Annotated in this window: 44 protein-coding genes, 6 tRNA genes, 6 rRNA genes, 1 pseudogene and 1 riboswitch (2 of these 58 running past the window's edge); of the genes and pseudogenes, 49 read left to right on the forward strand and 8 right to left on the reverse strand. The window is 45.6% G+C overall.

Features of this window, described 5'->3' with window-relative positions; all coding sequences use genetic code 11:
- Positions 1-224: the start of a tRNA epoxyqueuosine(34) reductase QueG gene (gene queG, locus CCZ37_RS01160; protein ID WP_094499548.1), read on the reverse strand. Its footprint begins 904 nt before the window's first position; the window shows 224 of its 1,128 coding nt (coding positions 1-224); it begins with the start codon at positions 222-224; its stop codon lies beyond the left edge, outside the window.
- Positions 225-444: 220 nt separating this feature from the next.
- On the opposite strand from queG, the gene tsaE reads away from it, so the two are divergent.
- The 9 genes from tsaE to CCZ37_RS01205 all read left to right on the forward strand — a co-directional run bounded on the left by tsaE (position 445) and on the right by CCZ37_RS01205 (position 9,833).
- Positions 445-909 (forward strand): tRNA (adenosine(37)-N6)-threonylcarbamoyltransferase complex ATPase subunit type 1 TsaE, encoded by a 465-nt coding sequence (gene tsaE, locus CCZ37_RS01165; protein ID WP_094499549.1) that lies wholly within the window; start codon positions 445-447, stop codon positions 907-909.
- Positions 903-2,624: an N-acetylmuramoyl-L-alanine amidase gene (locus CCZ37_RS01170; RefSeq protein ID WP_094499550.1), complete on the forward strand. Its 1,722-nt coding sequence runs from the start codon at positions 903-905 to the stop codon at positions 2,622-2,624. Before tsaE ends, CCZ37_RS01170 begins: the two co-directional genes overlap by 7 nt.
- A gap of 2 nt (positions 2,625-2,626) precedes the next feature.
- Positions 2,627-4,609 (forward strand): DNA mismatch repair endonuclease MutL, encoded by a 1,983-nt coding sequence (mutL, locus tag CCZ37_RS01175; RefSeq protein WP_094499551.1) that lies wholly within the window; start codon positions 2,627-2,629, stop codon positions 4,607-4,609.
- A gap of 15 nt (positions 4,610-4,624) precedes the next feature.
- A complete protein-coding gene (gene miaA, locus CCZ37_RS01180; RefSeq protein ID WP_094500780.1) occupies positions 4,625-5,572 on the forward strand; it encodes a tRNA (adenosine(37)-N6)-dimethylallyltransferase MiaA in 948 nt (315 codons plus the stop codon).
- Positions 5,573-5,753: 181 nt separating this feature from the next.
- A complete protein-coding gene (gene hfq, locus CCZ37_RS01185) occupies positions 5,754-6,020 on the forward strand; it encodes an RNA chaperone Hfq (RefSeq protein WP_013857931.1) in 267 nt (88 codons plus the stop codon).
- A gap of 41 nt (positions 6,021-6,061) precedes the next feature.
- The gene (hflX, locus tag CCZ37_RS01190) at positions 6,062-7,351 is read left to right on the forward strand and encodes a ribosome rescue GTPase HflX (RefSeq protein ID WP_010318941.1); all 1,290 of its coding nucleotides are present in this window, start codon (positions 6,062-6,064) and stop codon (positions 7,349-7,351) included.
- A gap of 45 nt (positions 7,352-7,396) precedes the next feature.
- Complete coding sequence (gene hflK, locus CCZ37_RS01195; RefSeq protein ID WP_017049165.1) at positions 7,397-8,590, forward strand: FtsH protease activity modulator HflK; 1,194 nt, start codon at positions 7,397-7,399, stop codon at positions 8,588-8,590.
- A gap of 2 nt (positions 8,591-8,592) precedes the next feature.
- A complete protein-coding gene (hflC, locus tag CCZ37_RS01200; RefSeq protein WP_013857929.1) occupies positions 8,593-9,573 on the forward strand; it encodes a protease modulator HflC in 981 nt (326 codons plus the stop codon).
- Positions 9,574-9,644: 71 nt separating this feature from the next.
- The gene (locus CCZ37_RS01205) at positions 9,645-9,833 is read left to right on the forward strand and encodes a DUF2065 domain-containing protein (protein WP_094499552.1); all 189 of its coding nucleotides are present in this window, start codon (positions 9,645-9,647) and stop codon (positions 9,831-9,833) included.
- A 64-nt stretch (positions 9,834-9,897) separates the two neighbouring features.
- On the opposite strand, the gene CCZ37_RS01210 is transcribed toward CCZ37_RS01205, so the two are convergent.
- The gene (locus tag CCZ37_RS01210) at positions 9,898-10,125 is read right to left on the reverse strand and encodes a SlyX family protein (protein ID WP_010318937.1); all 228 of its coding nucleotides are present in this window, start codon (positions 10,123-10,125) and stop codon (positions 9,898-9,900) included.
- A gap of 2 nt (positions 10,126-10,127) precedes the next feature.
- Positions 10,128-11,108 carry a WD40 repeat domain-containing protein gene (locus tag CCZ37_RS01215; protein ID WP_094499553.1) on the reverse strand — a complete coding sequence of 327 codons (981 nt, stop codon included), beginning with the start codon at positions 11,106-11,108 and terminating at the stop codon, positions 10,128-10,130.
- A gap of 139 nt (positions 11,109-11,247) precedes the next feature.
- On the opposite strand from CCZ37_RS01215, the gene fkpA reads away from it, so the two are divergent.
- The 13 genes from fkpA (at position 11,248) to rplI (ending at position 20,199) form a co-directional block, all read left to right on the forward strand.
- Positions 11,248-12,036 (forward strand): FKBP-type peptidyl-prolyl cis-trans isomerase, encoded by a 789-nt coding sequence (gene fkpA, locus CCZ37_RS01220; protein WP_010318935.1) that lies wholly within the window; start codon positions 11,248-11,250, stop codon positions 12,034-12,036.
- 185 nt (positions 12,037-12,221) lie between these two features.
- Positions 12,222-12,941, forward strand: coding sequence for a helix-turn-helix transcriptional regulator (locus CCZ37_RS01225; protein WP_088720742.1), 720 nt, complete (start codon positions 12,222-12,224; stop codon positions 12,939-12,941).
- Positions 12,935-13,339 carry a sulfurtransferase complex subunit TusD gene (gene tusD / locus CCZ37_RS01230; RefSeq protein WP_094499554.1) on the forward strand — a complete coding sequence of 135 codons (405 nt, stop codon included), beginning with the start codon at positions 12,935-12,937 and terminating at the stop codon, positions 13,337-13,339. Before CCZ37_RS01225 ends, tusD begins: the two co-directional genes overlap by 7 nt.
- The gene (gene tusC, locus CCZ37_RS01235; RefSeq protein WP_094499555.1) at positions 13,336-13,692 is read left to right on the forward strand and encodes a sulfurtransferase complex subunit TusC; all 357 of its coding nucleotides are present in this window, start codon (positions 13,336-13,338) and stop codon (positions 13,690-13,692) included. The genes tusD and tusC overlap by 4 nt, the downstream gene beginning before the upstream one ends.
- A gap of 9 nt (positions 13,693-13,701) precedes the next feature.
- Positions 13,702-13,977 carry a sulfurtransferase complex subunit TusB gene (gene tusB, locus CCZ37_RS01240; protein WP_010318931.1) on the forward strand — a complete coding sequence of 92 codons (276 nt, stop codon included), beginning with the start codon at positions 13,702-13,704 and terminating at the stop codon, positions 13,975-13,977.
- A 182-nt stretch (positions 13,978-14,159) separates the two neighbouring features.
- A complete protein-coding gene (rpsL, locus tag CCZ37_RS01245; protein WP_010318930.1) occupies positions 14,160-14,534 on the forward strand; it encodes a 30S ribosomal protein S12 in 375 nt (124 codons plus the stop codon).
- Between the two features lie 96 nt (positions 14,535-14,630).
- On the forward strand, positions 14,631-15,101 hold the full coding sequence (gene rpsG, locus CCZ37_RS01250; protein ID WP_013857921.1) for a 30S ribosomal protein S7: 471 nt from the start codon (positions 14,631-14,633) through the stop codon (positions 15,099-15,101).
- Between the two features lie 75 nt (positions 15,102-15,176).
- Positions 15,177-17,273, forward strand: coding sequence for an elongation factor G (fusA, locus tag CCZ37_RS01255; protein WP_010318928.1), 2,097 nt, complete (start codon positions 15,177-15,179; stop codon positions 17,271-17,273).
- 123 nt (positions 17,274-17,396) lie between these two features.
- Positions 17,397-18,581, forward strand: coding sequence for an elongation factor Tu (gene tuf, locus CCZ37_RS01260; protein ID WP_013857920.1), 1,185 nt, complete (start codon positions 17,397-17,399; stop codon positions 18,579-18,581).
- Between the two features lie 211 nt (positions 18,582-18,792).
- Positions 18,793-19,161: a 30S ribosomal protein S6 gene (gene rpsF / locus CCZ37_RS01265; protein WP_010318977.1), complete on the forward strand. Its 369-nt coding sequence runs from the start codon at positions 18,793-18,795 to the stop codon at positions 19,159-19,161.
- A gap of 8 nt (positions 19,162-19,169) precedes the next feature.
- A complete protein-coding gene (gene priB / locus CCZ37_RS01270) occupies positions 19,170-19,472 on the forward strand; it encodes a primosomal replication protein N (RefSeq protein ID WP_010318978.1) in 303 nt (100 codons plus the stop codon).
- Positions 19,473-19,488: 16 nt separating this feature from the next.
- Positions 19,489-19,716, forward strand: coding sequence for a 30S ribosomal protein S18 (gene rpsR / locus CCZ37_RS01275; RefSeq protein ID WP_000090472.1), 228 nt, complete (start codon positions 19,489-19,491; stop codon positions 19,714-19,716).
- Positions 19,717-19,749: 33 nt separating this feature from the next.
- Complete coding sequence (gene rplI, locus CCZ37_RS01280; RefSeq protein WP_010318980.1) at positions 19,750-20,199, forward strand: 50S ribosomal protein L9; 450 nt, start codon at positions 19,750-19,752, stop codon at positions 20,197-20,199.
- Positions 20,200-20,262: 63 nt separating this feature from the next.
- On the opposite strand, the gene CCZ37_RS01285 is transcribed toward rplI, so the two are convergent.
- The gene (locus tag CCZ37_RS01285; protein ID WP_010318981.1) at positions 20,263-21,027 is read right to left on the reverse strand and encodes a DUF481 domain-containing protein; all 765 of its coding nucleotides are present in this window, start codon (positions 21,025-21,027) and stop codon (positions 20,263-20,265) included.
- 174 nt (positions 21,028-21,201) lie between these two features.
- Here CCZ37_RS01285 and CCZ37_RS01290 point away from each other — a divergent pair, with 174 nt between their 5' ends.
- The 3 genes from CCZ37_RS01290 (at position 21,202) to pgi (ending at position 25,566) form a co-directional block, all read left to right on the forward strand.
- On the forward strand, positions 21,202-22,608 hold the full coding sequence (locus tag CCZ37_RS01290) for a replicative DNA helicase (RefSeq protein ID WP_094499556.1): 1,407 nt from the start codon (positions 21,202-21,204) through the stop codon (positions 22,606-22,608).
- 13 nt (positions 22,609-22,621) lie between these two features.
- A complete protein-coding gene (gene alr / locus CCZ37_RS01295; protein WP_208613937.1) occupies positions 22,622-23,695 on the forward strand; it encodes an alanine racemase in 1,074 nt (357 codons plus the stop codon).
- A 218-nt stretch (positions 23,696-23,913) separates the two neighbouring features.
- A complete protein-coding gene (pgi, locus tag CCZ37_RS01300) occupies positions 23,914-25,566 on the forward strand; it encodes a glucose-6-phosphate isomerase (RefSeq protein WP_094499558.1) in 1,653 nt (550 codons plus the stop codon).
- Between the two features lie 96 nt (positions 25,567-25,662).
- Here the strand turns inward: pgi and CCZ37_RS01305 are convergent, their stop codons facing one another.
- Both CCZ37_RS01305 and zur read right to left on the reverse strand, forming a co-directional pair.
- Positions 25,663-26,124: a chemotaxis protein CheX gene (locus CCZ37_RS01305; protein WP_017043302.1), complete on the reverse strand. Its 462-nt coding sequence runs from the start codon at positions 26,122-26,124 to the stop codon at positions 25,663-25,665.
- Between the two features lie 18 nt (positions 26,125-26,142).
- Positions 26,143-26,601 (reverse strand): zinc uptake transcriptional repressor Zur, encoded by a 459-nt coding sequence (gene zur / locus CCZ37_RS01310; protein WP_029626954.1) that lies wholly within the window; start codon positions 26,599-26,601, stop codon positions 26,143-26,145.
- A 251-nt stretch (positions 26,602-26,852) separates the two neighbouring features.
- On the opposite strand from zur, the gene dusA reads away from it, so the two are divergent.
- The 20 genes and pseudogenes from dusA to CCZ37_RS19260 form a co-directional block, all read left to right on the forward strand.
- Positions 26,853-27,833, forward strand: coding sequence for a tRNA dihydrouridine(20/20a) synthase DusA (gene dusA, locus CCZ37_RS01315; RefSeq protein ID WP_094499559.1), 981 nt, complete (start codon positions 26,853-26,855; stop codon positions 27,831-27,833).
- Positions 27,834-28,042: 209 nt separating this feature from the next.
- Entirely contained in the window at positions 28,043-28,252 is a 210-nt protein-coding gene (pspG, locus tag CCZ37_RS01320; RefSeq protein WP_010318900.1) for an envelope stress response protein PspG, read from the forward strand.
- Between the two features lie 99 nt (positions 28,253-28,351).
- Positions 28,352-29,008 carry a TIGR04219 family outer membrane beta-barrel protein gene (locus CCZ37_RS01325; RefSeq protein ID WP_010318901.1) on the forward strand — a complete coding sequence of 219 codons (657 nt, stop codon included), beginning with the start codon at positions 28,352-28,354 and terminating at the stop codon, positions 29,006-29,008.
- Positions 29,009-29,173: 165 nt separating this feature from the next.
- The gene (locus CCZ37_RS01330) at positions 29,174-29,404 is read left to right on the forward strand and encodes a hypothetical protein (RefSeq protein WP_038149123.1); all 231 of its coding nucleotides are present in this window, start codon (positions 29,174-29,176) and stop codon (positions 29,402-29,404) included.
- Between the two features lie 96 nt (positions 29,405-29,500).
- The gene (locus tag CCZ37_RS01335) at positions 29,501-31,354 is read left to right on the forward strand and encodes an assimilatory sulfite reductase (NADPH) flavoprotein subunit (protein ID WP_094499560.1); all 1,854 of its coding nucleotides are present in this window, start codon (positions 29,501-29,503) and stop codon (positions 31,352-31,354) included.
- Entirely contained in the window at positions 31,354-33,087 is a 1,734-nt protein-coding gene (gene cysI, locus CCZ37_RS01340; RefSeq protein WP_094499561.1) for an assimilatory sulfite reductase (NADPH) hemoprotein subunit, read from the forward strand. Before CCZ37_RS01335 ends, cysI begins: the two co-directional genes overlap by 1 nt.
- Positions 33,080-33,832, forward strand: coding sequence for a phosphoadenylyl-sulfate reductase (locus tag CCZ37_RS01345; protein WP_010318902.1), 753 nt, complete (start codon positions 33,080-33,082; stop codon positions 33,830-33,832). Before cysI ends, CCZ37_RS01345 begins: the two co-directional genes overlap by 8 nt.
- A gap of 700 nt (positions 33,833-34,532) precedes the next feature.
- Positions 34,533-36,091: ribosomal RNA gene (locus tag CCZ37_RS01355) — 16S ribosomal RNA — on the forward strand.
- Between the two features lie 88 nt (positions 36,092-36,179).
- Positions 36,180-36,255 (forward strand) — tRNA-Glu (locus tag CCZ37_RS01360).
- 19 nt (positions 36,256-36,274) lie between these two features.
- Positions 36,275-36,350: transfer RNA gene (locus tag CCZ37_RS01365), tRNA-Lys, on the forward strand.
- A 31-nt stretch (positions 36,351-36,381) separates the two neighbouring features.
- Positions 36,382-36,457 (forward strand) — tRNA-Val (locus CCZ37_RS01370).
- A gap of 358 nt (positions 36,458-36,815) precedes the next feature.
- Positions 36,816-39,707: ribosomal RNA gene (locus CCZ37_RS01375) — 23S ribosomal RNA — on the forward strand.
- An 87-nt stretch (positions 39,708-39,794) separates the two neighbouring features.
- Positions 39,795-39,910: ribosomal RNA gene (rrf, locus tag CCZ37_RS01380) — 5S ribosomal RNA — on the forward strand.
- A 406-nt stretch (positions 39,911-40,316) separates the two neighbouring features.
- A 16S ribosomal RNA gene (locus CCZ37_RS01390) occupies positions 40,317-41,875 on the forward strand.
- Positions 41,876-41,939: 64 nt separating this feature from the next.
- A tRNA-Ala gene (locus CCZ37_RS01395) sits at positions 41,940-42,015 on the forward strand.
- 298 nt (positions 42,016-42,313) lie between these two features.
- A 23S ribosomal RNA gene (locus tag CCZ37_RS01400) occupies positions 42,314-45,205 on the forward strand.
- An 87-nt stretch (positions 45,206-45,292) separates the two neighbouring features.
- A 5S ribosomal RNA gene (gene rrf / locus CCZ37_RS01405) occupies positions 45,293-45,408 on the forward strand.
- The 16S, 23S and 5S rRNA genes sit together here with 6 tRNA genes alongside, the layout of an rRNA operon.
- A gap of 79 nt (positions 45,409-45,487) precedes the next feature.
- Positions 45,488-45,564: transfer RNA gene (locus CCZ37_RS01410), tRNA-Asp, on the forward strand.
- A gap of 60 nt (positions 45,565-45,624) precedes the next feature.
- Positions 45,625-45,701 (forward strand) — tRNA-Trp (locus CCZ37_RS01415).
- 467 nt (positions 45,702-46,168) lie between these two features.
- A pseudogene (locus tag CCZ37_RS19260) lies at positions 46,169-46,529 on the forward strand (transposase); the annotation flags it as partial.
- A gap of 334 nt (positions 46,530-46,863) precedes the next feature.
- Here CCZ37_RS19260 and CCZ37_RS01425 read toward each other — a convergent pair.
- On the reverse strand, positions 46,864-48,144 hold the full coding sequence (locus CCZ37_RS01425) for a cation:proton antiporter (protein ID WP_094499562.1): 1,281 nt from the start codon (positions 48,142-48,144) through the stop codon (positions 46,864-46,866).
- Between the two features lie 182 nt (positions 48,145-48,326).
- On the opposite strand from CCZ37_RS01425, the gene metH reads away from it, so the two are divergent.
- A complete protein-coding gene (gene metH, locus CCZ37_RS01430; protein ID WP_094499563.1) occupies positions 48,327-52,004 on the forward strand; it encodes a methionine synthase in 3,678 nt (1,225 codons plus the stop codon).
- A 66-nt stretch (positions 52,005-52,070) separates the two neighbouring features.
- On the opposite strand, the gene lysC is transcribed toward metH, so the two are convergent.
- Positions 52,071-53,423 carry a lysine-sensitive aspartokinase 3 gene (lysC, locus tag CCZ37_RS01435; RefSeq protein WP_017043419.1) on the reverse strand — a complete coding sequence of 451 codons (1,353 nt, stop codon included), beginning with the start codon at positions 53,421-53,423 and terminating at the stop codon, positions 52,071-52,073.
- Positions 53,424-53,532: 109 nt separating this feature from the next.
- Positions 53,533-53,708: riboswitch (Lysine riboswitch) on the reverse strand.
- 178 nt (positions 53,709-53,886) lie between these two features.
- Between lysC and CCZ37_RS01440 the strand changes: the two genes are divergently transcribed.
- From CCZ37_RS01440 to mgtE, 3 genes are all read left to right on the forward strand, one after another.
- A complete protein-coding gene (locus tag CCZ37_RS01440) occupies positions 53,887-55,008 on the forward strand; it encodes a pyridoxal-phosphate-dependent aminotransferase family protein (protein WP_094499564.1) in 1,122 nt (373 codons plus the stop codon).
- Positions 55,009-55,999: 991 nt separating this feature from the next.
- Positions 56,000-56,395, forward strand: a complete 396-nt coding sequence (locus CCZ37_RS01450; protein ID WP_088720757.1) for a CBS domain-containing protein — start codon at positions 56,000-56,002, stop codon at positions 56,393-56,395.
- 167 nt (positions 56,396-56,562) lie between these two features.
- Positions 56,563-57,671, forward strand: partial view of a magnesium transporter gene (gene mgtE / locus CCZ37_RS01455; RefSeq protein WP_017043361.1) — the 5' portion only. The gene runs 268 nt beyond the window's last position; the window shows 1,109 of its 1,377 coding nt (coding positions 1-1,109); it begins with the start codon at positions 56,563-56,565; its stop codon lies off the right edge, out of view.

Below are 57,671 nucleotides of genomic sequence, written 5' to 3' on the forward strand. Positions count from 1 at the left end.
CGTGCGCTGATCACACGGACGGTGCCGGGAAGGAGTTCATGTGGCCTAGCTCGCATCATGCCATGGCGCGCCATCCAGTCCATTTCACCGTGAAATCCAGCATCCAACCATTTCTGCAAAGGCTCTTCGTGCTCACTGAGATCGATATCGCAGATCCCGACCTTTTCGAAGCCAAGTTCACGTGCCCAGATTTTAATTTTGTCTGCCAGTACTTGGTAGTCCATTATCGATGAGCTCGTTGCAAAAAGGGGCGAGGATCTTAACGGATCCTTTATTGAGGATCTAGGAAATGATCGTCTGTGATGTGGATTAAACTGACATAAAAAGCGAGTTTTTTCCTTTTACTTACAGAAGAGAGCTTGTCTCTCAATTCCAACCCAGTTTACTATTCGAGTTCTTTTGATTTTTATATAGTCAATTTTCGACACTTGAGAGCGGTAATTCATGAGTACTAAGATCTTTACCTTAAAAGACGAACAGCAAACGGTAAAATTAGGCGCAGCTTTGGCTAAGCGATGCTCTGCGCAAACCACGCTTTATTTGCATGGTGATCTCGGTGCTGGAAAAACAACCTTCAGCCGTGGCTTCATCCGCGCATTAGGCCATGTTGGCAACGTCAAGAGCCCGACTTATACCTTAGTTGAACCTTATCAACTAGCCGATTGGCAAGTATACCATTTTGATCTTTATCGTTTGGCCGATCCGGAAGAGTTGGAATTTATGGGGATTCGTGACTATTTCACACCGGATGCGATCTGCCTTGTTGAGTGGCCAGAAAAAGGCAGCGGTCTACTTCCAACCGCAGATATTGACGTTGAGCTACGCTACGATGGCGAACAAAGGCAAGCTTCTCTGAGTGCAAACAGCCCCTATGGATCCTCATTGCTGAGTCAGTTGGAGTTATGTTGAACATCATCCATTTGTTACGAACGATAACTCTATCGCTTGCGGTTTGGGGCTGTGCTTTATTTACTTCAACGACGCACGCGAATGCATTAGAAGGCGTGCGCGTTTGGCCTTCTCCAGATGAAACTCGAGTGGTTATCGATCTCAAAACTGAAGCGGATTATAGCTATTTCACCTTAAGCAGCCCCGAGCGTTTGGTGGTGGATTTAAAAAACACCACGCTTAATACAAAATTGCCGCTTAAAGTCACGGAGAGTCCTGTTCTCAAACAAATTCGCAATAGCTCACCTCCAGAGAAAGGGACGTATCGCTTGGTGTTTGAGTTACAGCGTAAAGTGAACCCTCAGCCATTTAAACTTGCGCCAACGCCGGGTGGTCAGTATGGGCATCGTTTGGTGGTTGATTTACCCCACAATTTGGATAGTGGCAAGGCGACAGTAAAACCAGCCAGCCAAACTAAAGTCAGTCGCGATGCTTCGCAGTTATTAGGAACCGAGGATATCGTGGTGGCTATTGATGCTGGTCATGGCGGAGAAGATCCCGGCTCGATTGGCCCGACCAAAAAATATGAAAAAAATGCCACCTTAAGTATCTCTAAGAAAATCGCGGATCAAATTAACGCCGTTCCGGGAATGAAGGCAGTCATGACACGCAGTGGCGATTATTTTGTCAATCTCAATAAACGTTCTGAAATTGCGCGTCGTAATAAGTCACACCTACTTGTCTCGATTCACGCCGATGCGTTTCATACTCCTCAGCCCAGAGGCGGCTCAGTGTTTGTGTTAAATACCAAGCGTGCGAATACGGAAATTGCTCGCTGGGTTGAGAACCACGAACAGCAATCAGAACTGTTAGGTGGGGCTGGTGAAGTGCTGGCAAAAAACAATAGTGATCGAAACGTCAGCCAAACTTTGCTTGATCTGCAATTTAGCCACTCGCAAAAAGAGGGTTATAAAGTGGCAACTCATCTATTACGAGAGATGGGGAAAGTAGCCCACCTACATAAAGCGGAGCCAGTTAATGCCAGTTTAGCGGTACTTAAGTCGCCCGATATTCCTTCGGTGTTGGTTGAAACGGGTTTTATTTCTAACCCTACTGAGGAACAATTGCTATTTCAGCGCTCGCATCAAGATAAATTGGCCCGCGCATTGGCAACCGCCATCGTCAAGTATTTTGAAGAAAACCCACCCGAGGGCACTCTGTTTGCTAATCGTGGTAAGACGCAAAAGCACAAAGTGCAGCGTGGTGAATCACTCTCGGTTATCGCTAATAAATATGGCACCTCGACTCAAGCATTAATCGCAACCAACAAACTAAAAAATGCCAATTTGTCGATTGGTCAAATCTTAACGATTCCGGCCACGTCAGCTCCGATTCGTGTCCCTGTGGTCAGCAACCCAGTAGAAACGGAAATTGTTACGCATGTGGTGAAATCTGGCGAGTATTTGGGCAAGATAGCGAGCACCTATAAAGTGAGTGTGGATGCGATTAAACGCGAGAATAGCTTGCGTTCAGACACCTTAACGCTGGGGCAGAAACTGAAGATAACCGTGAGTTTGAAGGATAAGCCGCTGCGTAAGCATAAAGTTGAAAAAGGTGAGTTTTTGAGCAAAATTGCCAGCCAATATCAAGTGAGTCTGAATAGTATTCGCCAAGTAAACCAACTTCGGTCTGATCAGCTCGCCATAGGGCAAGTGTTGATCATTCCCAATAAGTAGTAATGACTATGACGATTAAGATTCTACCCGCGCGTCTTGCTAACCAAATTGCCGCAGGTGAAGTGGTTGAAAGGCCGGCTTCCGTCGTCAAAGAGCTGGTGGAAAATAGCTTGGATTCGGGCGCCTCACGTATCGATATCGATATCGAAAAGGGAGGTACGAAGCTTATTCGTGTGCGAGATAACGGGCAAGGGATAGTAAAAGAGGAATTGGCGCTCGCTTTAAGCCGTCATGCAACTTCTAAAATTCACACCTTAGATGATTTAGAGGCGATCGTCAGCTTAGGTTTTCGCGGAGAAGCGCTCGCGAGTATTAGCTCTGTCTCTCGGCTTACATTGACGTCTCGTCCAGCCACGCAAGAACAAGCTTGGGCAGCATACAGTGAAGGTCGAGATATGGCGGTTAAGTTGCAGCCAACCGCGCACCCGATTGGAACCTCTGTCGAAGTGCTCGATCTGTTTTTTAATACGCCCGCTCGGCGCAAATTTTTACGCACAGAGAAAACAGAATTTACTCACATTGATGAGCTACTAAAACGCATTGCTTTGAGCCGGTTTGATGTCACCATCAATGTGCGCCATAACGGCAAGATGGTACGTCAATATCGAGCCGCTAAAACGGCCGCTCAAGAGGAAAAAAGAATCGCCGCTGTGTGTGGCAACGCTTTTGTTCGCCATATGCTAAGCATTGAGTTGGAACATCAAGGGCTTCGCTTGCATGGTTGGATAACGACTCCAGAAGGCGCGCGCCAGCAGAGTGATTTGCAATACTGCTACGTTAATGGGCGGATGATGCGTGACAAGCTGATTAATCATGCTATCCGGCAAAGTTATGAAACCAGCCTGAGAGGCGATCAGTTCGCCACTTATGTACTCTTCATTGAGCTCGATCCCCATCAAGTGGATGTGAATGTCCATCCCGCGAAACATGAGGTGCGTTTCCATCAAGCGCGATTAGTGCATGATTTTATCTATCAAGCGCTCAGTAGTGCACTGGCGGAAAGCAAACACATTGAAAAGCCGCAGCTCAAACCATCGGCTTTTCATCAGCCCGATGCGGCGACTGTGGATCGCATTGAGAATGACACGGCAATTGATCGTGTGTGCCAAGAAACTGAGGGGCATAACACCGTTCCAGAGCAATTGTGGCAAGCTGTCGACAACACTCCCGCTTATCCAAGAAAAGCTGAGCGAGAAAGCACAACCGCGCACGGCATAGCTGAAACGCCAAAGCGTAGCCATTGGCAGCAAAACGGCTCTCCATCTTCTTCTCGGGCGAAAGCTGAGCGCCAGCCAACGGCCTCACCTTCGAGCGGAGAAGTGAAGCTCTATCAAGAGCTGATGGCAACTCAACCGCCGGCTTCTGCAGTCGAACTTTCTCCTATCGCACATCAAGATAAAAGTGAAGTGCTGCAGCTCGAACAGTTGGGTAAAGCTATTGCGGTAATCAAAGGGCAGTACCTGTTAATGGGGTCCAAACAGGGCGTTGTATTGCTTTCTCTTATCAAAGGAGCATGGCTGAAAACTCGCGGCCAATTGCATACCGAACAAGGCTTCTTGAAAAGCCAACCTTTACTCGTGCCGCTCTCCATCAAGCTCTCAGCACAAGAACATCAAGCGTTAGCGCATTGCCAGCCGATGTTGAATACGCTAGGGATTGAGCTTAAAGAACGTCATGGTTCAAGCATCATGGTGATGGGCGTACCTCAACCGTTGAGGCAACAAAACCTGCAAAACTTAATCCCAGATCTGCTATCTTACGTGTCCGCTAATTTTACGGCTGATGATGAACCCATTACGGCGGATCTTGTTGCCGATTGGCTGGCTGAACACATCACTGTGGTGAAAAGTGACTACACTTTGTCTGAAGCCATCCAAATGATTTCGGAACTTGAACAGCTTTGGCAAGGGCAACTTCCTCTTCATGATGCAAGTTTCGTCCGGCCCGTTGATTTTTCTACCACCATAGCGGCCTTGTTGGCATAACGAATTAAAAGAATGATGAATCAAACACAACCATTGGCTCTGTTTTTAATGGGCCCGACCGCATCAGGTAAAACAGATTTGGCGATTCGTTTGCGCCAAAAATACCCAGTGGAAATCATCAGCGTCGACTCGGCGCTAATCTACAAAGGCATGGATATTGGCACCGCCAAACCTAATGCGCATGAACTGGCACTCGCTCCCCATCGTCTGATCGATATTTTGGAGCCAAGTGAAGCCTATTCGGCGGCGGATTTTCGTCGCGATGCATTACTTGCAATGCATGATATTACCGCGCAAGGTAAAATTCCTCTGCTAGTTGGGGGAACTATGTTGTATTACAAGGCTCTACTTGAAGGGCTTTCGCCACTTCCTGCGGCGAACCCTGAGATACGGCAACAAATTGAGCAAGAGGCTTTGGCGCATGGTTGGGGTCAGTTACACGATCAATTACAAACGATTGATCCGGTTTCGGCGGTAAGAATTCATCCCAATGATCCACAAAGATTGTCACGAGCATTGGAAGTTTACCGAATTTCAGGTAAAACTCTTACGGAGTTAACTCAAACGAAAGGTGAAAGCCTGCCATTTCGAGTTAAGCAGTTTGCTATAGCTCCCAAGGAAAGGGCTGAGCTCCACCGTCGAATCGAACTCAGGTTTGAAAAGATGATCGAAGCTGGATTTGAAGAAGAAATGAAAGCACTTTATGCTCGAAACGATCTTCATCCGGATTTGCCATCGATTCGCTGTGTTGGTTATCGACAGATGTGGGACTATTTGGATGGGAATTGTACGTTAGAGGAAGCGGTATATCGTGGAATCTGTGCAACCCGTCAATTGGCCAAGCGTCAGATCACCTGGTTACGCAGCTGGGATGATTTAACTTGGTTAGATAGCGAAAACATTGATCATGCAGTAGAAACTCTCTCAAATGCCATAGCATCTGATGGAGTTAGCTGTGTATAATGTGATCGCTTTTGCGTGATGTACCCTGTAAAGGATCCGTTACTTGGTATTTGGTATTATCGCCATCATAACAAGTAGCAACGGGGTTTTTATTCATTTAGCTCAGATGCAAAGGCCGCACCAATAATGCAGTACACCACTAGCTAAATAACTACAACAAAATACAAATAAGGAAAATAAAATGGCTAAGGGGCAATCTCTACAAGACCCATTCTTAAATGCACTACGTCGTGAGCGCATTCCAGTATCCATCTACCTTGTGAACGGAATTAAGCTTCAAGGTCAGATTGAATCCTTTGATCAATTTGTGATCTTACTGAAAAACACAGTCAATCAAATGGTGTATAAGCATGCGATTTCAACGGTTGTTCCTGCACGTGCAGTGAGCCACCACACTGCTGAGCCACGCACCGGGTCTGATCGTCCATCAGACAAATCAGAAGAGTAATTCTCTGATTAGTATTATTTACTTACAAAGGAGTTGGTTGCTTGTTTGACCGTTACGAAGCCGGTGAGCGAGCGGTACTTGTTCATATCAACTTCACGCAAAAGGGTGAGTGGGATGATCTCAGCGAGTGTGAAATGCTGGTTTCTTCTGCTGGAGTGTCGACACTGCAAATTATTACTGGCAGCCGTCAAACTCCACACCCTAAATATTATGTCGGTGAAGGTAAAGCCCAAGAGATAGCGCATGCGGTTCAACTTGTTGAAGCGGATGTGGTGATCTTCAACCACGCCCTTTCTCCTGCCCAAGAACGTAATCTTGAGCAACTATGCCAATGTCGAGTGATTGACCGTACTGGTCTCATCCTCGATATTTTTGCCCAACGAGCACGAACCCATGAAGGGAAGTTGCAAGTAGAGCTGGCACAACTGCGCCATATCTCTACGCGATTAATTCGTGGTTGGACGCACCTTGAGCGACAAAAAGGCGGTATAGGCTTACGTGGGCCTGGTGAAACGCAGCTAGAAACCGACAGACGTTTATTGCGTGAACGTATTAAAGCGATATTACGCCGCTTAGAGAAAGTCGCTAAGCAGCGAGAACAAGGACGCCGAGCTCGAAATCGAGCTGAGATTCCCACCATATCGCTAGTGGGTTATACCAATGCGGGGAAATCAACGTTATTTAATCGCATTACTGAAGCTGGGGTTTATGCAGCCGATCAACTGTTTGCAACCCTAGATCCTACCTTGCGGAAAATCGAATTAGCGGACGTTGGTACTGCCGTTCTCGCTGACACCGTAGGATTTATTCGTCATCTGCCGCACGATTTAGTCGCAGCATTTAAAGCCACGTTACAAGAAACTCAAGAAGCTGACATTTTGTTACATGTTGTTGATGCCAGTGATGAGCGTTTTCGTGAGAATATCAAAGCCGTTCATGACGTATTAGAAGAGATTGACGCCCATGAGGTGCCAACGCTTGTCGTCATGAACAAGATCGATAATCTAGAAGGCCAACAACCTCGCATCGAAAAAGATGATGAGGGAATACCGAGAACCGTGTGGTTATCAGCCATGGATGGACAGGGTATTGATCTGCTTTTCGAAGCATTGACAGAGCGATTAGCGAGTCAAGTCATTCAATATCAATTGTGTATTCCACCACTGCACCAAGGTCGCATTCGTAGTGCATTTTCACAAATGAAATGTATTCAACAAGAAGAATATGATCCAGATGGTAATTTGTTGATTAACATTCGTATGCAGCAAGTTGATTGGTTTAGACTAGAAAAAAGAGAAGAAGCAGTTTTGCGTGACTTTATAGTTACTTAAAGGACTGCTACAGTATAACGTCATATCAAATGATGGAGCTTTCTAATGGCGTGGAATGAGCCCGGTAATAACAACGGCAACAATGGCCGCGATAATGACCCTTGGGGTAATAATCGTGGTGACAAAAATAAAGGTGGCCGTGATCAAGGACCGCCAGATTTGGATGAGGTTTTCAATAAACTGAGCCAAAAACTGGGTGGACGATTTGGTGGTAAAGGCGGCAAAGGCCCTTCATTCTCTGGTGGTAGCGCAATTGGCTTTGGAGTCATTGCTGCAATCGCCGTTGCGGTGTGGTTCTTTTCTGGTTTCTATACGATTGGTGAAGCTGAGCGTGGTGTCGTGCTGCGCTTAGGTAAGTATGATCGCATCGTTGACCCGGGTTTGAACTGGCGTCCTCGCTTTGTTGATGAGGTGACGGCCGTTAACGTACAAGCGATTCGCTCACTGCGTGCATCGGGTTTGATGTTGACCAAAGATGAAAACGTGGTCACCGTTGGCATGGATGTACAATATCGCGTGTCTGATCCATACAAGTACTTGTATCGTGTGACTAATGCTGACGATAGCTTACGCCAAGCAACCGATTCAGCATTACGTGCCGTGGTGGGTGATTCTTTGATGGACAGCATCTTAACCAGTGGCCGTCAGCAAATTCGCCAAAGTACCCAAACGACCTTGAATCAAATCATTGATAGCTATGATATGGGCTTAATGATTGTCGATGTCAACTTCCAGTCGGCTCGTCCACCAGAGCAAGTGAAGGACGCTTTCGATGATGCGATTGCGGCGCGAGAAGATGAAGAGCGTTTTATTCGTGAGTCTGAAGCGTATAAGAACGAAATTCTGCCTAAAGCAACAGGCCGAGCAGAACGTTTGAAGAAAGAAGCGCAAGGTTATACAGAGCGCACGATTAACGAAGCATTGGGTCAAGTGGCACAGTTTGAAAAACTGCTCCCTGAGTATCAAGCCGCGCCAGATGTGACACGTAATCGTCTCTACCTAGATACTATGGAAGAGGTGTATTCAAACACATCTAAAGTGCTGATTGATTCAGAATCCAGTGGCAATATGCTTTATCTACCGTTGGATCGAATTACAGGCCAAGACAGTAAGAATGACACCAAACGTCAAGATAAATCATCATCAACCTATGATCAGATAGAGCTTGATTCACCAACCAGCAGTGATACAGGTAATACACCGTCTCGCTCTAGCAATACACGTCAAGGGAGATACTAGTAATGCGTAAGTTAATGATCCCAGTATTAGTGATTGCACTGGTATTGATGTTGATGTCGCTGTTTGTGATTCCTGAAGGTGAGCGCGGTATTGTTGTCCGTTTCGGTCGTATTCTGAAAGATAACAATGAAATTGCTCGAATCTACGAACCGGGTTTGCATTTTAAAATGCCACTGTTTGATCGAGTAAGAACGTTAGATGCGCGCATCCAAACAATGGATGGTCGCTCTGACCGTTTCGTGACTTCAGAGAAAAAAGATGTGATCATCGATACCTATGTCAAATGGCGTATTGAAGACTTTGGTCAATACTACTTGGCAACGGGTGGTGGCAATGCGTTGACGGCACAAGCACTGTTAGAGCGTAAAGTGACAGACATTCTGCGTTCTGAAATCGGTTCTCGTGAAATCAAGCAAATTGTTTCAGGCCCACGTAATAAAGATGTCTTGCCGGAAAGTGCTGATGATGAAGTCGTCACGACTGAGGCTGCCAAACAAGCATTGGAAATCGATGGTCAGCGTGACCAAGTGATGGAAAATGTGTTGGAAGATACACGTAAAGGTGCACTGAAAGATTTGGGCGTGAGAGTGGTTGATTTCCGTATTAAGAAAATTAACCTTCCAGATGAAATCAGTGAATCGATCTACCGTCGTATGCGTGCTGAGCGTGAGTCAGTCGCTCGTAAACACCGCTCTCAAGGTCGTGAAAAAGCCGAAGTCATTCGTGCTCAAGCTGAACTTGAAGTGGCGACTATCTTAGCGGAAGCAGATAAAACGGCTCGCGTAACTCGCGGTGATGCTGATGCTAAAGCAGCGAAGATTTACTCAGATGTGTACAGTAAAGATCCTGAGTTTTATGGGTTCTTACGCTCGCTGAAAGCCTATGAGAAATCATTTAGCGAGAAGAGTGATATCTTGGTGCTTGATCCTAAGAGTGATTTCTTCAAGTACATGAATAACACCAAAGGTTTGACAACGAAATAATTGACCGTTGTTTATTCAAAGGCTCCTTCAGGGAGCCTTTGTCGTTTATTGGTTTTAAGAGAGAAGGTACTATGTCGAATTCAATCTGGCTTGCTGTGGGGCTGGTGTTAATTGCAGAAGGTATTGGACCGTTAATCGCCCCTAATGGCTGGAGAAAGATGGTGTCGGAGCTCAGCCAGCAGCCCGATCATCAACTGCGCCGCATCGGTGGTTGTCTCGTCGTTGCAGGGGGCATCATTGCGTACTACTTCGCACGATAGTGATGCACAATAGCGCGGTAACCGATTTATTATTATCAGTTTATCACTATCAGTATCATCACTATCAATAGTGAGGTGGTGGAGTCTCTTCTGATGGATCCGCTAAATGTGAGGCATCCATATTTTTGACTTTACCAGCCACATATTTCATTTGGTCTTGCATTTTCGTCAACATTAGCTGCTGTGTTGATAATGCTTGATTGAGTTCATCAATGGTTTGTTCTTGGAAAGCCAGTTGGCATTCCAAGTCACTAACACGCTGTTCTAATTGCTGAATATACTTATCGTTCATAACTAATCGTCGAGTTTCCAAGCTTGAGCAATACCTGCAGAGCTTCCGGTAATAATTCGTTGCTGGTGGTCAAAGGCCGCATCATACACCACCGCTGCGGGTGGGCGAGCATCTTTTAGCGGTTCTACTTCAAATCCTTGCTGTTTTTTACCACTTTGAGTATCCCATACCGCGACTTGGCTAGATGGATTACCAGTGACCAGTAATGTGCCATTATCGGAGAAACGCGCCGTAGAGAAGATCAATTGTCGTGAAAAACTGCGCAATTTCGCCTGTTTCTTACCCGAGGAGAGATCCCAAATAATGGATTGATTACCACCATCGGAGGTAAAGGCTAATTTGCCCTCTCGCTGCAAGGCGACTCGATTAACCCGCTGCTCATGTTCAAACGATCGTAAAATTTGCCCACTTTGCGTATCCCAAAGGTAGGCAAAATAATCATTACCTCCCGTCAGAGCAAAGCGGCCATTGGGCGATAGGGCTACAGAATTCACTTTTTCTCGATGAGCAAGGAACTCTAGCCGGCGCCCAGTGACTAAATCGACGTAAATCGCTTTACCATTGGATAAACCGAGCAGAACTTGTTTTCCGTTATTGGCAATGTCAATGTCTCGGATCAGCCCATCGGAGATGGACCACAAACCTTGAGCCTGTGTCCAACCTAAGTCCCATACGGCAAAGTTAATTTGGCTAGCGGTCACGGCAAAACGGCCATTATCGGAGAGTCGAATATGAGAAACGGTATTGGCTTGTGGGTCTTGAGGTCCCAATTCGGCTAAGGTTTTGTTTTGTTCAAGATCCCATAGAACGAGTTGTCTTTGTTTGGAATAAAGTAGCGCAAAACGACCATCACGGCTTAAACCGAAACTGGTCGAACCGTTTGGTTCTATATCCCAACGTTGTACATCGCTGTTAGAGAAAAAACAGCCATTTAACATCAAGATGACAATGCAACCTAGGATTGAATGAGAAATTATTCGCATCAAGTCTAATTATCCGCTTTGAGTGTAAAGACAATCTATCAACATATCGCTATATTGGTACAACTCTGTTTAGCGCACCAGTTTTTCAACGAAATTTGTGCGTAATAACAAAAGGTTTGCCTACAAATTGGAGAAATAAATGAAATCATTGTTTAAAGTGTCACTGCTTGCGGCAACCGTCATGCTTGCAGTTGGCTGCCAGAAAGATGAAGCCCCGAAAACTGAAGCAGCACCTGCAGCAGAACAAGTACAAACGGAAGCGGGAAAAACGGTTCACTTTAAAACAGAAGATGACAAAGCGGCTTACGCGATTGGCGTCTCTTTTGCAAATTACCTCAGCACCAGCATTGAAAAACCAGCCGAAATTGGTATCAATCTGAATAAAGATCTGGTTCTAAAAGGGATTGAACATGTCTTCGCGGGCAATGCTGAGTTGAGTGAAGAAGAGACACGCGCAGCGCTAGAAGCTCTAGATAAACGCGTTTCTGAAACCATGCAAGCGAAAGCCGCTGAAAAAGCGGCTGCTGCAGAAAAAGCTGGTGATGAATTCCGCGCTGAATTTGAAAAACAAGATGGCGTAAAGAAAACTGAATCTGGTTTACTGTACCAAGTACTGACGCCAGCAAAAGGTGAGTCACCAAAAGAGACCGATACCGTTCAAGTGCATTACAAAGGGACACTGGCTGACGGTACTCAATTTGATAGCTCGTATGATCGTGGTGAGCCAGCGACATTCCCACTCAATCGGGTTATTCCTGGTTGGACAGAAGGTGTGCAACTGATGCAAGTGGGAGCAAAATACAAGTTTGTTATCCCGCCGCAACTGGCTTACGGTGAGCAAGATACGCCGACTATTCCAGCAAACTCAACACTTGTGTTTGAAGTGGAGTTACTAAAAATTGATAACGGTAGCGATGCAGCTAAATAATATCAGCCATTGTTGAACCGTTGTAACCAGCTCAAAGGCCTGATGAATCAGGCCTTTTCTGTCTCTAACGACTCACGAATTAGTTGTCCTAAATCACTTGTTAGTGACTTAACAGAGTTTTCGATTAAAATTTTCTGATAAACTTACGTCAATTTGTTGATTTTTCGCTCTAAGGCTAGATAACAGTGACAACGACAGAAACTCTAAACGCGGATATGTTGCTTGAAATGGAATCCGTGCACGTGATGCCATTTAGTGATCACGATAAAATCATTCTTCGATCTTATGAAGCTGTGGTTGACGGTATCGCCAGCCTGATTGGCCCTTTTTGTGAGATCGTTTTGCACTCATTAGAAGATCTCAATACCTCGGCGATTAAAATTGCCAATGGTGAAAATACGGGCCGCCAAGTGGGTTCCCCGATCACCGATCTTGCACTGCGTATGCTGAAAGATATTGAAGGATCGCAGCGTAACTTCTCACGATCGTATTTCTCTCGCGCCAAGGGTGGTGTGTTGATGAAATCGATTACGGTCGCGATTCGTAATGGTGATAACCGAGTTATTGGCTTACTTTGTATCAACGTCAATTTAGATGCTCCGTTCTCACAAGTTCTGCAATCATTCATGCCGACTCAGGAAGCTCAGGAAGCCGCCTCGTCGGTTAACTTTGCCAGTGATGTAGAAGAGCTGGTGGATCAGACGGTAGAGCGTACCATCGAAGAGATCAACGCCGATAAATCAGTGTCTAACAATACCAAGAACCGTCAGATTGTGATGGAGCTGTATGACAAAGGCATTTTTGACATCAAAGATGCGATTAACCGCGTAGCTGATCGGCTCAATATCTCTAAACATACTGTCTATCTCTACATTCGCCAACGCAAGACCGGAGATGAATGTTAGTGGCGCCAGTATTGAGTTACACATTATTGGTCAATGGCTCAGTGTATGGCACACAGGCAGCGCGTAGTGCTTATCTGTTTGCCTGTGCATTGCTAGAAAAAGGGCATTCACTCAAGCAAGTATTTTTTTATCAAGATGGTGTTTTCAATGGCTCTGCGATCACCGCGCCTGCGAACGATGAGTTTGATCTTGTGAAAGCATGGCAGAGGCTAGCTACTGAACACCATGTACGCTTAGAAACCTGTGTTGCTGCAGCGTTACGTCGTGGCATTATCAGTGAAAATGAAGCTCAGCAACACCAGCTCACTGCGCATAATTTGGCACAAGGTTTTGCTCAAACTGGGTTAGGAAGTTTGGCTGAAGCGTTATTAACTCAAGATCGAGTGGTACAGTTTTGAAAAAAATCGGTTTTGTTTTTCATTCTTCGCCTCATTCTAGTTCGGCTGGAAGAGAAGGGCTGGATGCTGTACTGGCAGCCTCTGCCTATTGTGATGCGATCTCACTCTTTTTTGTTGGGCTTGGGGTGACGCAAATCGTCGCCAACCAATCATCGCAACAACTGCTTAGCCGTGATTACATCAGTGCGTTTAAACTGCTTGAGTTATACGATATTGAACACCTTTATCTGTGTGAGCAAAGCGTTGAAGAGTTGGGGTTAGCATCGGCTCAATGGGTAATTGATGTTGAAAAAAAATCGCCTCAGCAAATCGCTCAGTTACTTCACGAGTGCGATCAAGTACTAACTTTCTAAGGTGTACCTATGCTGCATATTGTAAAAGACACGGCAAAACTGGCCTTAGCGCAGCGTTATTGTTTGGCTGAGGATAGTATTATCTTGGTTGAAGAAGCGGTTTATATGAGTAACCCTAGTGCGGGCTCTTTTTTACTACTCAACGATCTGAACAGGGTTTATGTCTTACTTGAGGATCTCTGCGCGCGTGGGGTGCAGGATCTCTGCTCAGTACAAATTACCAAAGTGGATTTCTCTGGTTTGGTTGAACTTACTACTAATCATGAAAAATCAATCACTTGGTAGATTTTCTTATCACTATTACCCCTCTATTACCCACCCTTTACTTATGGTGGTTAAAAAAGATCTGTATATTTCTTGACACACCTCTCACTGCTGCATAGAATTTTGCGTCCCTATTTGTACTAAGTGCACTAGGGACTAGATTTTTCACAAAGCTTACTTTAAGTAAATTCAGGAGCTAGTTAATGGCAACTATTAACCAGTTGGTCCGCAATCCTCGTGTAAAGCAAGTTGTTAAAAGCAACGTGCCAGCACTAGAAGCGTGCCCACAAAAACGTGGTGTATGTACACGTGTTTACACTACTACACCTAAAAAACCTAACTCAGCACTTCGTAAAGTATGTCGTGTTCGTCTAACGAACGGCTTCGAAGTGACTTCGTACATCGGCGGTGAAGGTCACAACCTTCAAGAGCACTCAGTTGTTCTTATCCGTGGCGGTCGTGTAAAAGACCTTCCAGGTGTGCGTTACCACACAATCCGTGGTGCACTTGACTGTGCAGGCGTAAACGACCGTAAACAAGCTCGTTCTAAATACGGTGTGAAACGTCCTAAATCTTAATGGATTTCCGTTAAGTAAGGCCAAACACTAAATTATTTAATTTTTGAAGAAACTGAAAAGTTTTGGATAACCTGAAAAAGACAACGGAGAATATCCATGCCACGTCGTCGCGTTATTGGTCAGCGTAAGATCCTTCCAGATCCAAAGTTCAAGTCTGAACTGCTGGCAAAATTCGTTAACATTCTTATGGTTGACGGTAAAAAATCTACTGCAGAGAAAATTGTTTACACTGCACTAGACACTATGGCTGAGAAATCTGGCAAAGGTCACTTAGCTGTATTTGAAGAAGCTCTTGAAAACGTACGTCCAGCGGTTGAAGTTAAATCTCGCCGCGTGGGTGGTTCAACTTACCAAGTGCCAGTAGAAGTACGTCCGGTTCGCCGTAACGCACTTGCTATGCGCTGGGTAGTTGATGCTGCGCGTAAGCGTGGTGAAAAATCTATGGCTGCTCGCCTAGCTGCTGAAATGCTAGACGCGTCAGAAAATAAAGGTACTGCTGTTAAGAAACGTGAAGACGTTCACCGTATGGCAGAAGCGAACAAAGCATTCGCTCATTACCGCTGGTAATACCTTCTGTGCTGCGAGGTTCTCTCGCAGCACATTTTCATACTCTAAGGATTACCTTAGTAAGAGGATACAATCGTGGCTCGGAAAACTCCTATTGAGCGCTACCGCAACATCGGTATCTGTGCTCACGTAGATGCAGGTAAAACAACCACTACTGAGCGTATTCTGTTCTACACTGGCCTTTCGCACAAAATCGGCGAAGTTCACGATGGTGCTGCAACCATGGACTGGATGGAGCAGGAGCAAGAACGTGGTATCACTATCACTTCTGCTGCTACGACAACCTTCTGGCGTGGTATGGAAGCACAGTTCCAAGATCATCGCGTAAACATCATTGATACCCCAGGACACGTTGACTTTACAATTGAAGTAGAGCGTTCACTTCGTGTGCTTGATGGTGCAGTGGTTGTATTCTGTGGCTCATCTGGTGTTGAACCCCAGTCTGAAACTGTATGGCGTCAAGCTGACAAATACGGTGTTCCTCGCATGGTATTCGTTAATAAAATGGACCGTGCTGGCGCAGACTTTTTACGCGTTGTAAACCAAATTAAACATCGTCTTGGTGCGACTCCTGTTCCTATTCAATTAAATATTGGTGCGGAAGAAGAGTTCAAAGGTGTCATCGACCTTATCAAGATGAAAGCCATCAACTGGAATGAAGCCGATCAAGGCATGACGTTTACTTACGAAGACATTCCAGAAGATATGCTTGAGTTGGCCGAAGAATGGCACAACAACCTAGTAGAAGCGGCAGCGGAAGCTAGTGAAGAGTTAATGGAAAAGTATCTTGAAGACGGCGAGCTGACAGAAGCGGAAATCAAACAAGCGCTACGGACTCGTACCATTAACAATGAAATCGTATTGGCCACTTGTGGTAGTGCCTTTAAAAATAAAGGCGTACAAGCGGTATTGGATGCGGTTGTTGAATATTTGCCTTCACCGGTAGATGTACCAGCCATTAAAGGCGTGGATGAAAACGAGAACGAAGTAGAACGTCACGCTGACGACAACGAACCTTTCTCGGCACTTGCATTTAAGATTGCCACTGACCCATTTGTTGGGACATTGACTTTTATGCGTGTTTACTCTGGTGTGGTGAACTCTGGCGATGCCGTTTACAACTCAGTGAAACAGAAAAAAGAACGTTTTGGTCGTATCGTACAGATGCATGCCAACAAACGTGAAGAGATTAAAGAAGTTCGTGCTGGCGATATTGCGGCTGCGATCGGCTTAAAAGATGTCACGACAGGCGATACGCTGTGTAACCCAGACCACAAAGTGGTTCTTGAGCGCATGGAATTCCCTGAGCCAGTGATTCAAATTGCGGTAGAGCCTCGCTCTAAAGCTGACCAAGAAAAAATGGGTATTGCGCTAGGTAAACTGGCTGCAGAAGACCCATCTTTCCGTGTCGAAACCGATAAGGAAACAGGTCAAACGTTGATCTCTGGTATGGGTGAGCTTCACCTAGACATCATTGTTGATCGCATGAAGCGTGAGTTCAGTGTGGACTGTAACGTTGGTAAACCACAAGTGGCTTACCGCGAAACTATCCGTGGAAAAGCGGAAGTAGAAGGCAAGTTCGTTCGTCAATCTGGTGGTCGTGGTCAATATGGTCACGTTTGGCTTAAGATTGAACCTGCGGAACTCGGTGAAGGCTTTGTCTTTGTCGACGAAATCGTTGGTGGTGTGATTCCTAAGGAATACATCAGCTCGGTTGCGAAAGGTATCGAAGAGCAAATGAACAACGGTGTGTTAGCTGGTTATCCGATTCTGGATGTGAAAGCGACATTATTCGATGGTTCATATCATGATGTCGACTCAAGCGAGATGGCGTTTAAGATTGCTGGTTCGATGGCGTTCAAGAAAGGTGCTTTAGAAGCGCAGCCTGTTCTTCTTGAACCAATGATGAAAGTTGAAGTAACTACTCCAGAAGATTGGATGGGTGATGTTGTGGGTGACTTAAACCGTCGTCGCGGCATGATTGAAGGTATGGATGAAGGCCATGCAGGCCTTAAGATTATCCATGCTAGAGTCCCTCTATCGGAAATGTTTGGTTATGCAACAGACTTACGGTCTGCCACTCAGGGTCGCGCCTCTTACTCCATGGAGTTTGCAGAGTACGCTGATGTGCCAAAAAATGTTGCAGAAGCAATCATTGCAGAACGTGGTTAACTGTTATTTGTTTAATAACGAATCTATTGCGCTGATGAGAGTTGGCGCATAAAATAGCAATTTCTGGCGCGTCTTGAGCTATATGTGACTCAAGACGAATCATAACTAGGAAGGAACACGATCGTGTCTAAAGCAAAATTTGAACGTACGAAACCGCACGTAAACGTTGGTACTATCGGCCACGTTGACCACGGTAAAACAACTCTAACTGCTGCTATCTGTACTACACTTGCAAAAGTGTACGGTGGTGAAGCGAAAGACTTCGCATCTATCGATAACGCTCCAGAAGAGCGCGAGCGCGGTATTACAATCAATACTTCTCACGTAGAGTACGATACACCAGCACGCCACTACGCACACGTAGACTGCCCAGGACACGCTGACTATGTTAAAAACATGATCACAGGTGCTGCGCAAATGGACGGCGGTATTCTAGTTGTTGCTGCAACAGATGGCCCAATGCCACAAACTCGTGAGCACATCCTACTTGGTCGCCAAGTTGGTATTCCTTACATCATCGTATTCATGAACAAATGTGACATGGTTGATGATGAAGAGCTTCTAGAGCTAGTAGAAATGGAAGTTCGTGAGCTTCTATCTGAGTACGATTTCCCAGGTGATGACCTACCAGTTATCCAAGGTTCTGCACTAGGCGCACTAAACGGCGAAGAGCAGTGGGAAGCGAAAATCATTGAACTTGCTGAAGCGCTAGACACTTACATTCCAGAGCCTGAGCGTGCAGTAGACCAAGCATTCCTACTACCAATCGAAGACGTATTCTCAATCCAAGGTCGTGGTACAGTAGTAACTGGCCGTATCGAGCGCGGTATCCTACGTGTAGGTGACGAAGTTGCGATCATTGGTATCAAAGACACAATCACAACGACTTGTACAGGTGTTGAGATGTTCCGTAAGCTGCTTGACGAAGGTCGTGCAGGTGAGAACGTTGGTGCACTTCTACGTGGTACTAAGCGTGATGAAGTAGAACGTGGTCAAGTACTAGCGAAACCAGGTTCAATCACTCCACACACTAAGTTCGAGTCAGAAGTGTACGTATTGTCTAAAGATGAAGGCGGCCGTCATACTCCGTTCTTCAAAGGCTACCGTCCACAGTTCTACTTCCGTACAACGGACGTAACAGGCGATATCTCTCTACCAGAAGGCGTAGAGATGGTAATGCCAGGTGACAACATCCAAATGGTTGTAGAGCTAATCGCTCCAATCGCGATGGATGAAGGTCTACGTTTCGCGATCCGTGAAGGCGGTCGTACAGTAGGTGCTGGTGTTGTTGCTAAAGTTATCGCTTAATTTTCGATAAGTTATGCACACACTGCATTAAAAAGGGAAGCTTAGGCTTCCCTTTTTGTTTGATGTGACCCTTAGTACATTTCCCTTGCTAATCCTGCTTCGTTTCTGTACTATTTGCCGTCCTTAATTCTCGGTCTTTTTTTTTCGTTCCTTGCTTCCTATGGACGACCGAGCCAAACCTGGAAGCTGAATAATCCGTAAGGAGCAACCGATGCGTCATTATGAAATCGTATTCATGGTGCACCCAGATCAAAGCGAGCAAGTTGCTGGCATGATCGAGCGTTACACTGGTTCTATCACTGAAACTGGCGGTACTATCCACCGTCTAGAAGATTGGGGTCGTCGTCAAATGGCTTACCCAATCAACAAGCTTCACAAAGCTCACTACGTTCTTATGAACGTTGAAGCTGACCAAGCTGTGATTGATGAGCTAGAAACTGCTTTCCGTTTTAACGATGCAGTTCTACGTAACATGATCATGCGTACTAAAGCGGCTATCACCGAGCCATCAATCATGCTGAAAGCTAAAGAAGAGCGTTCTAAGCGTGATGAAACTCGTTTCGATGCAGACGTTGAGTAATTGATTTGATGACCAATCGAATGGAGCTGAGTGGCACTGTCGCAAAACCTCCCATTCGAAGCCAAAGTCCTGCGGGTATTGAACATTGCCGTTTCTGGCTTGAACATCGCTCAACAGTGATAGAAGCTGATTTACCGAGACAAGTCTATTGTCGTATGCCGGTAGTTGTCAGTGGGCAAAGGTCAAAGAATTTAACTCAACACTTAGTACAAGGCAGCACCATAAACGTAAGTGGCTTTGTCGCTTACCAGACTAGCCGTAGTGGCATAGGAAAATTGGTGCTACATGCCGACCACATTACTCAAATTTAAGATCAGGAGATAGCCCATGGCTCGTTTCTTCCGTCGTCGTAAATTCTGCCGTTTCACTGCAGAAGGCGTACAAGAGATTGATTACAAAGACGTAGCAACTCTTAAAAACTACATCACTGAAGCTGGTAAAATCGTACCTAGCCGTATTACTGGTACTAGCGCTAAATACCAACGTCAGCTAGCTCGTGCAATCAAGCGTTCTCGCTACCTAGCTCTATTGCCATACACTGACAAACATCAGTAATTGGCACCGTTTATTAAGAAAGAGGATTAATCAATGCAAGTTATTCTACTTGATAAAATCGGTAACCTAGGCAGCCTTGGCGACACAGTAAGCGTGAAATCTGGTTACGCTCGTAACTTCCTTATCCCACAAGGTAAGGCTGTAATGGCAACTAAATCTAACGTTGAAATGTTTGAAACTCGTCGTGCTGAACTTGAAGCTAAAGTTGCTGAGCAACTTGTTGCATCTCAAGCTCGTGCTGAACAAGTTAACGCTCTTGAAGCTGTTGTTATTGCTTCTAAAGCAGGCGACGAAGGTAAACTATTTGGTTCTATCGGTACTCGTGACATCGCTGACGCTATTACAGCGGCTGGTGTTGCAGTATCTAAGAGCGAAGTTCGTCTACCTGAAGGTGCTCTACGTAACGTAGGTTCTTTCGAAGTGAGCATCCAACTTCACTCAGAAGTGTTTGCAACTGCGAAAATTCAAATCGTTGCTGAATAATTTCAGCCTTCGGATGAATTGAAAACACCAGCCTCGGCTGGTGTTTTTTTATCTTCAAACTATCTAGAAACGAAACTGTAAACTAAACGAAGTGACGCTATCGGCTTTACTTAGGCCTGCCGGAACCTTGTCGTGGTATTGGCGAGACAAGTTCACTTTCAACGCAATCGAATCAGTAATGTGGTTGGTTAAAATGAGTTCCGTATCGGTTCTGATGTTACTTTCCCCTGCGACAAGAGTCAGTTCAGAGGAGATGGTTAAATTATCGAAAGTTGCCCAAACACCTTTTAAGTTACCACGAAATATGACTTCTTCGACTGTATTTGCAAATACAATATCCGTACTTGATATCTCATCTAGGTTGGGTTTTTGGTAACGAAAACCGGGTCCTATTTCAAGTTCTAATAGCAATATGTCGGTATTCATCAATTGGTAACCCATGCCACCAGATAGCGTGTAGTCTTTGAAATAGGCGCTGTATTTCGAATCAACACCGTTAAAGTTTGCGTATAGATAGGCTTTTGAAGCTAACTTATAGTCACTTTGCAGCGAATAGCTTGCCTGCCGCTTATTTTCTTTCCCATTTTTATCAAGGCGATACAATTTCCACTCACCATTGGTTCGATGGCGACCTGTTATGTATTCTGTCTTGACTCGTGAATTCAATGACTCTGAATCAGTATTACCTGAGTGGGCTTGATAACCCAGTTCGACTTGGCTATTCCAAGGAGAAGGAACTTCGATTTCCGTATCGTTTTTAAGATCCTCATTAGCATAGGCTGCACTCATAGCGAACAGACTAAAACTAAGAAACCAAATTTTAGACACGAAGCACCCCTAAAGTGAATAAAAATAGTGGGCGAAATAGTAGGTGTAGAGCGGTTCTGTTTGGTCAGCATGAGGTTAATTCTCTACGAGATAAACACAAAGTTTCGTTTACATAATTACAAATGATCTATTCTGGCTATAATGGACGGTCATTAGATAGTATTGAGCGAAGTCATGGCTGCACCACGAACAGATCAACGTAATCGTAAACCGTTTGACGCACAAGTCGACGCAATTAAAGTTCCTCCACACTCGATCGAAGCTGAGCAATCAGTGATTGGGGGCTTGCTATTGGATAACGAACGTTGGGATACGGTGGCTGAGCGTGTGGTCAGCAAAGACTTCTATAGCCGTGCACATCGCCTAATTTTTGATGCAGCCAAATCGATTTTGGAAGCCAGTAAGCCGCTCGATCTTATTACGCTATCTGAGTATCTCGAGCGTCGCGAACAGCTGGAAGATGTCGGCGGTTTTGCCTATTTAGCGGATTTGGCGAAAAATACGCCCAGTGCGGCTAACATTAATGCTTATGCCGAAATCGTAGCGGAACGAGCGTTGGTGCGTAACCTTATCGGTATTGCCAACGAGATTGCGGATGCAGGTTATGATCCGCAAGGGCGCAGTTCAGAAGATTTGCTCGATCTGGCTGAAAGTAAAGTGTTCGCCATTGCTGAGGAGCGTACCAGTGAAAATGAAGGCCCGCAGAATGTTGATTCGATTTTAGAAAGAACGTTAGAGCGTATTGAACTGCTGTATAAAACACCACAAGATGGCGTCACGGGCGTGAATACGGGGTTTGCTGATCTCAATAAGAAAACGGCCGGTTTACAAGGTTCTGATTTGATCATTGTGGCTGCTCGCCCTTCTATGGGTAAAACGACGTTTGCCATGAACTTGTGTGAAAACGCGGCCATGGAGCAAGAAAAACCGGTTCTTATCTTCTCTCTTGAGATGCCTGCTGAACAAATCATGATGCGTATGTTGGCATCGCTTTCTCGCGTTGATCAAACCAAAATTCGTACTGGGCAGCTGGATGATGAGGATTGGGCACGAATTTCATCTACCATGGGTATTCTCATGGAAAAGAAAAATATGTACATAGATGATAGCTCAGGCCTAACGCCTACCGAGGTTCGTTCTAGAGCTCGTCGTATTGCGCGCGAGCATGGCGGCTTGTCGCTCATCATGGTCGACTACTTGCAGTTGATGCGAGTTCCTTCGCAATCGGATAACCGTACTTTAGAAATTGCGGAGATCTCTCGCTCGTTAAAAGCACTGGCTAAAGAATTGAATGTACCCGTGGTGGCTTTATCGCAGCTTAACCGTTCGTTGGAGCAGCGCGCCGATAAACGTCCAGTCAACTCCGACTTGCGTGAATCCGGTTCGATAGAACAAGATGCCGATTTGATCATGTTCATCTATCGCGACGAGGTGTATCACCCTGATAGTTCGTTAAAGGGTATCGCAGAGATTATTATAGGTAAGCAACGTAACGGTCCGATTGGTTCTGTACGGTTGACCTTCCAAGGGCAGTATTCTCGTTTTGACAACTATGCAGGCCCTGCATTTGACGATGAGTAATTTGATGAGCTATATGAAAGCGGCAACCGCCTGCATCGATCTCGATGCGTTGAAGCACAACTTACAGCGAGTAAAACAGCAGGCCCCAAACAGTAAAATTATGGCGGTGGTCAAAGCAAATGGCTATGGTCATGGGCTTCGGCATGTCGCGAAACATGCACTGGGCGCGGATGCATTTGGCGTGGCGCGCATTGAAGAAGCGCTGCAACTGAGAGCGAGCGGTGTGGTAAAACCTATCTTGTTGCTTGAAGGTTTTTATTCTCCGATGGATCTTGCTGTATTGGTGACCAATAACATTCAAACCGTGGTTCACTGTGAAGAGCAGTTACTCGCCTTAGAGCAAGCTCAATTGGATGTTCCAGTCAATGTTTGGTTGAAAATCGATAGCGGAATGCATCGTTTAGGTGTGCGCCCAGAGCAATACCCCGATTTTTTAGAACGTTTGCAAGCGTGTAAAAACGTAGTGAAGCCATTGCGTTATATGAGCCATTTTGGTTGTGCCGATGAGCTCGATAAATCAACCACTTCTGAGCAAATTGAGCTATTTTTAGCAATGACAAAAGGTCATGAGGGAGAACGCTCTCTAGCCGCATCCGCCGGTTTATTAGCTTGGCAGCACAGCCAGTTAGAGTGGGTTCGCCCAGGTATTATTATGTATGGCGTTTCTCCTTTTGATGATAACTCGGCGCAAGCGCTGGGCTATCAACCGGTAATGACATTAAAATCACACTTGATCGCAGTGCGTGATGTTAAAGCGGGAGAGAGTGTCGGCTACGGTGCCACTTGGACAAGCTTGCGTGACACTAAGGTTGGTGTTATCGCAATTGGCTATGGCGATGGCTATCCTCGTACTGCACCCAATGGAACTCCGGTTGTTGTCAATGGGCGTAAAGTGCCGATTGCAGGGCGAGTTTCAATGGATATGCTTACGGTCGATCTCGGTCCGCAAGCCTGCGACAAGGTGGGCGATGAGGTTATTTTATGGGGAAAAGAGCTGCCCGTGGAAGAAGTGGCCTCTCACATTGGCACTATTGCTTACGAGTTAGTGACGAAACTCACTTCTCGTGTTGAGATGTCGTACCTATAAAGTTGAGTGTGGAGCCATGGGTTTACCTGACTTAACTCAATATGAGAGCGGGTAAGCTGCGTCATAATGGCGCTCACAAAACGAATAACGACGTGTTGCCTTCCAAATATAGGCAGCCGATATCATTTTCTTTTTTACTCAATCGGGGATTCCATCATTTTGAAACAGAGTTTAGGAATGATAGGAATAAAACCTACTGTCACATCGGGATAGATACCATGTTGAAAAATATCAATCCAACGCAAACCAACGCTTGGAAAGCACTGACTGCGCATTTTGAATTAGCGCAAGATATGGACCTTAAATCACTTTTTGCACAAGATGCACAACGTTTCGATAAATTCTCGACTCGTTTTGGTTCAGATATTCTTGTTGATTACTCAAAAAATTTGATCAACGAAGAGACCTTACAACATTTACAAGCACTGGCGAATGAGACTGAACTAAAGTCAGCCATCGACGCTATGCTGCAAGGCTGCGCGATCAACCAAACTGAAGGCCGTGCCGTACTGCACACAGCGTTACGCAATCGCAGTAACACACCGGTTATTGTTGATGGTGAAGATGTGATGCCAGCCGTGAATGCGGTACTTGAGAAGATGAAAGCGTTTTCTGAACGAGTAATTTCCGGCGAGTGGAAAGGCTACACAGGTAAAGCGATTACCGATATTGTCAATATTGGCATCGGTGGCTCAGACCTTGGCCCATACATGGTCACAGAAGCACTTGCACCGTATAAGAATCATCTCAATCTTCATTTCGTTTCTAACGTTGATGGAACACACATCGTTGAAACGTTGAAAAAAGTCAATCCAGAAACCACGCTATTTTTAGTGGCTTCAAAGACGTTTACTACCCAAGAAACTATGACCAATGCACACACGGCTCGTGATTGGTTCTTAGCGGAAGCAGGCGATGAAACTCATGTTGCAAAACACTTTGCGGCGCTGTCGACTAATGCGAAATCAGTCGCTGAGTTTGGTATTGATACAGACAACATGTTCGAATTTTGGGATTGGGTCGGTGGACGCTACTCACTATGGTCAGCGATTGGTCTATCCATTGTATTGGCTGTAGGCTATGACAATTTTGTGGAACTGCTGTCTGGCGCGCATGAGATGGATCAACATTTTGTGGCGACACCTTTTGAGCAAAATATTCCTGTGATCCTAGCCTTGATTGGTATTTGGTATAACAACTTCCACGGCGCCGAATCAGAAGCGATTCTGCCTTATGACCAATACTTACATCGCTTTGCCGCTTATTTCCAACAGGGCAATATGGAATCAAACGGTAAATACGTGGATCGTAACGGTCAAGCGGTAACTTACCAAACGGGTCCAATCATTTGGGGTGAGCCCGGTACTAATGGTCAACACGCCTTTTATCAATTGATCCACCAGGGAACAAAATTGATCCCGTGTGATTTTATTGCGCCAGCGCTCAGCCATAACCCAGCGGGTGATCATCACCAAAAATTGATGTCGAACTTTTTTGCTCAAACAGAAGCGTTAGCGTTTGGAAAAACGCAGCAAACCGTTGAAGCTGAGCTAAAAGCGGCGGGTAAATCAGCACAAGAAATGGCGGCAATCGCACCATTTAAAGTGTTTGAAGGGAACCGCCCAACCAACTCAATCTTAGTTAAGCAGATCACGCCACGCACTTTGGGCAACCTGATTGCGATGTACGAGCATAAAATTTTCGTACAGGGTGTTATTTGGAATATCTTCAGTTTCGATCAATGGGGCGTTGAGCTTGGCAAGCAGTTAGCAAACCAAATTCTGCCTGAGTTAGCCGACGATGCTCAAGTGAGTTCACACGACAGCTCAACCAATGGTTTGATTAACGCGTTTAAAATATTTAAAGCGTAATGCGTCAAAACCTTACTTGGATGTGAGTAAGGTTTTATCTAAATAAAAAAGGTTGATACTTAATGGTATCAACCTTTTTTTCTTTAATGAAAGAGCTTACTCGAAACAGATTTCGATAAAAGCGTTACCCCATTGAGAGGTAAACGGCATGATAATAATTGCACCTTCGCATTTATGACGAATCGTGTGGCCTTTTCCTGAGACAACAACCGGAGTTGCCATATCAAAGTCAAAACCACTCTCGGCAAGAATACGCTTAGCTCCGCCTGTCACCATGTTGGTGATTTCGCCGACCATATCTGTCACTTCTTCATTGAGACCGTTGGGGCGTTCACCTAACATATTCTGCATGATTTCCAATGCTAAACTTTCATCAAAAGTAATAGACATTGAACCACGGCTTTGACTACCAACCATACCAATCAAGCCAGAGACATCACCACGGGCGATCTCATCTTTCTTTACACGAGGTTTCTGTGGCTTCAGCTCTAATGAAGCCATCGTTTTTAACACGTTCATTAAAGAAGCTAAAAACGGGTTTACAAATTCAGCGCGCATAACCTTCTTCTACTGTTTTTATACTTTCAGACTTGAGGAACACGTTTGGCAAACACCGTGGGATTCAATAACGTGATTAACGATGTTAAAACCGTGTTTCTCAGCGTTGCTTGCTAGCAAGGCTATCAGACTATCATCTTGAAGTTCAATAACATTACCGCATTCGTCACAGATTAATAGGTGTGAAAAATGCTTATTAGCATTACAAGAGCAACATGAAATAAAGCTATTTGTTGACTCCACTCTATGAATAAAGCCTTGTTCTAACAAAAAGTCCAGAGCACGATACACAGTCGGTGGTTTCGCTTGGGGCTCGCTTTGCTTTAAATCTTCAAGTAATTCATAAGCACTGGACGATTTTTTGCTTGAACAAATCAGTTCAAACACTCTCTTTCGTTGAGAAGTTAGTCGTACTCCTCTCGCTGCGCATAGTTCTTCTATTTGTTTCGTTAGCTTGTGGTCCAAATTCATCACCATAACCATTGGACTTTAATAATAATATACTATTTCCAGATTAATAGCCTTGTAGCCTACAACATTTTCTGGAGTTAGTTAGCGATGTGATCGTTGTTTGCAACGAAAATAGCACTTAAATTACCTTATATCGATGCAAAACGATACAGAAGAAGAACTGTTGGCGCTATAAACTCGAAGCGATTACAATGCCAAACTTTGTTTTTGGCTGTAAGTTTAGCCATTGAAACTGACTGAATTGGGATATTTAAATCATGACTCACCCTTGTAGGCTATCAGTAGCACCCATGCTCGATTGGACAGATCGCCACTGCCGATACTTTCATCGCTTGCTGTCCTCGCAAACGTTACTGTATACCGAGATGGTCACGACAGGCGCGATCATTCATGGTAAAGGGGACTTCTTGGCTTACAACGAGGAGGAACACCCAGTAGCGTTGCAATTGGGTGGTTCGAATCCTCAAGACCTTGCTCATTGTGCCAAACTTGCCCAGCAGTACGGGTACGATGAAATCAACCTCAATGTAGGTTGTCCGTCCGATCGCGTCCAGAATGGTCGTTTTGGTGCTTGTTTAATGGCTGAGCCGCAACTGGTGGCGGATTGCGTTGCAGCGATGAAATCAGTCGTTGATATTCCGGTAACCGTGAAGACGCGCATTGGTATTGATGACATGGATTCTTATGAATTTTTGACTGATTTTATTTCATTGGTATCAGAGAAAGGGGGCTGCGAACAGTTTACTATTCATGCGCGTAAGGCGTGGCTTAGTGGTTTGAGCCCAAAAGAGAACCGTGAAATACCGCCGTTAGATTACTCACGGGCATATCAGCTGAAAAAAGATTTCCCACGTTTAGTCATTGCTGTGAATGGCGGTGTCAAAACCTTAGCTGAAGTCAGTGAGCATTTACAGCATCTTGATGGTGTAATGATTGGCCGAGAAGCTTATCAAAGCCCTTATTTGTTGGCGGAAGTGGATCAGACCATTTTTGGCATGGATACTCCGATTAAAAAACGTTCTCAAATTATTGAAGAGATGTTTCCTTATATTGAACGTCAATTAGCTCAGGGGTCTTACCTTGGCCACATTACCCGCCATATGTTAGGTATGTTCCAAAATATGCCAGGTGCTCGTCAATGGCGACGTTATATCAGTGAGAATGCGCATAAGCCCGGTGCGGGAATTGAAGTCGTGCAAGCGGCATTGGCAAAAATTCCGAAAGAGTTGAATGTGTAAAAATTACCAACTTAAGTGGTGATTTTTACCAATAATAGCAAGGCTAAATGACTCGGTGTTATTTGGCTTTTTTATTGAAATAAATATTGCTTTTCAAGCTCTTGATTGGCCAAAAAACGGTGATTTTTTAGTCTTGACTTGAAATAAGGTGTGGTAAAGCCAAGTTGGCTCGATATCTGCTAGTGGTAAGGGAAACGGAGGAAAACATCATGTTTGAACTTATTTTCTTATTGGTTTTTATTGCAACTTTATTGGCGACAGGCATCACTTTGGTGACTGTGCTTATTGCGACGGTCATGGGCTTTATCGTATTGGCATTACTAGGCATGATTGGAGTGATGTTTAAGCTACTACCTTGGATCATTGTGATTGTTTTGGGGGTCTGGTTCTTCCGTCATGTGGTGTACACCCCTCGCTAATGTGACAGTCAACGAAATGTTAACTCATTTCAGGAATATGCTATTATCAAGTTCAATTAAGAAGATGCATTAGTAGTGAATAAATTGGGAGCAATAGGGATGAATAAACCAACTTGGGTAGCGTTGGTCAGTGTGGCAATGATGATGTCAACCGCATCGGTTCAGGCCGAATCATTTTATCGTGGAGAGGTCGGCGCTGATATGTGGTGGGGCAGCACTAAAATCGACAATACTCGTCGTGATGATGTGAAGGTGCCTTCAATCCACGTTGCTTTTGAGCATCAGCTACCTTATTTACCCAATGCGAGTATTCGTTATACCACGCTTGAGGCGGATTATGCGTCCTTTGATAAGTACGACTATACTTTGTATTACAATCTGTTAGAGCGACAGTTAATGTCGTTCGATGCGGGTGTTACATTCACTCAATATAGCGGTTCTCAATATCAAGCACCAGATAGCTTGAAATACAGTTTCGATAAGACGACTTTTAACTGGTATGCCTATGCCACAATTAAAGTTCCCAATACTCAAGTTGATGTGATTGGGCAGTTTGATTTTGGTGATAGTGGTGGAATTAAAAGCGCAGATGTACTAGCGGGTTTGCAGTATTCCATACCTATTCGTACCGGCAATGTCGCATTGCGTGGCGGCTATCGTGTGATTGATCTTGAATTCACCGAACTTGACCCAAAGACGAAAAACTCATTTGTCTTTGTTGATGGTTGGTTCTTGGGAGCTGAATTTCAATTTTAAGTATCGATTCGATACTTACGCGCTAAATGCATTTCCATAAAACGCTACCTCTACAAGGTGGCGTTTTTTATAACTGACAATTATATTATTGCGCAATTTCTTAGCAGAATAAGCAAAATGTACCATGCTTAATTTACGAGTCAATAATGTGGAAATGGTGTGGTGATGACAATTACCGAGTTAAGGGACTTGTATCGTGAGAACAAGCTTATCGAAGCCATTATTGAACCTTCTTTCCAAGAAGGGCATTGGATAGTCGAGTTTCGGCATTGCCGTGGTGGGTTCGTGCTATTAACCGATTCTCAGGGTGACGAATGCCAGTATACCGATCTGGATCTTGCGTCTAAATCGGCTATGGAGGTGGGTTTTAAGCAAGTTCGAGTCGAGTCTAAATGAGAGAATTAAGCGTAATGCCTACTTCCAAAAAGTTATAAAACATACTTATCTATTCTTTCTTGTTATTAAAGAGAGTGGTTAATCTATTGTCACGCAATGAATAGGGAAGTCGTGACCATGTCTTCAGGAAATACCATACCCCAAGAGCTAGCCAGTTTAGCTAGCCCACTCAATGACGCGCAACTGAACGGATTGCAGCGTACTATTTCAGAACTTTCGCCGCAGCAGCTTGCTTGGGTTAGCGGATATTTTTGGGGCCTCAGTCAGTCTCAAGCATCAAGCATTTCTACTTTCAGCTCACAAGCAGCCACTTTAGTATCAACGGAGCCTGCGACTCAATTAACCATTATTTTCGCTTCTCAAACAGGCAATGCAAAAGGCCTTGCTGAAGGATTGGAAAGAGAAGCTCAGGCTGCCGGTATCGCTGTTCAATTATTCGATGCGAGTGATTACAAAGGCAAAGATCTTGCTAAAGAAACGCATGTTATTTTTGTTGCATCGACCAATGGCGAGGGCGAAGCCCCTGATAATGCATTAGCGCTGCATGAATTTTTACAATCCAAGAAAGCGCCGAAATTACCTCACTTGCAATATGGTGTGATTGGCTTAGGTGACTCCAGTTATGAATTTTTCTGCCAAACGGGTAAAGATTTTGATGCATTTTTAGAGCAGCTTGGTGCCAAACGTTTTATTGAACGAGTGGATTGCGACGTTGATTACGAACACCAAGCCGCCGAGTGGAAAGCCAAGGCATTAGCAGTGGTAAAAGAAGCCTTTGCCATTACGGCTGCACAAGTTGTGCAATTACCCGTGAGTCAAACCACGAGTCCTCTATCTCAATACAGTAAGCAAAATCCTTACAGTGCGACCTTACTGACGAGTCAAAAAATTACTGGGCGAGATTCAGGAAAAGAGGTGCGCCACATTGAAATTGACTTGGGTGAGTCAGGTATAACTTATCAGTCTGGGGATGCACTTGGAGTATGGTATGAAAACGATACAGAGTTGGTCAATGCCGTGTTATCTGCGACTGGGCTATCGGGTGTCGAAAGTGTTGAGGTCGATGGCGAAAGTTTATCCATCCATAGTGCTTTAATGCATAAATATGAAATTACGGCTGCAAATCCTCAGATGATGACCAAGTTTGCTGAGTTATCTGGTTGTGCGAAACTGCTTGAGCTGGTGGAGGACAAAGAGAAGCTCAGATTGTATGCGAGCCGTCATCAAGTGATTGATGTACTGCGAGAGAAGCAAACTAAACTGACGGCCCAAGCGCTACTCTCTTTATTACGTCGTTTAACGCCGCGTCTTTATTCTATCGCATCAAGTCAAAGCGAAGTTGAAGATGAAGTGCATCTTACCGTCAGCATTGTTCAGTATACACACCAAGATGAGCACCGTTTTGGGGGGGCGTCCAGTTACCTTGGTCAGCGCTTAGAAGAGGGCGATAAGGTAAAGGTTTTCATTGAACACAATAATAATTTCAAACTACCGCAAGATGATAACGTGCCTATTATCATGATTGGTCCTGGCACCGGAATTGCGCCATTTCGTAGCTTTATTCAAGAGCGTGATAATCGTGAAGCAAAAGGAAAAAACTGGCTGTTTTTTGGTGATCGTACATTTACTCAAGATTTTCTCTATCAAGTTGAGTGGCAAAAATATCTGAAATCCGGTGTGCTGAGTCGTCTAGATGTGGCGTTTAGTCGTGATCAGCATGAGAAAATCTACGTTCAGCATCGATTACTTGAACAATCCGAACTGGTCTGGCAATGGATTCAAAACGGTGCGTATCTTTATGTCTGTGGTGATGCAACGCACATGGCGAAAGATGTGCATGATGCACTAATTGTTATTGCACAGCAGCAAGGTGGGTTATCACGTGAACAGGCAGAGACATATATCAACGATCTGCGCAAAGCAAAACGTTATCAAAGGGATGTGTACTAATGAGCACCAAACAACAATCTAATCATCAAGAAGTATTAGGACAAGAGCTAGGCCCATTGTCAGATAACGAGCGCTTGAAACGTGAAAGTCACTTTTTACGTGGGACGATCGAGCAAGATCTGCAAGATCACATCACAGGTGGCTTTACTGCTGACAACTTTCAACTGATTCGCTTTCATGGCATGTATCAACAAGACGATCGCGATATTCGTAACGAACGTGCAAAACAAAAGTTAGAACCTCTGCACAATGTGATGTTACGTGCGCGCATGCCTGGCGGGATCATCACACCGAAACAATGGCTAGCGATAGATAAATTTGCAACTGAGCACAGCCTATATGGCAGCATTCGTTTAACCACTCGCCAAACATTTCAGTTTCATGGGGTATTGAAGCCTAACATTAAATTGATGCATCAAACGTTGAACAGCATTGGTATTGATTCGATTGCCACAGCGGGTGATGTGAACCGTAACGTACTGTGTACGTCCAATCCTGTGGAGTCTGAACTGCATCAGGAAGCTTACGAATGGGCGAAGAAGATTTCGGAACATCTGTTACCTAAAACGCGCGCTTATGCCGAAATTTGGTTGGACGGTGAAAAACTAGAAACTACAGATGAAGAGCCGATTTTAGGTAATAACTACTTACCGCGTAAGTTCAAAACGACAGTGGTTATTCCGCCCCAAAACGATGTGGATGTGCATGCCAACGATTTAAACTTTGTTGCGATTGCCGAACAAGGTCGGTTAGTTGGTTTTAATGTGCTGGTGGGTGGCGGCCTAGCTATGACGCACGGTGATACTTCTACTTACCCGCGTCGTGCTGATGATTTCGGATTTATTCCTTTGGATAAAACCTTAGAAGTCGCCGCCGCTGTGGTTACGACTCAGCGTGATTGGGGAAACCGGTCTAATCGTAAAAATGCAAAAACTAAATACACACTCGATAGAGTGGGCGTCGATGTGTTCAAAGCCGAAGTTGAAAAGCGTGCTGGTATTGAGTTTGCGGTCAGCCGCCCTTACGAGCTCACAGAACGTGGTGATCGGATTGGGTGGATTGAAGGTATCGATGGTAAGCATCATTTAGCACTTTTCATCGAAAATGGTCGTTTACTCGATTTCCCTGATAAACCGCTAAAGAGTGGTGTGGCAGAAATTGCTAAAATCCACCAAGGTGATTTTCGTATGACGGCCAATCAAAACCTCATCGTAGCGGGAGTACCAGCTGTACAAAAAGCCACGATTGAGCAGATTGCGCGTCAGCATGGTTTGATCAATGACAATGTGAGTGAGCAACGTAAAAATTCGATGGCGTGTGTCTCTTTCCCTACATGCCCATTAGCTATGGCTGAGGCGGAACGTTTTCTCCCTCAATTTGTAACGGATGTAGAGACGATCCTACAAAAACATGCGTTACCTAAAGAAGAAAACATTATCTTACGTGTCACAGGTTGTCCGAACGGATGTGGCCGAGCGATGTTGGCTGAAATTGGTTTAGTTGGTAAAGCTCCCGGCCGCTACAACCTACATCTTGGCGGCAATAGAGCGGGCACTCGTGTGCCTAAAATGTATAAAGAAAACATTACCGATAAACAGATCCTAGAAGAAATTGACCATCTAGTCGGCCGCTGGGCGCTAGAGCGTCAATCCAATGAGGGTTTTGGCGATTTCACCATTCGCACCGGCATTATAGAAGAGGTGATCATCTCTAAGAGAGATTTCTATGCTTGAAGTATCAGTAGTTCCTAAATTATCCGAGTTATTGGCGCTAACTAAAGTAGAGCAAACGTTACGCCTTGCCCCATTAAATGCTTATCTCGAAACCTTAACAGCGCAGCAGCGAGTGATGTGGGCGATTGAGAATCTAGAAGGAACCCATGCGCTTTCTTCTAGCTTTGGCATTCAAGCCGCATTGATGCTGCATCTGGTTTCTAGTGTAAAAAGCGATATACCAGTGGTATTGACGGATACTGGCTATTTGTTTCCTGAAACCTATCAATTTATTGACCAGCTCACGGATCACCTGAATCTCAATCTGCATATCTTCAGCGCTACAATAAGTCCATCATGGCAGGAGGCGCGTTACGGTAAACTTTGGGAACAAGGCGTTACTGGCATTGAACAATACAATCACCTTAATAAAGTAGAACCAATGCGAAGAGCGTTAGATGAACTAGATATTGGTACTTGGTTTTCTGGCCTACGCCGAGAGCAATCACAATCGCGGGCGACATTACCTATTTTAGCGATTCAAAATGGTGTGTTTAAATTCCTACCTGTGATTGATTGGACAAATAAAGATGTACATTATTATCTGCAAGAAAATCACCTGCCGTATCATCCATTGTGGGAGCAAGGTTACCTTTCAGTTGGTGACACTCATACCACTCGTAAATGGGAACCGGGAATGAATGAAGAAGAAACGCGTTTCTTCGGCTTAAAAAGAGAGTGTGGTCTTCATGAAGAGAATAACTAAGGAGATGATGCAGGTATTTAATCTTCTATATAGTGTAAAAAAGAAATGAGTGAAACGGAAAAAGCGTCTGAAGGCGCTTTTTCTACGTTTGAAAAGATAAAAATTACAGCTAATGTGTATAACTCTGTGGGTAACATGTTTATTTGATCTTAGTAAAATTGAATAAATAAGGCTTTGAGCAGTAATTTGGTGATTAAGCGTTATTTTTGCAATTTTCACAAAATAACGCTTGCCAACGTGACGGCGATCTCTATAATGCGACCTCACTGACACGGCACAGCCAGTAAGGGTTCAAACCCAACTAGCCAGCCAATCAGTAGGTCAAATCGGTAAGACGAAATAATGTAAAAAAGTGTTTGACACTCACAATTATCTCGCTAGAATGACCGCCTTCTTCAAAGGAAGCCTCGGCAACCTGGCGAAGAACGCTCTTTAACAATATAAACCTATCAATCTGTGTGGGCACTCGTTGATGATAATCGAAAAAGATTTATCAATGAACTGAGTGACCTGAACTAGCAATAGTTCGAATGCTTTTTGATTTCACTTTTTCTTAAAAAGTGAAGACCAAGAAGCGGCACAGTCAATTCATTGTTGTTCTGTTGGAACAACAATAGCTTTAAAATTACTTTTTTACTTTCGAGTAAGAGCAGTTTTGAAGTCAGTATTCATTGAGCCGGTCTTAGGACCAACAAAACTTTAATTGAAGAGTTTGATCATGGCTCAGATTGAACGCTGGCGGCAGGCCTAACACATGCAAGTCGAGCGGCAGCACAGAGGAACTTGTTCCTTGGGTGGCGAGCGGCGGACGGGTGAGTAATGCCTAGGAAATTGCCCTGATGTGGGGGATAACCATTGGAAACGATGGCTAATACCGCATGATGCCTACGGGCCAAAGAGGGGGACCTTCGGGCCTCTCGCGTCAGGATATGCCTAGGTGGGATTAGCTAGTTGGTGAGGTAATGGCTCACCAAGGCGACGATCCCTAGCTGGTCTGAGAGGATGATCAGCCACACTGGAACTGAGACACGGTCCAGACTCCTACGGGAGGCAGCAGTGGGGAATATTGCACAATGGGCGCAAGCCTGATGCAGCCATGCCGCGTGTATGAAGAAGGCCTTCGGGTTGTAAAGTACTTTCAGTCGTGAGGAAGGTGGTGTTGTTAATAGCAGCATCATTTGACGTTAGCGACAGAAGAAGCACCGGCTAACTCCGTGCCAGCAGCCGCGGTAATACGGAGGGTGCGAGCGTTAATCGGAATTACTGGGCGTAAAGCGCATGCAGGTGGTGGATTAAGTCAGATGTGAAAGCCCGGGGCTCAACCTCGGAACCGCATTTGAAACTGGTTCACTAGAGTACTGTAGAGGGGGGTAGAATTTCAGGTGTAGCGGTGAAATGCGTAGAGATCTGAAGGAATACCGGTGGCGAAGGCGGCCCCCTGGACAGATACTGACACTCAGATGCGAAAGCGTGGGGAGCAAACAGGATTAGATACCCTGGTAGTCCACGCCGTAAACGATGTCTACTTGGAGGTTGTGGCCTTGAGCCGTGGCTTTCGGAGCTAACGCGTTAAGTAGACCGCCTGGGGAGTACGGTCGCAAGATTAAAACTCAAATGAATTGACGGGGGCCCGCACAAGCGGTGGAGCATGTGGTTTAATTCGATGCAACGCGAAGAACCTTACCTACTCTTGACATCTACAGAATCCTGCGGAGACGCGGGAGTGCCTTCGGGAACTGTAAGACAGGTGCTGCATGGCTGTCGTCAGCTCGTGTTGTGAAATGTTGGGTTAAGTCCCGCAACGAGCGCAACCCTTATCCTTGTTTGCCAGCACGTAATGGTGGGAACTCCAGGGAGACTGCCGGTGATAAACCGGAGGAAGGTGGGGACGACGTCAAGTCATCATGGCCCTTACGAGTAGGGCTACACACGTGCTACAATGGCGCATACAGAGGGCAGCAAGCTAGCGATAGTGAGCGAATCCCAAAAAGTGCGTCGTAGTCCGGATTGGAGTCTGCAACTCGACTCCATGAAGTCGGAATCGCTAGTAATCGTAGATCAGAATGCTACGGTGAATACGTTCCCGGGCCTTGTACACACCGCCCGTCACACCATGGGAGTGGGCTGCACCAGAAGTGGTTAGTTTAACCGCACTTTCTTCGGAGAGAGTGGAGGACGATCACCACGGTGTGGTTCATGACTGGGGTGAAGTCGTAACAAGGTAGCGCTAGGGGAACCTGGCGCTGGATCACCTCCTTATACGAAGATTACACTGATGAGTGTCCACACAGATTGATGGTTTATACAGTTTAAGAGATGAGGATGTTGCCAAACATTCTTACTTAGTGTCCCGTTCGTCTAGAGGCCTAGGACACCGCCCTTTCACGGCGGTAACAGGGGTTCGACTCCCCTACGGGATACCACTTCCGTTGTGAAGTAAAGGGGTCGTTAGCTCAGTTGGTAGAGCAGTTGACTTTTAATCAATTGGTCGCAGGTTCGAATCCTGCACGACCCACCATTTCTTCCACAAGAAATGTCAAAAAACATGTGGGCGATTAGCTCAGTTGGGAGAGCACCTGCCTTACAAGCAGGGGGTCACTGGTTCGAACCCGGTATCGCCCACCACTCTCTAAGAATTTTTGGATGCACATTGCCAAACCAGATTAAGTAATTGAACTGGTCGGTCTGTTTGACTCTGAAAGTCATTAGAAAGTGATTTGTTCCGTTAGGAATACCACTCGCTCTTTAACAATTTGGAAAGCTGACTGATAACAACGAACGTGTTTGTTGTTATCAAATAAAAGTTCTCAACATCAATGCGTTTAACGTATTGATACCAAACACATTCAAGTGTTCTTGGGAAAGCTTACTTCGGTAAGTTTTCAAAATTGAGTCCGGCAAAATCAAACGTCTCTCGCTCATTCAAATAATGAGAGACAACCTTGGTGACTTGTCTGCAACACGAAACTTCTTCGGGTTGTATGGTTAAGTGACTAAGCGTACACGGTGGATGCCTTGGCAGTCAGAGGCGATGAAGGACGTAGTAACTTGCGATAAGCGTAGATTAGGCAGTAACAGCCACTTGAGTCTACGATTTCCGAATGGGGAAACCCACGTGCATAAGCACGTATCCTTACCTGAATACATAGGGTAAGGAGGCAAACCGGGGGAACTGAAACATCTAAGTACCCCGAGGAGAAGAAATCAACAGAGATTCCGAAAGTAGCGGCGAGCGAAATTGGACTAGCCCTTAAGCTTTTAATGATGCAGGTGAAGCCTCTGGAAAGTGGCGCAATAAAGGGTGATAGCCCCGTAACTGTTCCATCATTATAAGTGAAATCGAGTAAGGCGGGACACGTGTTATCCTGTCTGAACATGGGGGGACCATCCTCCAAGGCTAAATACTACTGACTGACCGATAGTGAACCAGTACCGTGAGGGAAAGGCGAAAAGAACCCCTGTGAGGGGAGTGAAATAGAACCTGAAACCGTGTACGTACAAGCAGTAGGAGCAGGCATTGTCCTGTGACTGCGTACCTTTTGTATAATGGGTCAGCGACTTATATTCAGTGGCAAGGTTAACCGAATAGGGGAGCCGTAGGGAAACCGAGTCTTAACTGGGCGCTTCAGTCTCTGGATATAGACCCGAAACCGGGTGATCTAGCCATGGGCAGGTTGAAGGTTGAGTAACATCAACTGGAGGACCGAACCGACTAATGTTGAAAAATTAGCGGATGACTTGTGGCTAGGGGTGAAAGGCCAATCAAACTCGGAGATAGCTGGTTCTCCCCGAAAGCTATTTAGGTAGCGCCTCGGACGAATACTACTGGGGGTAGAGCACTGTTAAGGCTAGGGGGTCATCCCGACTTACCAACCCTTTGCAAACTCCGAATACCAGTAAGTACTATCCGGGAGACACACGGCGGGTGCTAACGTCCGTCGTGGAGAGGGAAACAACCCAGACCGCCAGCTAAGGTCCCAAATTACTACTAAGTGGGAAACGATGTGGGAAGGCTCAGACAGCCAGGATGTTGGCTTAGAAGCAGCCATCATTTAAAGAAAGCGTAATAGCTCACTGGTCGAGTCGGCCTGCGCGGAAGATGTAACGGGGCTAAGTAGTAAACCGAAGCTGCGGCAATACAGTTTACTGTATTGGGTAGGGGAGCGTTCTGTAAGCCGTTGAAGGTGTGTTGTAAAGCATGCTGGAGGTATCAGAAGTGCGAATGCTGACATGAGTAACGATAAGGGGGGTGAAAAACCTCCCCGCCGGAAGACCAAGGGTTCCTGTCCAACGTTAATCGGGGCAGGGTAAGTCGACCCCTAAGGCGAGGCTGAAAAGCGTAGTCGATGGGAAACGGGTTAATATTCCCGTACTGCTTATAATTGCGATGGGGGGACGGAGAAGGCTAGGTGGGCCAGGCGACGGTTGTCCTGGTTCAAGTGCGTAGGCTAAGAGACTAGGTAAATCCGGTTTCTTGTTAGGCTGAGACACGACGTCGAGCTGCTACGGCAGTGAAGTCATTGATGCCCTGCTTCCAGGAAAAGCCTCTAAGCTTCAGATTATAAGCAATCGTACCCCAAACCGACACAGGTGGTCGGGTAGAGAATACCAAGGCGCTTGAGAGAACTCGGGTGAAGGAACTAGGCAAAATGGTACCGTAACTTCGGGAGAAGGTACGCTCTTATTGGTGAAGTCCCTTGCGGATGGAGCTGACGAGAGTCGCAGATACCAGGTGGCTGCAACTGTTTATTAAAAACACAGCACTGTGCAAAATCGCAAGATGACGTATACGGTGTGACGCCTGCCCGGTGCCGGAAGGTTAATTGATGGGGTTAGACTTAGGTCGAAGCTCTTGATCGAAGCCCCGGTAAACGGCGGCCGTAACTATAACGGTCCTAAGGTAGCGAAATTCCTTGTCGGGTAAGTTCCGACCTGCACGAATGGCGTAATGATGGCCACGCTGTCTCCACCCGAGACTCAGTGAAATTGAAATCGCTGTGAAGATGCAGTGTACCCGCGGCTAGACGGAAAGACCCCGTGAACCTTTACTACAGCTTGGCACTGAACATTGAACCTACATGTGTAGGATAGGTGGGAGACTTAGAAGCGCAGTCGCTAGATTGCGTGGAGTCGACCTTGAAATACCACCCTTGTCGTTTTGATGTTCTAACGTAGGCCCCTCATCGGGGTTGCGGACAGTGCCTGGTGGGTAGTTTGACTGGGGCGGTCTCCTCCCAAAGAGTAACGGAGGAGCACGAAGGTGGGCTAATCACGGTTGGACATCGTGAGGTTAGTGCAATGGCATAAGCCCGCTTAACTGCGAGAATGACGGTTCGAGCAGGTACGAAAGTAGGTCATAGTGATCCGGTGGTTCTGAATGGAAGGGCCATCGCTCAACGGATAAAAGGTACTCCGGGGATAACAGGCTGATACCGCCCAAGAGTTCATATCGACGGCGGTGTTTGGCACCTCGATGTCGGCTCATCACATCCTGGGGCTGAAGTCGGTCCCAAGGGTATGGCTGTTCGCCATTTAAAGTGGTACGCGAGCTGGGTTTAGAACGTCGTGAGACAGTTCGGTCCCTATCTGCCGTGGGCGTTGGAAGATTGAAGGGGGCTGCTCCTAGTACGAGAGGACCGGAGTGGACGAACCGCTGGTGTTCGGGTTGTCATGCCAATGGCATTGCCCGGTAGCTAAGTTCGGAATTGATAAGCGCTGAAAGCATCTAAGCGCGAAGCGAGCCCTGAGATGAGTCTTCCCTGGCACTTTAAGTGTCCTAAAGGGTTGTTCGAGACTAGAACGTTGATAGGTTGGGTGTGTAAGCGCTGCGAGGCGTTGAGCTAACCAATACTAATTGCCCGTGAGGCTTAACCATACAACACCGAAGGGGTTTTGTGGACTCAATGAAAGAACATTGAATGTGTGAATGAGAATGAAGCAGCTTTCCGAATTAAGAAATTTGCTTGGCGACCATAGCGTTGTGGACCCACCTGACTCCATGCCGAACTCAGAAGTGAAACACAACAGCGCCGATGGTAGTGTGGGGTCTCCCCATGTGAGAGTAGGACATCGCCAGGCTTAAATTCCGACTGGTCTCAATGAGACGAGTCACCATAATATTCTCATGAAAACGTGAGAGTTTTATGTTGACTTTCGAAGCGGAAAGCGTATTATACGCGTCCTGCTTAAGTGTTAACGCACTGAAAGCAAAGCTCTTTAACAATATAAACCTATCAATCTGTGTGGGCACTCGTTGATGATAATCGAAAAAGATTTATCAATGAACTGAGTGACCTGAACTAGCAATAGTTCGAATGCTTTTTGATTTCACTTTTTCTTAAAAAGTGAAGACCAAGAAGCGGCACAGTCAATTCATTGTTGTTCTGTTGGAACAACAATAGCTTTAAAATTACTTATTTACTTTCGAGTAAGAGCAGTTTTGAAGTCAGTATTCATTGAGCCGGTCTTAGGACCAACAAAACTTTAATTGAAGAGTTTGATCATGGCTCAGATTGAACGCTGGCGGCAGGCCTAACACATGCAAGTCGAGCGGCAGCACAGAGGAACTTGTTCCTTGGGTGGCGAGCGGCGGACGGGTGAGTAATGCCTAGGAAATTGCCCTGATGTGGGGGATAACCATTGGAAACGATGGCTAATACCGCATGATGCCTACGGGCCAAAGAGGGGGACCTTCGGGCCTCTCGCGTCAGGATATGCCTAGGTGGGATTAGCTAGTTGGTGAGGTAATGGCTCACCAAGGCGACGATCCCTAGCTGGTCTGAGAGGATGATCAGCCACACTGGAACTGAGACACGGTCCAGACTCCTACGGGAGGCAGCAGTGGGGAATATTGCACAATGGGCGCAAGCCTGATGCAGCCATGCCGCGTGTATGAAGAAGGCCTTCGGGTTGTAAAGTACTTTCAGTCGTGAGGAAGGTGGTGTTGTTAATAGCAGCATCATTTGACGTTAGCGACAGAAGAAGCACCGGCTAACTCCGTGCCAGCAGCCGCGGTAATACGGAGGGTGCGAGCGTTAATCGGAATTACTGGGCGTAAAGCGCATGCAGGTGGTGGATTAAGTCAGATGTGAAAGCCCGGGGCTCAACCTCGGAACCGCATTTGAAACTGGTTCACTAGAGTACTGTAGAGGGGGGTAGAATTTCAGGTGTAGCGGTGAAATGCGTAGAGATCTGAAGGAATACCGGTGGCGAAGGCGGCCCCCTGGACAGATACTGACACTCAGATGCGAAAGCGTGGGGAGCAAACAGGATTAGATACCCTGGTAGTCCACGCCGTAAACGATGTCTACTTGGAGGTTGTGGCCTTGAGCCGTGGCTTTCGGAGCTAACGCGTTAAGTAGACCGCCTGGGGAGTACGGTCGCAAGATTAAAACTCAAATGAATTGACGGGGGCCCGCACAAGCGGTGGAGCATGTGGTTTAATTCGATGCAACGCGAAGAACCTTACCTACTCTTGACATCTACAGAATCCTGCGGAGACGCGGGAGTGCCTTCGGGAACTGTAAGACAGGTGCTGCATGGCTGTCGTCAGCTCGTGTTGTGAAATGTTGGGTTAAGTCCCGCAACGAGCGCAACCCTTATCCTTGTTTGCCAGCACGTAATGGTGGGAACTCCAGGGAGACTGCCGGTGATAAACCGGAGGAAGGTGGGGACGACGTCAAGTCATCATGGCCCTTACGAGTAGGGCTACACACGTGCTACAATGGCGCATACAGAGGGCAGCAAGCTAGCGATAGTGAGCGAATCCCAAAAAGTGCGTCGTAGTCCGGATTGGAGTCTGCAACTCGACTCCATGAAGTCGGAATCGCTAGTAATCGTAGATCAGAATGCTACGGTGAATACGTTCCCGGGCCTTGTACACACCGCCCGTCACACCATGGGAGTGGGCTGCACCAGAAGTGGTTAGTTTAACCGCACTTTCTTCGGAGAGAGTGGAGGACGATCACCACGGTGTGGTTCATGACTGGGGTGAAGTCGTAACAAGGTAGCGCTAGGGGAACCTGGCGCTGGATCACCTCCTTATACGAAGATTACACTGATGAGTGTCCACACAGATTGATGGTTTATACAGTTTAAGATGCAATACGGGGCTATAGCTCAGCTGGGAGAGCGCTTGCATGGCATGCAAGAGGTCTGCGGTTCGATCCCGCATAGCTCCACCATCTTTAAGCGCACTAGCAATAGTGTTTTTAAAAATGGTTTTCATTAGAAAATCGTGCTCTTTAACAATTTGGAAAGCTGACTGATAACAACGAACGTGTTTGTTGTTATCAAATAAAAGTTCTCAACATCAATGCGTTTAACGTATTGATACCAAACACATTCAAGTGTTCTTGGGAAAGCTTACTTCGGTAAGTTTTCAAAATTGAGTCCGGCAAAATCAAACGTCTCTCGCTCATTCAAATAATGAGAGACAACCTTGGTGACTTGTCTGCAACACGAAACTTCTTCGGGTTGTATGGTTAAGTGACTAAGCGTACACGGTGGATGCCTTGGCAGTCAGAGGCGATGAAGGACGTAGTAACTTGCGATAAGCGTAGATTAGGCAGTAACAGCCACTTGAGTCTACGATTTCCGAATGGGGAAACCCACGTGCATAAGCACGTATCCTTACCTGAATACATAGGGTAAGGAGGCAAACCGGGGGAACTGAAACATCTAAGTACCCCGAGGAGAAGAAATCAACAGAGATTCCGAAAGTAGCGGCGAGCGAAATTGGACTAGCCCTTAAGCTTTTAATGATGCAGGTGAAGCCTCTGGAAAGTGGCGCAATAAAGGGTGATAGCCCCGTAACTGTTCCATCATTATAAGTGAAATCGAGTAAGGCGGGACACGTGTTATCCTGTCTGAACATGGGGGGACCATCCTCCAAGGCTAAATACTACTGACTGACCGATAGTGAACCAGTACCGTGAGGGAAAGGCGAAAAGAACCCCTGTGAGGGGAGTGAAATAGAACCTGAAACCGTGTACGTACAAGCAGTAGGAGCAGGCATTGTCCTGTGACTGCGTACCTTTTGTATAATGGGTCAGCGACTTATATTCAGTGGCAAGGTTAACCGAATAGGGGAGCCGTAGGGAAACCGAGTCTTAACTGGGCGCTTTAGTCTCTGGATATAGACCCGAAACCGGGTGATCTAGCCATGGGCAGGTTGAAGGTTGAGTAACATCAACTGGAGGACCGAACCGACTAATGTTGAAAAATTAGCGGATGACTTGTGGCTAGGGGTGAAAGGCCAATCAAACTCGGAGATAGCTGGTTCTCCCCGAAAGCTATTTAGGTAGCGCCTCGGACGAATACTACTGGGGGTAGAGCACTGTTAAGGCTAGGGGGTCATCCCGACTTACCAACCCTTTGCAAACTCCGAATACCAGTAAGTACTATCCGGGAGACACACGGCGGGTGCTAACGTCCGTCGTGGAGAGGGAAACAACCCAGACCGCCAGCTAAGGTCCCAAATTACTACTAAGTGGGAAACGATGTGGGAAGGCTCAGACAGCCAGGATGTTGGCTTAGAAGCAGCCATCATTTAAAGAAAGCGTAATAGCTCACTGGTCGAGTCGGCCTGCGCGGAAGATGTAACGGGGCTAAGTAGTAAACCGAAGCTGCGGCAATACAGTTTACTGTATTGGGTAGGGGAGCGTTCTGTAAGCCGTTGAAGGTGTGTTGTAAAGCATGCTGGAGGTATCAGAAGTGCGAATGCTGACATGAGTAACGATAAGGGGGGTGAAAAACCTCCCCGCCGGAAGACCAAGGGTTCCTGTCCAACGTTAATCGGGGCAGGGTAAGTCGACCCCTAAGGCGAGGCTGAAAAGCGTAGTCGATGGGAAACGGGTTAATATTCCCGTACTGCTTATAATTGCGATGGGGGGACGGAGAAGGCTAGGTGGGCCAGGCGACGGTTGTCCTGGTTCAAGTGCGTAGGCTAAGAGACTAGGTAAATCCGGTTTCTTGTTAGGTTGAGACACGACGTCGAGCTGCTACGGCAGTGAAGTCATTGATGCCCTGCTTCCAGGAAAAGCCTCTAAGCTTCAGATTATAAGCAATCGTACCCCAAACCGACACAGGTGGTCGGGTAGAGAATACCAAGGCGCTTGAGAGAACTCGGGTGAAGGAACTAGGCAAAATGGTACCGTAACTTCGGGAGAAGGTACGCTCTTATTGGTGAAGTCCCTTGCGGATGGAGCTGACGAGAGTCGCAGATACCAGGTGGCTGCAACTGTTTATTAAAAACACAGCACTGTGCAAAATCGCAAGATGACGTATACGGTGTGACGCCTGCCCGGTGCCGGAAGGTTAATTGATGGGGTTAGACTTAGGTCGAAGCTCTTGATCGAAGCCCCGGTAAACGGCGGCCGTAACTATAACGGTCCTAAGGTAGCGAAATTCCTTGTCGGGTAAGTTCCGACCTGCACGAATGGCGTAATGATGGCCACGCTGTCTCCACCCGAGACTCAGTGAAATTGAAATCGCTGTGAAGATGCAGTGTACCCGCGGCTAGACGGAAAGACCCCGTGAACCTTTACTACAGCTTGGCACTGAACATTGAACCTACATGTGTAGGATAGGTGGGAGACTTAGAAGCGCAGTCGCTAGATTGCGTGGAGTCGACCTTGAAATACCACCCTTGTCGTTTTGATGTTCTAACGTAGGCCCCTCATCGGGGTTGCGGACAGTGCCTGGTGGGTAGTTTGACTGGGGCGGTCTCCTCCCAAAGAGTAACGGAGGAGCACGAAGGTGGGCTAATCACGGTTGGACATCGTGAGGTTAGTGCAATGGCATAAGCCCGCTTAACTGCGAGAATGACGGTTCGAGCAGGTACGAAAGTAGGTCATAGTGATCCGGTGGTTCTGAATGGAAGGGCCATCGCTCAACGGATAAAAGGTACTCCGGGGATAACAGGCTGATACCGCCCAAGAGTTCATATCGACGGCGGTGTTTGGCACCTCGATGTCGGCTCATCACATCCTGGGGCTGAAGTCGGTCCCAAGGGTATGGCTGTTCGCCATTTAAAGTGGTACGCGAGCTGGGTTTAGAACGTCGTGAGACAGTTCGGTCCCTATCTGCCGTGGGCGTTGGAAGATTGAAGGGGGCTGCTCCTAGTACGAGAGGACCGGAGTGGACGAACCGCTGGTGTTCGGGTTGTCATGCCAATGGCATTGCCCGGTAGCTAAGTTCGGAATTGATAAGCGCTGAAAGCATCTAAGCGCGAAGCGAGCCCTGAGATGAGTCTTCCCTGGCACTTTAAGTGTCCTAAAGGGTTGTTCGAGACTAGAACGTTGATAGGTTGGGTGTGTAAGCGCTGCGAGGCGTTGAGCTAACCAATACTAATTGCCCGTGAGGCTTAACCATACAACACCGAAGGGGTTTTGTGGGCTCAATTTAAGAACATTGAATGTGTGAATGAGAATGAAACAGCTTTCCGAATTAAGAAATTTGCTTGGCGACCATAGCGTTGTGGACCCACCTGACTCCATGCCGAACTCAGAAGTGAAACACAACAGCGCCGATGGTAGTGTGGGGTCTCCCCATGTGAGAGTAGGACATCGCCAGGCTTTGACTTGTTGTTTTTAGATTTTTTTTAAAAATCTAAAGGCAAAAAAAGTAGACGAAAAGTCTAACCAGACACGCTGCGGAGCGGTAGTTCAGTTGGTTAGAATACCGGCCTGTCACGCCGGGGGTCGCGGGTTCGAGTCCCGTCCGCTCCGCCACTTATTAAGAGCCTCAGCAGTCATGTTGAGGTTTTCTTCAATGAGAAGCATAAATTATTTAGGGGTGTAGCTCCAACTGGCAGAGCAGCGGATTCCAAATCCGCGTGTTGGGAGTTCGAATCTCTCCACCCCTGCCATTTATCAAGCCTCTGCAGAAATGCTGAGGCTTTTTGCTATTTTTCATCTCCTTATTATTTTTTTGGAATATTCTGGTTCTTCAATAAAATATTGTACCCATAGAGTATTAATACCACTCTGTAAATTAACGGGTCAGTTCAATCCTATCTCTTGAGCGCATTCTCATTACTTTATCGGTACTTGTCAAAAAGCGATTCCACGCACGGCACAACTTCGACACAATATCCTTGTAATCAATAAAACTTTGGTTAGTGAGATAGTGTTGCCTGAGCCAGTTCCACACTTGTTCTATAGCGTTTAACTCTGGTGAGTCGGGAAGCTGATCAAGGAAGGTTTGCACCCACTTATTGACACTGGTACGGCTAGCTTTCAGAAATTGATTAATACCAATCTAAGAAAAAATATGATCTAATTGATGGCATTTAACGATAGAACTTATTCGCTATGGACACACTACCACCCTGATTCTATCTATTACCTGCTCGAGCACATGGGCTTCTCTTGGATAACTTCTCGCTCCAAGCACCCTCATCAGTCCCAGCCAATCCAAGACGATTTTAAAAAAATTTAAAATTGAAACGATCCTTAAGATCCCAGGATATATTGCTTTAGAGCGTGTTGATGTCTGTTTTCAGGATGAAGCCAGATTTGGGCAACAAAACACAACAACACGGTTATGGGCAGAGAAAGCAACACGTCCCAGATCCGTGAAGCAACAACAATTTGAATATGCGTATCTGTTTGGTTCTATCTGTCCCGCTAGAGGTATTGGCGAGGCGATGGTCGTTCCTTGGGTTAACAAGGACATTATGGTTAAGCATCTTAGGCAAGAAGGTGGATAGAGCTGACCAGTTAATTTTCCAGATTGGTATTATTTGGGTGCGAGAGTGCCATCTTTAAAGTGAGCGATAGCGAGCAATCTCATTTTCATTTGAAAGGATTTTTGTTAACTCGCCAGTTTTTTGAAGTCGATATTCTGTAAGCTGTCGATGGTCAATTAATCTTGGTAGCCGTCTTTTTCAATTAGATCATATTTTTTAATTGCTATTGCAATAGGTCTAGAGAGAAGAGCAACAAAGCAAAGATAGTAAAAGCCGATGCTCTAGAACATCGGCTAGAGATAAAAATGGTTTGATCAGTCATCACTGACAGTTTTTCTATCTACATTGACGATTTTTCAGCTTGTTTTGCTTTGTCTATCAATGGGGTAATTGTTGAACCTTGAATAAGTATTGAAAACACCACGACAGCGTATGTCATAACAAGGATTATCTCTTTTACATCAATAAGCTTGTCTGGGATAACTAATATGCCGGATGGAATAGAAAGTGCCATTGCTAGTGCCAATCCACCTCGTAGCCCTCCCCAAGTTAGTATCTTTATTGACCATGGGTTGTAGGAGCGGTAACGCTTGAAGCCGATGTAAGAGAAAAAAACGCTTAGATAGCGAGCAGATAAGACAAGAGGAATGGCGAAAGCCATCAATATCCAGTCCTCTTCATGGAATTTGAAGAGTAGCATCGACATACCGATAAGTAGGAAAAGCACACCATTCAAAAATTCGTCAACCAATTCCCAAAAGTGGTCAAGGTGTTCTTCACTTTCTTTTGAAAAGCCAATGAAGCGTGTCCAGTTGCCGATCATTATCCCTGATACAACCATAGCCAAAGGTCCGGAAACATGAATAACATCTGCAAAAACATAACCAGCAGTCGGTATACCAATGGTTAAAAGCAGTTCCATTGGGTGGTCATCGGTGGCGCTGATGAGGTAGTGGAATAATAGCCCAAGTGCTAGGCCATACACTATGCCCCCTATTGCCTCTTGAATAAACAACATAGTTACACTACCTATGGTTGGTGTTTCCGTGCCAAATGCAATAGTGAAAATAGTGACAAAGATAACCAAACCAAAACCATCATTAAAGAGCGATTCTCCCTCGATTTGGGTTGAAATACGTTTTGGTGCATTTAACTTTTTAACAATAGCTAATACGGCTATTGGGTCTGTTGGTGATATGAGTGCACCAAATAGTAGACAGTAGACGAGATCGAAGTGAATGCCGATAAATTGGCAGAAGGCGTATAGCCCAAAACCGATGCAGAAGGTTGAAAATAGCGTTGCGCCTAGCGCAAGAACGGCGATTTCCCATTTCTGATCTTTTAGGTTGGGTAATTTGATGCCTAGGCCGCCAGCGAAAAGTAGAAAACCGAGTATTCCTTTGAGCAGAAAATTTTCAAAGTTAATACTGTTGACGGTTTCGGTCGCTATTTGAGTTAGATGAAACCAATCATTTTGACCTGCAACTAAGATCAATAATGATAACATCATCGATCCTGCTGTAATGGCGATAGTGGTTTGCATATTGCCTATCTTACTGTTTAGAAAGGCAATCAACATTGCTGCTCCTGATAGGAAGCATAAAGTGTAATAGACAGACATTGTTTTCTCGTCGTGTAACAAAATATGAATGAAATTCTCCTTGGATGATGTACAAATAGCAAACACTTTTTAGCCATGATGGCAGATGTATCAAACGACAATTGAAGTGAAGTTTAGACGTCTAGATTTCTAATGGTTATATGATAGGATGAGCGAATAACCAAAAGGAATGAGGCTGTACTGTGGGAAGAGAAGTTAAAAGTCAAATTGAAGCTCAATTGCAACAGAGAATATTATTGATTGATGGTGGCATGGGCACCATGATTCAGAGCTATAAATTGGAAGAGCAAGATTATCGCGGAGATCGCTTTGCCCATTGGCCAAGCGATCTGAAAGGAAATAATGACCTTCTCGTCTTGACGCAGCCTCAGTTAATCAAAGAAATTCATAGTGCTTACTTGGAGGCAGGTGCTGATATCCTAGAGACGAATACCTTCAACGCGACGAGCATCGCAATGGCCGACTACGATATGCAAGCCATTAGCGATGAGATCAATTTCGCTGCTGCAAAACTTGCACGCGAAGCTGCTGACGAATGGACGGCGAAAACGCCTGAGAAACCTCGTTATGTAGCAGGAGTGCTAGGGCCAACAAACCGCACTTGCTCGCTCTCCCCTGACGTGAATGACCCTGGTTTTCGAAATATCAGCTTTGAGCAATTAGTTGAAGCTTACTCAGAATCAACACGTGCTTTAATTCGTGGCGGCAGCGACTTAATTTTGATTGAAACCATTTTCGATACTTTAAATGCTAAAGCCTGTGCCTTTGCGGTGGATTGTGTGTTTGAAGAGTTGGGTTACAAACTGCCCGTGATGATCTCAGGGACAATCACCGATGCCTCTGGTCGAACGCTTTCTGGGCAAACAACCGAAGCCTTTTATAATGCACTGCGACACGTTGAGCCTATCTCATTTGGTTTGAACTGTGCACTCGGTCCGGATGAATTGCGCCAATACGTTGAAGAGCTATCACGTATTTCCGAATGTTATGTCTCTGCTCACCCCAATGCGGGGTTGCCTAACGCATTCGGTGAGTATGATCTTGAAGCCGATGAGATGGCGCAGCACATCGGGGAATGGGCGCGAGCAGGATTCTTGAACCTTGTTGGTGGCTGTTGTGGAACCACTCCTGAGCACATCAGACAAATGGCAAAAGTGGTCGAAGGTGTGAAACCAAGAGCGTTACCCGATATTCCAGTGGCTTGTCGTCTATCCGGTCTAGAGCCGCTGACGATTACCAAAGAGAGCTTATTCATCAACGTAGGTGAGCGAACTAACGTCACTGGTTCTGCGCGTTTTAAGCGTTTAATCAAAGATGAGCAGTATGATGAGGCGCTGCATGTTGCTCGAGAGCAGGTCGAAAACGGTGCACAAATCATCGATATTAATATGGATGAAGGAATGTTGGATGCGCAAGCTTGCATGGTCCGCTTTCTCAATTTATGCGCTTCTGAGCCGGATATTTCCAAAGTGCCAATCATGGTTGATTCTTCTAAGTGGGAGGTGATTGAAGCAGGTCTCAAATGTATTCAAGGTAAAGGGATTGTGAACTCGATTTCCCTCAAAGAGGGGAAAGAGAAGTTTGTCGAACAAGCTAAACTCATTCGCCGCTATGGTGCCGCTGTGATCGTGATGGCATTTGATGAAGTAGGCCAAGCGGATACCCGTGAGCGAAAACTTGAAATTTGTACCAAAGCTTATCGAATTTTGGTTGATGAGGTTGGTTTCCCTGCTGAAGATATCATTTTTGATCCCAATATTTTCGCGGTTGCGACTGGTATTGATGAGCATAATAATTATGCTGTGGACTTTATCGAAGCCGTGGCTGATATCAAACGTAATTTACCCCATGCGATGATTTCCGGCGGGGTTTCCAACGTCTCTTTCTCTTTTCGCGGTAACAACTATGTGCGTGAAGCGATCCATGCTGTATTCCTTTATCACTGTTTTAAAAACGGCATGGACATGGGTATCGTCAATGCCGGTCAGCTTGAGATTTACGATAACGTGCCAGAGAAACTGCGTGAAGCAGTCGAAGATATCATTCTCAATCGCCGCAGCGATGGCACTGAACGCTTACTGGATATTGCGGCTGAATATGCGAACAAAGGTGTCGGTAAGGAAGAGGATGCCAGTGCGCTTGAATGGCGTTCATGGCCAGTCGCAAAACGTTTAGAGCATGCGTTGGTCAAAGGTATCACCGAGTATATTGTTGAAGATACGGAAGAAGCTCGTCAAAATGCCACTCGCCCACTGGATGTGATCGAAGGGCCTCTCATGGATGGAATGAACGTGGTCGGCGACCTCTTTGGCGAAGGGAAAATGTTCCTGCCGCAAGTAGTGAAATCGGCGCGCGTTATGAAGCAAGCCGTTGCGCATTTAGAGCCCTACATCAACGCGCTTAAGCAAGCGGGTTCCAATAATGGCAAAATCCTTCTTGCCACAGTTAAAGGGGATGTACACGACATCGGCAAAAATATCGTTGGCGTCGTTTTGCAGTGTAATAACTACGAAATCATTGACCTCGGCGTTATGGTGCCGTGTGAGCAAATTCTCAAAGTAGCGAAAGAGAAAAACGTTGATATTATCGGGTTGTCCGGTCTTATTACTCCCTCCTTGGATGAAATGGTGCACGTCGCTAAAGAAATGGAGCGACAAGGGTTTAAATTACCGCTTTTGATTGGCGGAGCAACCACCTCTAAAGCACATACCGCAGTTAAAATTGAGCAAAATTATCACCAGCCTGTTGTGTACGTGAACAATGCTTCGCGCGCAGTAGGCGTTTGTTCTTCGCTTCTTTCTGATGAGTTACGTCCTGCTTTTGTGGAAAAATTAAACCTCGATTATGAACGCACGCGTGATCAACATCACCGTAAAACCCCCCGAACTAAACCTGTCTCATTAGAAGTAGCAAGGGCAAATAAAGCGGTTATCGATTGGGATAACTATACGCCGCCAGTTCCGGCTAAATTGGGCGTACATGTGTTTGATGATTTTGATGTGGCTACCCTTCGTCGTTACATCGACTGGACACCATTTTTCATGACATGGTCATTGATGGGTAAATACCCAACGATTTTTGAACACGAAGAGGTGGGAGAGGAAGCGCAAAGTTTATTCCATGATGCTAATGCATTGCTTGATAGAGTTGAGCGAGAAGGGCTACTCAAGGCTCGCGGTATTTGCGCTTTATTCCCGGCCGCGAGTGTGGGAGATGATATCGAAGTGTATCGCGATGAATCGCGCACCGAGGTTGCTCATGTTCTGCATCACTTACGCCAACAAACCGAAAAGCCCAAAGGTTATAACTACTGCTTGTCCGATTACATTGTACCAAAAGAGAGTGGTAAACGAGATTGGATCGGCGCATTTGCCGTGACGGGCGGAATTGGTGAGCGAGAATTAGCTGACCAATATAAAGCGCAAGGCGATGATTACAACGCCATCATGATCCAAGCGGTGGCTGATCGTCTTGCTGAGGCTTTTGCGGAATATTTGCATCAGCAAGTTCGTAAAGAAATTTGGGGTTATGCTGCTGACGAAGAGTTGTCGAACGATGATTTGATCCGTGAGAAATACCAAGGTATACGCCCAGCGCCGGGTTATCCAGCGTGTCCTGAGCATACGGAAAAAGGCATCTTGTGGGAGATGTTGCAGGTTGAGCAAACCATCGATATGTCTTTAACCACCAGTTACGCTATGTGGCCAGGTGCTTCGGTGTCAGGTTGGTACTTCTCGCATCCTGACTCTCGTTATTTTGCCATTGCACAAATTCAGCAAGATCAGATGCAAGATTACGCGCAACGTAAAGGCTGGAATATGCAAGAAGCGGAAAAATGGCTTGGGCCGAATTTAGATTAAGTAATAAAAAACAGGTTGGCTAAGCCAACCTGTTTTTTATTCAGCGTGTTACTACTCAATGTGGTTTTATCGTTCAAACAAATCTTGATGAAGTTTCTGAATTGCCGCTTTAGAAACCGACTCGTGTAATAAAAAGCAGAGGTTGTGTGGGCTGGCACCATAGCAAATCATACGTAAATTGAAATCTTCTAAGGTACTAAAAACTTGTTTTGCATAGCCTTTGCTTTCACTCATGTTGTTGCCGATCAGCGCAACTAAACACAGATTATGTTCGACTTCAACTTTACATAGCTCTTCTAATTCTAAGCGCACCGCTTGAGGCAGTTCAGGCGCTCCACCTGAGGTATCGGTTTTATCTAATGTTAATGAGACGCTGATTTCAGAGGTGGTGATCAGATCCACCGAAATTTTGTGTTTGGCTAAAATTTCAAATACCTTCGAAAGAAAGCCGTATGCGTGAAACATGCTAGCGCTGCGTAGTGTAACCATGGTTTGATTGCAGCGTAGGGTTAAGGCTCTAAATAGAGGTGAGCTTTCCACACGTTTACGGATCCAAGTGCCGCCTTTTTCAGGCTCTTTTGAGGAGCCGACAAACACAGGGATATCGTGGCGAAGCGCGGGCAGCAACGTCGATGGATGCAAAATTTTAGCGCCAAAGTTTGCCATCTCCGATGCTTCGCTAAAGCTTATTTCCGCAATCGGAGCGGCTTTAGGCGCAATGCGTGGGTCGGTCGTATAAATCCCCGGCACATCAGTCCAAATTTCTAAGCCAGAAGCTTGTACCGCTTCGGCGATCAAGGCCGCAGAATAATCACTGCCGCCTCGGCCCAATGTGGTTGTATTTCCTTGCTCATCAGCGCCGATGAAACCTTGAGTTACCACTACGTGTTGCAGACAAAGTGGTGTTAACTTCTCTTGGGCTAATTGCTGGATCTGCTCTAATTGCGGTTCTGCCCGACCGTAGTGATCATCAGTACGCAGCACTTCTCGAATATCAAAACGGATCGCATCCATGCCACGTTCACGCAGTAATTGCGTCAGAATGAAGGTCGACATTAATTCGCCACAAGCCACTAAGTGATCGGTCAGTTTTTTACTCGCTTGAAAAGAGGCCGCTTCTGCAACACTGGCCACCATATCTAAAATTGAGTGTACCTCTTTTTCAACTTGTAGCGGGTCGGCAAGCTTGTCAATAATCGCATGGTGAATATCAGCTAACTGTTTGATAATACTTAAGCGTTGATTGGCATCTTGTACGCCATTGGCTAATTCAACCAATAAATTCGTCACGCCAGAGCAGGCACTGCTCACGACTAATTTGGTCTCTGGATTATTTTCGATCACAGCGGCACAAAGGCTCATTGCTTCAAAGTTAGCAACGCTTGTTCCGCCAAATTTGGCGACATTGAATGCGCTCACGGCATTTCTCCCACGACTTCCTGAAATAAAAATAGTGTTGGTGTACCAACGTCCAATGTTTGAAGAGAGTTTTTCTAGAGCAAATAAAGAGGTGTTTTTATGATTGGTTTACCTCAGAAGCTCTTCATCAGGGTGGCTGATGACAGTTGAAGGGATTCAGCCCATTCAACCGATAAACCAAATCCACAACTTTGGTTTATCTCGGCACTGCTCCCCATTAATGTTTTGTATTGGAGTTGAGGCTCCACAAAACATCTGCCTGGGCAGTGCTCCTCTTCTGCTAGATAGCTCATTCATTGAACGTTTTTGAACTGTTAATGTCAATCGCTAATTAAGTCCAAATGTAAAATAAAATTAACCAGAGTGTGACACTGGTTTGACCTCTAGACTTCGGTCGAATTGTTGCTTCAGCGGATTTGTTTTACTCTGGGTATTCGCATTTGGCCGCAAGCAAGGAGCAACTATGTCCATTACCAGTTTTAACCCACCCCAGCGAATTTTGATGGGACCAGGCCCGTCAGATATTTACCCCCAAGTATTACAAGCGCTGAGCAGGCCGACCGTTGGCCACTTAGATCCGCTTTTTATCCAGATGATGGATGAGCTAAAGCAGCTGCTTAAATACGCTTTTCAAACGGAAAATGAGTTTACCATCGCGGTTTCCGCGCCGGGCAGCGCTGGTATGGAGGCGTGCTTTGTCAACCTGATTGAGCCGGGAGATAAGGTCATCGTGTGTCGCAATGGCGTTTTTGGCGAGCGTATGCGCGAGAATGTAGTGCGCTGTGGCGGAGACGCGGTGCTGGTGGATGATGAGTGGGGAGCTCCCGTTTCGCTGGATAAAGTCGAGCAAGCCATACAGGCTAACCCTGATGCTAAAATTCTCGCGTTTGTTCATGCAGAAACGTCAACTGGTGCATTGAGTGATGCGCAAGCATTAGGTCTGTTGGCTAAGCAAAACAACATGCTGAGTATTGTCGATGCAGTGACATCCTTAGGCGGCGTGCCACTTTATGTGGATCAATGGCAGCTCGATGCCGTCTATTCTGGGAGTCAAAAGTGTTTATCGTGCCCTCCGGGTTTATCGCCACTGACTTTTTCAGCGCAAGCGATTGAAAAAATTCAGTCTCGAACAACCCCTGTTCAAAGCTGGTTTTTAGATCAAAGCTTAGTGCTTGGTTATTGGAGTGGTGCAGGCAAGCGCAGTTATCACCATACTGCACCAGTCAACAGTTTGTACGCATTGCATGAAGCCTTGTTGGTGTTGAAAAACGAAGGTCTAGAGCAGGCGTGGGCACGTCATCGTGTGATGCATGACAAATTAAAGCAGGGCTTAGAAAAATTAGGATTTGAATTTGTCGTTGCTGAAGATAGTCGTTTACCACAATTGAATGCGATCTATATTCCAGCAGGGGTTGATGAGGCTAAAGTGCGAGGGCATTTACTCAATCAATACAACTTGGAGATCGGCGCAGGCCTTGGCACTTTAGCGGGTAAAGCGTGGCGTATTGGTCTAATGGGGTATGGGGCGCGCAGTGAAAACGTGGCCTTATGCTTGCGGGCGTTAGAAGAGTCATTAACAAATTAACAAAGAAACTACATAAGGGAGCATTTGCTCCTTTTTTAGTGGTGCTGATGCCGAACGTTGTTCGTCTCAGCATCAATCATAAAATTCATTTTTATTGTTAGCTCTTCCCCAGCGTGAGTGGAATACTCGTGATTGATGTCTTAAGATAAATTCTTCCGTTAATGGTTTAATTACTCCTATGAATATATACCCTTCCTACTTGAAGCTGCAGTGGTGTTGGCTACATTCGTTCACCCCAATCACATAGTTTGCCTATGCTCATGGGGACTCACTCACTTGCCGCCTACCTGCAACTCCACGTTGTTTGGGTATAAGTGGCATTTTGTGTATTTATAATAAATATACGATGCTAAAGTTTGTGGCCTAAATATTAGAACAGGTTTGGATGCTACTTTGTATTGTCATGGTATTGTAAAAAATGAACATTGTTCGATTGTTTTGGTTGACCATTATTTTATCTGCGTTAGGATAAGCGCGCTGAGAAAGCATACTTATTATTAACTTTTTAGAGGTGCAATAGAAACCTATGGACTCGTCGAGTAGTCGATTATCCAAGTGTGGTATTTTCTGGTTAGTAGAAAAGCCTACGTTTTGTTGCCAACTTTTCATTTAAAGCCTCGCTTTTGCTAAGTTGGTATTCATACTAACGAAGCTCCTTTTCTTGTTCTCTCCTGTCAATATCACACTCTTTTTATAGAGTATCGTGTTTGTTTAAGTCGATCATATGATTGTTTCACTATGATTTATTCAATACAGCGTTTCTACTGGCTAGAGCGTGAATGCTTTTGAATTTCTTGCGTGTCATCTGTACACCGCTAGAATTTTCGCAAGTACACGGCTTCTCTATTTGACTGATTTTATCTTCTCCTAACTTGCTTGTTCAAGGCGGGGAATGCTTGAGCTTGATGGTATAAGCTTATTGCAGTTCAGTTACGTGGATTTTCTGCATAATTTGGTTTCTTTGTCTTGATAGTTTCAAGGAAATACAAAGATGGTTATGTACAACACATCATTAGCTATGGGCAACCGGCTACCTGCTGCTCACTCTATTCAAACCGAAATGGATAATAACTTTATTTGTGTAGGCGCATCGCTATCTGTAGAAGCGGTGATTGCGACTCTACGCTCATCGTCCTTAACTGATAAGCGCTTAAATCTTATCTTTATCTCTGGTGATGCAGGTGAATACTTAGGATTTGTTTATTTAAGCAAGGTGGTAGTATCACAGATGAATATCATCATGAAAGATATTATGCACAAAAGCGATATTGCCATATCGGCCTTAATGGATAAGGTTCAAGCTAGAAAATTATTATTAGACAGTCATTTGCCTATGATTCCTATCATAGATAGTCGGAATAGAGTGATTGGTGTCTATTCTATATAATAAATATTAACAAACTTTAAAATAAATTACTCAACTTCACTAAATGAAATTTTTAGTGGGATTGGAACCGTGTGCCTAAAATTTAAGGTATTCATTGAATACATTGATTATAAAAATAAACTTTAAAATTATTATGTTGATTTTTAAAGTTAAATATCGGTTGAGATATGATAATGAAATTACAAAAAATAGCGTTAGAACTCGCTGCGATTAATTTTAATCGTGACCCATTAAACTTAAATCAATTAATGGAACAGTATCCCATCGCTGATATTGCTCAAGTCTTCGCTGAGCAGTTGGCTAATCAGACCCTGAGCGAAGAGGATGTCTTTGAGCTGGTGCAATTGATGCCAATCGCTCGTCAAGCGGCGCTATTGGGGTATTTTTCTGAGCCTATCAGAGAAAAAGTGGTGGAGAGAATGCCGCTCGAAGCGCTTGCGAAAGTGCTTCAAGTCATGCCCCATGATGAAAGGGCTGACTTATATGCTCACTTGGATGAGACGCGCCAACCGCCGCTACTTGCTCTACTGGATCAACAAGAGCGTCAAGATGTACAGCAGCTCGCAGCCTACCCTCAAGGCTCGGTCGGCTCTATCATGACGACAGATTATGCGACGTTAAACGCCGATGATGATGTGCCGCAGGCGATTGCGCGTTTACGTGAAATGGCCAACGAGAGGGAAACCATCTATCAAGCGTATGTGATTGATAAACAGAATCGCTTACTTGGTACACTTTCGCTTAAGGATTTAGTGCTGGCACAACCAACCTCGCTTGTCTCTGACATCATGACCAAAGAGACAGTGTTTGTTCGAGCTGATGAAGATCAAGAGTGTGCAGCGCAAGCCATCAGTAAATACGATTTACTTGCGGTGCCTGTTTTTGATGAGCAATTTCGTTTGGTCGGTATAGTGACTTATGACGATGCGATGGACGTGGCCGAGCAGCAAGCGGATATGGATTTTCATAAAGTCGCTGCGGTTGGTTTTACCGGTAACCTTAAAGAAGCCAGTGTATGGCTAATGTACAAGAAACGTGTGTTTTGGCTGGTGTTGTTAGTCTTTGGTAATCTTTTTTCTGGTGCCGGTATTGCGTACTTTGAGGAGACGATTCAAACCTATGTCGCCTTGGTCTTCTTCTTACCACTGTTGATTGATAGCGGCGGTAATGCAGGATCCCAGTCAGCAACGTTGATGGTTCGAGCCTTAGCCACTGGTGAAGTGGTGATGAAAGATTGGCTATCCATGTTGGTGCGAGAGTTAGGGATTGCGGCGTT

The organism is Vibrio qinghaiensis, assembly GCF_002257545.1.
Lineage (GTDB): Bacteria > Pseudomonadota > Gammaproteobacteria > Enterobacterales > Vibrionaceae > Vibrio > Vibrio ordalii.

Coding starts and splice junctions, on each gene's coding strand:
- tsaE (WP_094499549.1), top strand. CDS start 445: ATGAGTACTAAGATCTTTACCTTAAAAGACGAACAGCAAACGGTAAAA.
- CCZ37_RS01170 (WP_094499550.1), top strand. CDS start 903: ATGTTGAACATCATCCATTTGTTACGAACGATAACTCTATCGCTTGCG.
- mutL (WP_094499551.1), top strand. CDS start 2,627: ATGACTATGACGATTAAGATTCTACCCGCGCGTCTTGCTAACCAAATT.
- miaA (WP_094500780.1), top strand. CDS start 4,625: ATGAATCAAACACAACCATTGGCTCTGTTTTTAATGGGCCCGACCGCA.
- hfq (WP_013857931.1), top strand. CDS start 5,754: ATGGCTAAGGGGCAATCTCTACAAGACCCATTCTTAAATGCACTACGT.
- hflK (WP_017049165.1), top strand. CDS start 7,397: ATGGCGTGGAATGAGCCCGGTAATAACAACGGCAACAATGGCCGCGAT.
- hflC (WP_013857929.1), top strand. CDS start 8,593: ATGCGTAAGTTAATGATCCCAGTATTAGTGATTGCACTGGTATTGATG.
- CCZ37_RS01205 (WP_094499552.1), top strand. CDS start 9,645: ATGTCGAATTCAATCTGGCTTGCTGTGGGGCTGGTGTTAATTGCAGAA.
- CCZ37_RS01210 (WP_010318937.1), bottom strand. CDS start 10,125: ATGAACGATAAGTATATTCAGCAATTAGAACAGCGTGTTAGTGACTTG.
- CCZ37_RS01215 (WP_094499553.1), bottom strand. CDS start 11,108: ATGCGAATAATTTCTCATTCAATCCTAGGTTGCATTGTCATCTTGATG.
- fkpA (WP_010318935.1), top strand. CDS start 11,248: ATGAAATCATTGTTTAAAGTGTCACTGCTTGCGGCAACCGTCATGCTT.
- tusD (WP_094499554.1), top strand. CDS start 12,935: ATGTTAGTGGCGCCAGTATTGAGTTACACATTATTGGTCAATGGCTCA.
- tusB (WP_010318931.1), top strand. CDS start 13,702: ATGCTGCATATTGTAAAAGACACGGCAAAACTGGCCTTAGCGCAGCGT.
- rpsL (WP_010318930.1), top strand. CDS start 14,160: ATGGCAACTATTAACCAGTTGGTCCGCAATCCTCGTGTAAAGCAAGTT.
- rpsG (WP_013857921.1), top strand. CDS start 14,631: ATGCCACGTCGTCGCGTTATTGGTCAGCGTAAGATCCTTCCAGATCCA.
- rpsF (WP_010318977.1), top strand. CDS start 18,793: ATGCGTCATTATGAAATCGTATTCATGGTGCACCCAGATCAAAGCGAG.
- priB (WP_010318978.1), top strand. CDS start 19,170: ATGACCAATCGAATGGAGCTGAGTGGCACTGTCGCAAAACCTCCCATT.
- rpsR (WP_000090472.1), top strand. CDS start 19,489: ATGGCTCGTTTCTTCCGTCGTCGTAAATTCTGCCGTTTCACTGCAGAA.
- rplI (WP_010318980.1), top strand. CDS start 19,750: ATGCAAGTTATTCTACTTGATAAAATCGGTAACCTAGGCAGCCTTGGC.
- CCZ37_RS01290 (WP_094499556.1), top strand. CDS start 21,202: ATGGCTGCACCACGAACAGATCAACGTAATCGTAAACCGTTTGACGCA.
- alr (WP_208613937.1), top strand. CDS start 22,622: ATGAAAGCGGCAACCGCCTGCATCGATCTCGATGCGTTGAAGCACAAC.
- pgi (WP_094499558.1), top strand. CDS start 23,914: ATGTTGAAAAATATCAATCCAACGCAAACCAACGCTTGGAAAGCACTG.
- CCZ37_RS01305 (WP_017043302.1), bottom strand. CDS start 26,124: ATGCGCGCTGAATTTGTAAACCCGTTTTTAGCTTCTTTAATGAACGTG.
- zur (WP_029626954.1), bottom strand. CDS start 26,601: ATGGTGATGAATTTGGACCACAAGCTAACGAAACAAATAGAAGAACTA.
- dusA (WP_094499559.1), top strand. CDS start 26,853: ATGACTCACCCTTGTAGGCTATCAGTAGCACCCATGCTCGATTGGACA.
- pspG (WP_010318900.1), top strand. CDS start 28,043: ATGTTTGAACTTATTTTCTTATTGGTTTTTATTGCAACTTTATTGGCG.
- CCZ37_RS01325 (WP_010318901.1), top strand. CDS start 28,352: ATGAATAAACCAACTTGGGTAGCGTTGGTCAGTGTGGCAATGATGATG.
- CCZ37_RS01330 (WP_038149123.1), top strand. CDS start 29,174: ATGACAATTACCGAGTTAAGGGACTTGTATCGTGAGAACAAGCTTATC.
- CCZ37_RS01335 (WP_094499560.1), top strand. CDS start 29,501: ATGAATAGGGAAGTCGTGACCATGTCTTCAGGAAATACCATACCCCAA.
- cysI (WP_094499561.1), top strand. CDS start 31,354: ATGAGCACCAAACAACAATCTAATCATCAAGAAGTATTAGGACAAGAG.
- CCZ37_RS01345 (WP_010318902.1), top strand. CDS start 33,080: ATGCTTGAAGTATCAGTAGTTCCTAAATTATCCGAGTTATTGGCGCTA.
- CCZ37_RS01425 (WP_094499562.1), bottom strand. CDS start 48,144: ATGTCTGTCTATTACACTTTATGCTTCCTATCAGGAGCAGCAATGTTG.
- CCZ37_RS01440 (WP_094499564.1), top strand. CDS start 53,887: ATGTCCATTACCAGTTTTAACCCACCCCAGCGAATTTTGATGGGACCA.
- CCZ37_RS01450 (WP_088720757.1), top strand. CDS start 56,000: ATGGTTATGTACAACACATCATTAGCTATGGGCAACCGGCTACCTGCT.